Source organism: Kitasatospora sp. NPDC049258 (assembly GCF_040678895.1).
Taxonomy (GTDB): Bacteria; Actinomycetota; Actinomycetes; order Streptomycetales; family Streptomycetaceae; genus Kitasatospora.
The window spans coordinates 1-57014 of the sequence record NZ_JBFAQT010000029.1 but is presented as its reverse complement, the minus strand read 5'-3'; the positions used below and the strand labels follow the sequence as shown (position 1 = coordinate 57014).

Below are 57014 nucleotides of genomic sequence, written 5' to 3'. Positions count from 1 at the left end.
TGCCCGCCTGGGCCGCCTCCCCGGACACCGCGGTCAAGATGATCAACGCCCGGGCCGACACCGTGCACGAGAAGCCGGCCTACCGTCAGGCCTTCGCCTCCCGCCGCTGCCTGGTCCCGGTCGACGGGTACTACGAGTGGCAGTCGATACCCGGCGCCAAGGGCAGGGCGGGCAAGCAGCCCTACTTCGTCTCCCGGGCCGACGGCGGCGTCCTCGCGCTGGCCGGCCTGTACGAGTTCTGGCGCGACCGCACCGTGCCGGGCGACCACCCGGATGCCTGGCGGGTGACCTGCACCATCGTCACCACCGAGGCGGAGCCGCTGCTCGCGCCGATCCACGAGCGGATGCCGCTCTTCCTCGACCCGGGCGGCTTCGACGCCTGGCTCGACCCGGCCCGCACCGACCCGGACGAGCTGCGCGGCCTGCTGGTGGCGCCCGCCCCCGGCGTGCTGCGGGTGCACCCGGTGGGCACCGCCGTCGGCAGCATCCGCAACAACGGCCCCGAGCTGGTGCGCGAGCCGACCGACGAGGACCGCACCACCCTCTTCTGACCCCGACCCCGGAGCCCCGCGTGCAGACCCTGGTCCCCACCCCCGCCGGCGACGCCCGGATCACCCTGTTCGAGGCAACCGGCCGCCCGTGGGCCCGCCTCGCCCTCGGCCACGGCGCCGGCGGCGGCGTCGAGGCGGCGGACCTGCAGGCGCTCGCCGCCGCGCTGCCGCCGCTCGGCTTCACCGTGGCGCTGGTCGAGCAGCCCTGGCGGGTGGCCGGCAAGAAGCTGGCCCCGCCCCCCAGGACGCTGGACGCACTCTGGCTGCCGGTGGTCCCGGCGCTGGCCGAGGACGGTGTGCCGCTGTTCGTCGGCGGGCGCAGCGCGGGCGCCCGGGTGGCCTGCCGGACCGGCCTGGCGAGCGGCGCCGCCGGCGTGCTGGCGCTGGCCTTCCCGCTGCACCCGCCGGGCCGCCCGGAGAAGAGCCGGGCCGAGGAGCTGCTGGGCACCGGCCTGCCCACCCTGGTGGTGCAGGGCGGCGCGGACACCTTCGGCACGCCCGCCGAGTTCCCGGCGCTGCCGGCCACCCACCGCCTGGTCGAGGTGCCGCAGGCGGGCCACGGCTTCAAGGTGCCCAAGCGCGCCGCGCTCGGCGGGCCGCAGACCCTCGCCCTGATCACCGACACGGTCGGCGGCTGGCTGGCGGAGGTGACGAAGGCCTGACGGCGTGACCCTCCGTGGCCGGGAATGCGGACCGGTGTCCGATGGTTGACCCCACCGTCAGCAGAGTCCCGGTGGAAGGTGGCCCAGCCCATGGGTTCGATCGCGTGCCCCGAGCGGCCGGAGGAGCGAGCGGTGCCCGGTGCCCTCGTCCCCGACTGGTCACAGTGGCTTGTCGCGGGCGAGAAGCCCGTGAGCCCGATATCCTCCATCTCGGGTCCGCCTGCTGTGGGTCGGGCCCGCACTGCCGAGGAGGTGGGTCCGGTCGCCGCGACCGATGACGAGTCCGTACCGGAGGTGGGCGGTCCTGGCGAGGGCCTGCCCGAGGGCGAGGCGCTCTCCGGTGACGAGCTGGCCGAGGCGATCGGTGAGGACACCTTCCGGGTGTCCGCGGACGAGAGCGAGGAGGCCCGGCGCGACCGCTTCGAGCGGGACGCGCTGATGTACCTCGATCCGATGTACTCGGCCGCGCTGCGGATGACCCGCAACCCGGCCGATGCCGAGGACCTGCTGCAGGAGGCGTTCGCCAAGGCGTACGCGTCCTTCCACCAGTTCCGCGAGGGCACCAACCTCAAGGCGTGGCTGTACCGGATCCTCACCAACACCTTCATCAACTCGTACCGCAAGAAGCAGCGCGAGCCCCAGCGGACCGCGGCGGAGGAGATCGAGGACTGGCAGCTGGCCCGGGCCGAGTCGCACATGTCGACCGGTCTGCGCTCGGCGGAGGCCCAGGCGCTCGACCACCTGCCGGACAGCGATGTGAAGGACGCCCTCCAGGCGATCCCGGAGGAATTCCGCATCGCGGTGTATCTCGCGGACGTCGAGGGCTTTGCCTACAAGGAGATCGCGGACATCATGGGTACACCCATCGGTACGGTGATGTCCCGACTGCACCGGGGCCGCCGCCAGTTGCGCGGCATGCTGGAGGACTACGCCCGTGACCGCGGGCTCGTCCCGGCGGGCAGTGGAGCAGGGCAGGAAGCGAAGGGCGCGGGCTCATGAGCTGCGGCGATCCGCACGACACCGAGTGTGGCGAGGTGCTCGACCACCTCTACGAATTCCTCGACAACGAGATGGCCGAGGGCGACTGCGCCAAGCTGCGGGTGCACTTCGAGGAGTGCTCCCCCTGCCTGGAGAAGTACGGTCTCGAACAGGCGATCAAGGCGCTGATCAAGCGGTCCTGCGGCTGCGACGACACGCCGGTGGACCTGCGGACCAAGGTGCTGGCGCGGATCGACTCGATCCGGGCCGGCCAGCGGGCCGCGGCGGCCGCCGCGGCCACGCAGGCGTCCGACGGACCGGCGGCCGGGCACGGCGCCCCGGCGACCGCCGCCGCCGAGTAGCACCGCGCCTCTCGCGCGCACGGGCCGGCCCGGGGATCCCCCGTGGCCGGCCCGCGCCGTTCGGCGAGGTCGGCGGGTGGGGTCAGCAGGGGCCGTCGTCGGCCCAGACGCCCCACTGACCGCTGGCGGTCGGCACCTCGTTCAGGGTCCACCACTTGGCGTGGTAGTTGTGGCCCTGGTACGAGACCTTGTTGCCGTTGGTGTAGGTGGTGGTGGCGCTCCAGGCCGGCTGGGTGCAGACACCCTGGGTCGGGCTGTGGCTCGGACTCGGGCTGGTGGGCGGCGGGCTGCTGGGCGGCGTGGTGGGCGGGGTCGCGCCGGCGAAGCGGACCGTGAACTTGGTGAAGTCCCAGTCGTTCTGGGCGACGCTGGAGCAGGAGCCGGACAGCCCGGGGTCGACCGTGCCGGCGCACTGGCGGTCCCGGTTGACGGACCAGTAGGTGTAGCGGGCCAGCTTGTGCGCGGTGGCGAAGTCGAGCACGGTCTGGAAGTCCGCCTGCCGGAAGTACTCGGCGGCGTCGGTGCGGCCGTTCATCAGCGAGACGCCCTCGTGGGCGTAGGCGGTGGCCTCGTTCCAGCCGAAGGTGGTCTGCAGGATCTGGTTGAACTTCACCAGCGCGTCGGTCTGGGCGGCCGCCCCGTTGAAGCCGCCGTCGAACGGCATGATCGAGAAGTTGTTCGGGGTGAAGCCCTGGGACTTGGCCTCGTTCAGCATCTGCGTCCCGAACCAGCCGGTGCCCGCGTTGGTGCCGGCCGTGGTGATCGACACGTACAGGCCCGGGTTGTCGCGCTGCAGGATCCGGGCGGCGCCGATCTCGTTGTGGATCGCCGCCGTGTTCTCGTACTCCGGCTCCTCCAGGTCGAAGTCGATCGCCTTCAGCTGGTACTTGGTGATCACCTTCTGGTACCCGGCGGCGGTCGCCTCCGGGGTGCCGCAGCCCTGGCCGAGCTTGTTGCCGCCGTAGCCGCCGACCGAGACGGAGACGTCGCCGCCCTTGGCGCGGATCTTCTGGATCACCGCGGGCATGGCGGTGTCGGTGTCGATCGAGGAGGTGCCTCCCCAGGCCGGCCGGCAACCGCCGGCGTCCAGGATGAAGGCCAACTGGAAGGCCTTCTGCCCGGTCGCGTCCATCACGGCGGCCGGGTCCGGCGGGCTGTTGTCCTCGGGCATCAGGTACGGCGCCGAGGCGTACCAGTTGCTGCCCAGCGCATCGGTGGCGGCGAGCGCGTCGGTGCCGGCCGAGAAGGCCACGACGCCTCCGGCGAGCAGGCCGAGGGCGGCGGTGGCGACGACGGCCACGGTGCCCCGGCGGCGTCGGTGCCGACCGGGTACGGGGGAGCGGAGCCGGTTTCGTTCCATGGGGGAACCTCTCCGAGCGGGGGTGTGGGGGACCGCCCCGCACGCGGGACGGCGGGTGGCGGGTGGCGCGGTGCGCGGGGTGCGCGGCCCGGACGCGGACCGGGCTGCTCCATAAAATGGACTGGACCACATCCGGGGGTCAAGAGCGCGGCCAAGGCTTGGGCTTCTCTTAAGGTGCGGCTCGGGTACGAGCGGTCAACTGCTCGGCCGGGGCGGCTGTTTCACTCGTTCGGGTGAGCTGAGGTGGTGGCGACGGCGGCAATCCCGCATCGTGCGTCCGAGCCCTCCGGCCGCGCCCTATCCTCCTGACTGGCCCTCACGTCAGATGGGCGGAGCGCGGGGTGGGGAGGCCGGTATCACCAGTGATCGCGACCGGGAGGCCCTGCCGCCCGCGGTGGCAGGATGCGTCGTCGCGGTGCTCGCCGTCGCCCTCTGCTGCCTGCTGCCCCTGCTGGTCGCCGCACCGGCGCGCTGGCTCGGCGGGCCGGTCGACCTCCGGCGGCTGGTCCCGCTCGCCCTGCTGCACCTGTGCCTGGAGTCGATCGCCCAGGGGCTGCCCACCCCGTGCGCCCGGATCTGGCGGCTGCTGCGCCGTCGCGACCAGGACCCGGTGGAGCCGGCCGGGCGTCCCGGCAGCAGCTTCCTCCCGGTGCTGTTCGCCGGGGTGCTGATGCTCCCGCCGGCCGCCGCCGCGCTGATCGCGGTGCCGGCCGCGCTGGTCGGGCGGACCGCACCGCCCCGGGGGCCGCGCCGGCTGTGGAACGCGGCGCAGCTGGCGATCGCCGCCTTCGCGGCGGCCGTGGCCTTCCACCTGCTCGACGGGCCGAGGCTGCTGGCGGGCTGCCACTTCCCCGGCGCGGCGCTCGGCGCCTGCGCCGCGGTCCTGCTGTTCTGCCTGGTCAACGGCGTGCTGGTGGGCTGCATCCGGTGGCTCGCCGGCTGCGGGTCGGCGCTCGGATCGCTCCGCGAGCTGGGCGCCTGCCTGGCGCCCGCGCTGCTGCACGGGGCCGGCGGGCTGATGGTCGCGGTGCTCTGGCAGGGCTCGTACGGGCCGCTGGCGGTGCTGCTGGCGCTGCTGCCGCTGTCGATCTCGGCCTGGGTCTGCGCCCAGGCGTCCCGCGAGCAGGCGGCCCACCGGGCCACCGTGCAGGCGCTGGTGCAGGCGGTGGAGATCAAGGACGCCTACACCCGCGGTCACAGCGAGCGGGTGGGCCGGGCCTCGGTGCTGATCGCCCGCCAGCTCGGGATGGCCGAGGAGCGGATCCGCACCCTGCACTTCGCCGGCACCCTGCACGACGTCGGCAAGCTCGCGGTCGCCACCGAGCTGCTGCGGCGCAACGGCCCGCTCAGCGAGGCCGAGCGGCGGGCGGTCGAGGTGCACCCGGTGGCCGGCTTCGAGCTGGTCCGCGAGCTGGCCTTCCTCGGCGAGGCCCGGGACGGCATCCTGCACCACCACGAGCGTCTGGACGGCCGCGGCTACCCGGACGGGCTGTCCGGCGCCCGGATCCCGGAGTTCGCCCGGATCATCTCGGTCGCCGACGCCTTCGACTCGATGACCTCCACCCGCTCGTACCGGCGCGGCCGCCCGGTCGACGAGGCGGTGGCCGAGCTGGGCCGGTGCGCGGGCAGCCAGTTCGACCCGGTGATGGTGCGGGCGCTGGTCCGCGCCCTGGCGGAACACGACTGGCAGGTCGAACCGGCCCCGCCCGGCGGCTGGGACGGCGAGGTGCCGGACATCCCGCTCGGCGTGCCCGAGCCGACCCGGCCGGGGCCCGGCCGGCGCTCCCCGGTCTCCTCCGGCGGATCGCCGTGACCGGCACGGCGCCCGCGGTGCTGTACGGGGCGGCGGCCGGACTCTTCGGGGCGGCCCTGCTGCACAGCGCCCTGCACGGCCTGGCCGAGCCCACGGTGGCGCTGGCCTTCGTCGGGCTGGTCGCGGTCGGCGAGTGCGTCCGGGGTGTGCTGCCGGGCGACCGCGAGCAGGCGCCGGTGGCCGCCGCCGCGGCCCTCGCCTACGCGCTGCTCGGCCCGCTGCGCGGGCTGCCGACCTCGCACGGCGCCTTGCAGGTGGTGACGGTGGTCGGGCTCGGCACGCTGGCGGGCGCGCTGCTGCGCCGGGCGGTGCGCGGCGGCCGGCGGCGGTCCGATCCGTGGGTGCCGCCGGCCCGGGCGGACGCGGCGGCCCGCAGGCTGCTGACGGCGGCCTTCGCGGCGGTGCTCTTCCAGCCGCTCTACAACAGCGGGGCGATCGACCGGCTGCCGCTGACCGGTCCCGGCTACGGAGCGTTCCTGATCGTGCTGGCCGCGCTGGCGGCGCTCTGCGACGCGGCCCTGGCGGCCGTGCTCCAGTACTCCAGGACGGGCGGGCGGTTCGGCACGGTGCTGGAGGACGAGCTGCGCTCGCTGGCCGGGATCGGCACGGCGATCGTGGCCACCGGGATGCTGCTCAGCCTGCTGGCGGGGGAGGTCGGGCTGTGGGCGCTGCCGCTGCTGTGCACCCCGCTGCTGCTGGCCCGGGCGGCCTTCCGGCGGGCGGCCGCGGCCCGGGCGACCACCGGTCAGACCATCGAGGCGCTGGCCAGGGCCACCGAGGTGGCCGGCTACACCACCCCGGGGCACGCCCGCCGGGTGGCCGACACCGCGTGCGCGCTCGGCCGCGAGCTCGGGCTCGGCAGCCGGGAGCTCGCCCTGCTGGAGGACGCCGCGCTGATGCACGACATCGGCCAGCTGTCCCTGGTGGAGCCGGTGCCGGGCGGTGCCACCGCCCTGCTGCCCGCCGAGGAGCAGCAGCGGATCGCCCGGCTGGGCAGCGAGGTGATCCGGCGGACCGGGGTGCCCCGGCAGGTCTGGCAGCAGGTGGCCAGGCTGGCCGACCCCGGGCGGCTGCCGGACGGCCGGCCGGACCACTCGCTGCCGGTCGCCGCCCGCATCATCCGGGTCGCCAACGCCCACGACGACCTGCTGACCGCGGCCCGCAGCGCCGGCCTGCCGGAGGTGGCCGGGCGCCTGGAGGCACTGGAGCGGCTTCGGCTGGAGCGCGGCCGGGCGTACGACCCGGTGGTGCTGGACGCCCTGGTCAGAGTGGGTGGCGCGGTGCCCGGCGGGGCGCCCGGCAGCGCCGGCGGGCCGTACTGAACGGCCGCGCGGGAAGCGCGCGTCACGGGTGCCGTGGTTGGATGCGGTCGTGGCGGGAACACCCGAGGCGGGGCGACCCGGTGACGACAAACGGCAGGGACGGAACGTGAGGATCTTCCACCGCACACGGCACCGGCCGTCTGCCACCTGGCGGCAGACGACCGACCGGGCCTTCACGCTGATCGGCGACGGCCGGTACGAGGACGCCGGGGCCCTGCTGGTGATGGCCGCGGACCTGGAGCCCTGGCTCTCCGACTCCTGGTTCAACCTGGCCCTGCTGCACAAGTTCCGCCGGGACTGGGAGCAGTCCCGCACCGCCGGACTGCGCGCCGTCGCCCTGCTCGACCGCGGCCAGGGCGCCCCGGACTGGTGGAACCTCGGGATCACCGCCACCGCGCTGCAGGACTGGCCGCTGGCCCGCCGGGCCTGGCAGGCGTACGGCCTGCGGCTGCCCGGCGGCCCGGCGGCGGCCGAGGGCACCATCGAGCTGGATCTGGGCACCACCCCGGTCCGGCTCTCCCCGGACGGTGAGTCCGAGGTGGTCTGGGGCCGCCGGCTCGACCCGGCCCGGATCGAGGTGCTGTCGATCCCGCTGCCCTCCTCCGGCCGCCGCTGGGGCGAGGTGGTGCTGCACGACGGCGCCCCGCACGGCGAGCGGGTCGCGGACTCGGTGGCCTACCCGGTCTTCGACGAGATCGAGCTCTGGGCGCCCTCCCCGGTGCCGACCCACGTGGTGCTGCTGCAGGCCGCCACCGCGGGTGACCGGGACGCGCTGGAGCGCCTGGTCTCCGACGCCGGCTACGCGGCCGAGGACTGGACCTCCTCGGTGCGGCTGCTGTGCCGGGCCTGTTCGGAGAGCCGGATGGCGATCGACGACGGCCGCACCGTGCACCACGACCCGCACGACGACGGCGACGCCTTCCACCCCGGCCACCTGAGCCACCTGAGCCAGGGCAGCGCCGGGCTGGCCTGGCTGGTGGAGCGGGAGTGCGGGATCGCCGCCCCCTCGGCGCTGGTGCGGATCCTGCTGGAGCGCTGGGTGGCCGGTTCGCCCGCCACCCGGGCGTACCGGGATCTGGAGGAGGTCTGCTGAGAACGGGCCGCGGGCTCCCGGGAGTAAGGACCGGCGGTGACCCTGGGGCCGTACCCTTGAGCGGTACATCTCGGTAGATCCACGAAAGCGGAAGCGACCATGGCGGACCAGCACGACCACGAGCACGACCACGAGCACGACCACGCCGAGCCCGAGGCCCAGCAGGTGATCGGTGAGGTGCCCGACCTCTCCCGGGGCACCGCCCGCCCGATCACCGTGGTCGGCAACCCCGTCCTGCACCGCGAGTGCAAGGACGTCACCTCCTTCGACGCCGAACTCGCCGCGCTGATCGACGACATGTTCGTCTCGATGGAGGCGGCCCAGGGCGTCGGCCTGGCGGCCAACCAGATCGGCGTCGACCTGAAGGTCTTCGTCTACGACTGCCCGGACGACGAGGGCGTGCGCCACATCGGCCACGTGATCAACCCGGTGCTGGAGGACCTGCCGGCCGGCCGCCGGGTGCTGGACGACTCGCCGGAGGGCTGCCTCTCGGTGCCGACCGCGTACATGGACCTGGCCCGCCCGGACTACGCCGCGGTCACCGGCCAGGACAAGGACGGCAACCCGATCCGGGTCGAGGGCACCGGCTTCTTCGCCCGCTGCCTGCAGCACGAGACCGACCACCTGTACGGGTACCTGTACATCGACCGGCTCTCCAAGCGCGACCGCAAGGACGCCCTGAAGCAGATGGCCGAGGGCACCGCCCGCTACGCCACCGTGCCCAACGACTGAGCCGCGGCACGCCGAAGGGCCGGTACCGGAGCGATCCGGTACCGGCCCTTCGGCATGTGGGGCGCGGTCTAGAAGTCGTCGTCGAAGGCGACCGAGCCCTCGACCGCGACCTGGTACGCCGAGACCCGGCGCTCGAAGAAGTTGGTCAGCTCCTGCACGTTCTGCAGCTCCATGAACCCGAACGGGTTGCTGGACCCGTAGCGGATCGGCAGGCCCAGCCGGGCGAGCCGCTGGTCGGCCACGGCCTGCAGGTACTCCCGCATCGACTCGGTGTTCATGCCCGGCAGGCCCTCGCCGCACAGGTCACGGGCGAACTGGAGCTCGGCCTCGACGGCCTCCTCCAGCATCTCGGTGACCTGCTTGGCCATCTGGTCGTCGAAGAGGTCGGGCTCCTCCGAGCGGACGGTGTCCACCACCGAGAAGGCGAAGTCCATGTGCATGGACTCGTCCCGGAACACCCAGTTGGTGCCGGTGGCCAGACCGTGCAGCAGCCCGCGGGAGCGGAACCAGTACACGTACGCGAACGCGCCGTAGAAGAACAGGCCCTCGACGCAGGCCGCGAAGCAGATCAGGTTGAGCAGGAACGCCCGGCGGTCGTCCTTGGACTGCAGCGAGTCCAGGTGGTCGACGGCGTTCATGTACGTGAAGCAGAACTGCGCCTTCTGGTGGATGGAGGGGATGTTCTCCACCGCGTCGAAGGCCGCCGCCCGGTCCTCGGGATCGGGCAGGTAGGTGTCGAGCAGCGTCAGGTAGAACTGGACGTGCACGGCCTCCTCGAACAGCTGCCGGGACAGGTAGAGCCGGGCCTCGGGCGAGTTGATGTGCTTGTAGAGGCTCAGCACCACGTTGTTGGCGACGATCGAGTCACCGGTGGCGAAGAAGGCGACCAGCCGGCCGATCATGTGCCGCTCGCCCTCGCTCAGCTTGGCGAGGTCGGCGACGTCGGAGTGCAGGTCCACCTCCTCCACGGTCCAGGTGTTCTTGATCGCGTCCCGGTACCGGTCGTAGAACGACGGGTAGCGCATCGGACGCAGGGTCAGCTCGAACCCGGGGTCGAGCAGCATCTTCTCGCGGTCGGCGGAACTCACTGGCAGGCCTCGCAGGACTCGGGGTTCTCCAGGGAGCAGGCGAGCGCCGCCTCCTCCTCCGGGGAGAGGGTGGGGGAGGGCACCGGCACGGGGGCGGCGGTGCGGGCGGCGCCGGACGCGGCCTGGGCGATCCGGGTGGCCGGACGCGAACGCAGGTAGTAGGTGGTCTTCAGACCGACCTTCCAGGCGTAGGCGTACATCGAGCTGAGCTTGCCGATGGTCGGCGCGGCCATGAAGAGGTTCAGCGACTGGCTCTGGTCGATGTACGGCTGCCGGGCGGCGGCCAGGTCGATCAGCGCGCGCTGGGGCAGCTCCCACGCGGTGCGGTAGAGCGAACGGACGCCGGCCGGCAGCCAGTTCAGCTCCTGCACCGAGCCGTTGGCCTCGCGCAGCGCGTCCCGGGTCTGCTGGTCCCAGACACCGAGCTCCTTGAGCTCGCGCACCAGGTACGGGTTGACCTGGAGGAACTCGCCGGACAGCGTCTCGCGCTTGAACAGGTTGGAGACCTGCGGCTCGATGCACTCGTACACACCGGCGATCGAGGCGATGGTCGCGGTCGGCGCGATCGCCAGCAGCAGCGAGTTGCGCAGGCCGGTGGTGGCGATCTTCGCGCGCAGCGCGTCCCAGCGCCCGCTCCACTGCGGGGCGGTGTCGAAGTGGTCGATGTGCAGCTGGCCGCGGGCGGCCCGGGTCTCCGCGTACGCGCTGTGCTGCCCGAACTCCTCGGCCAGCTCGCTGGAGCGCTCGTAGGCGGTGAGCATGATGCGCTCGGAGATCAGCGTGGAGAGCTGCTTGGCCTCGGCCGAGTCGAAGTCGATCCGGAGCTTGAAGAAGACGTCCTGCAGGCCCATCACGCCGAGGCCGACCGGCCGCCAGCGGGAGTTGGAGTTCCCGGCCTCGGGGGTCGGGTAGAAGTTGATGTCGATGACCCGGTCCAGGAAGGTCACGGCGGTGCGCACGGTGGCGTCCAGCCGCTCCCAGTCCATCGCGCCGAGCAGGTCCTCGACCGAGGCGCCGTCCGCCACGTGCGCGCCCAGGTTGACCGAGCCCAGGTTGCAGACCGCGGTCTCGGAGTCGTCGGTGACCTCCAGGATCTCGGTGCACAGGTTCGAGGAGTGCACCGTGCGGCCGGGCAGCGCGGTCTGGTTGGCGGCGCGGTTGGAGGCGTCCTTGAAGGTCATCCAGCCGTTGCCGGTCTGCGCCAGGGTGCGCATCATCCGGGCGTACAGGGTCTGCGCGGGGATGGTGCGCACGGCCTTGCCGGCCTGCTCGGCCTTCAGGTACGCCTCGTCGAAGTCGGCGCCCCACAGGTCGACCAGCTCGGGCACGTCGGCCGGGGAGAACAGCGACCAGTCCGCGTCGGCGTTGACCCGGCGCATGAACTCGTCCGGGATCCAGTGCGCCAGGTTGAGGTTGTGGGTGCGGCGGGCCTCTTCGCCGGTGTTGTCGCGGAGCTCCAGGAACTCCTCGATGTCGGCGTGCCAGGTCTCCAGGTAGACGCAGGCCGCGCCCTTGCGCCGGCCGCCCTGGTTGACGGCGGCGACCGAGGAGTCCAGGGTGCGCAGGAACGGCACGATGCCGTTGGACTGGCCGTTGGTGCCGCGGATCAGGCTGCCGCGCGAGCGGATCCGGCTGTAGGACAGGCCGATGCCGCCGGCGTGCTTGGACAGCCGGGCGATCTGCGCGTAGCGCGAGTAGATCGAGTCCAGGTTGTCCAGCGGCGAGTCCAGCAGGTAGCAGCTGGACATCTGCGGGTGCTTGGTGCCGGAGTTGAACAGGGTCGGCGAGGACGGCAGGTAGGAGAGCGCGCTCATCAGCGCATACAGCTCGGCGACCTCGCGCACCGACTTCTCGCTGTCGCCGACCGCCAGCCCGGCGGCGACCCGGAGCAGGAAGTGCTGCGGGGTCTCGATCACCTTGCGGGTGATCGGGTGGCGCAGCAGGTACCGGGACTGCACGGTCCGCAGGCCGAAGTACTCGAAGCGGTCGTCGCCCTGCTGGTCGATCAGCGCGTCGAAGGCGTCCGCGTGCCGGGCCACGAAGGCGGCGGTGGTGTCGCCGATCAGGCCCTCGGCGTGGCCGACGGCGATCGAGGCGGAGAACGAGAGGGCGCCCTGGCCGATCGCCTCGTCCGAGATCTCCAGCGCCAGCAGGCGGGCGGCCAGCTTCGAGTACTGGGGGTCCTCGGCGATCATCGACGCGGCGGCCTCCACGGCCAGCCCGCGCAGCTCCGCGAAGTCGGAGCCGGCGTGGCGGCCGCGCAGCGCGGCGGCGGCGACGTGGCCGGGGTCCACCTGGGGGAGGTCGGTGCTCCGGTCGGTGAGCAGCCGGAGCAGCGCGGCACCGGGATCGGTCTGGGCGACGGAGGCTGAACCCTGGGACGGCAGGGCGACTGAGGCAGCGACGGTCAAGGCGCACTCTCTCCTGTGGCGGCGGCGGACGAGATCAGCCGGACCGTTGCGGACAGGGCGGAGCGGCACGCCGAATCACCAGGCGCGCATGGTCCCACCCCGGCCCACCCGCGAGGCCCGGACAAGTACTGCGGTGCTGCAAGGCATCTGCGGGGAAGCCGTGTGGCACACCGTCGGCAGGTCTCGGACTCGCGGGTCAGGGTGTTGCGAAGCCCGCTCACCGTTGCGGGGCAGCCCCGGACTCCCACCGGGTTTCCCTGCGTCGACAGCGAGAGCGAGCATACATGTTGTGGGCGGGCTCAGGATGCGCCACCAGATGTAGTGCCGCGTGTCGTGGTCGCTCAACTGCGTTGTGCCACCGGACCGGGCCCTGGCCGAGCCTCAGAATGTGATGGAGTAGACGATCACGCCGACGCCGGGCGCCGGCTCCCAGTCCCGCTCCGGGGCCCGGTGGAAGCCCAGTCGTTCGTAGACACGATGGGCCGCGGTCATCTGCGGGCGGGTGGAGAACGCCATTCCGGTGAGCCCCAGCTCCCGGCTGCGCGCCATCGCGGCGCGCACCAGGGCGCCGCCGGCGCCGCGGCCGCGGGCCGCCCGCGCGACCGCCAGCATCCGGATCTCGCCCTCGTGCGGCTCGGCGATGTCGGCCCAGGGGTTGCCGCCCGCGGCGAAGGTCACACAGCCGAGCACGGCTCCCGGTCCGCCGGCCGGATCGAGGGCGACGAGCAGCTCGGCCTCCTCGGCCCGGCGCCGGGCGTCCCCGAGGAGCTCGGCGTAGGGGCCGTCGGGCTTGCTGTGCCCCTCGCCGACGTAGACCTCGACGCAGAGCGCTCCGGCCGGGGCGAGGTCCTCCTCGCGGGCGTGGCGGATGACGAGATCGGTGACGGCGTCCATGCCCCGATTCTGCCGAAGGCCGGGTCGGTGCCGGTGGGCAGGGTGCCGTGCAGCCGGTCCGGCAGACCGGGGTCGGCCGGGTAGCCGCCGGAGCGGTGCCAGTTGTCCCGGCCGTGCCGGCCGGTGCGGTCGAGGTCGCGGCCGACCAGCAGGCCGAGCAGGCCGAAGGCGCCGGCCGCGCCGGCCAGGGCGAGCACGCCGTGGAGCGCTGAGGAGGTCATGCCTCCACTCTCGCGAGGGCCCCGCAGGCGGACGAGTGGCAGAAATGCCCACTTGCCTCGAAAACCTGCCACCGCCATGCTGGAGCCATGCTGAAGAACGTGGTCGCCGTGGTGCTGGAGGAGGTCCACCCCTTCGAGCTGGGGGTGGCCTGCGAGATCTTCGGCCTGGACCGGAGCGACGACGGCCTGCCGGTCTACGACTTCGCGCTCGCCTCGGCCCGCCCCGGCCCGCTGCGCACCCATGCCGGCTTCAGCGTCGACGTACCGTACGGCGCGGAGCGGATCGCCGAGGCCGACCTGGTGATCGCCGCCGCGACCGGCATCCAGGACGGGTTCCCGGCCCCGCTGATCGAGGCCCTGCGGGCGGCCGTGGAGCGTGGCGCGCGGGTGCTGTCGATCTGCAGCGGCACCTTCCTGCTGGGCGCCGCCGGGCTGCTCGACGGGCGCCGCTGCACCACCCACTGGCGGCACTCCGAGCGGCTGGCCGCGCGCTTCCCGCTCACCACGGTCGAGCCGGACGTGCTCTACGTGGACGAGGACCCGGTGATCACCGCGGCCGGTACCGCCGCCGGCATCGACGCCTGCCTGCACCTGGTCCGCAAGGTCCAGGGGCCCGAGGTGGCCCGCGGGATCGCCCGCCGGATGGTGGTCGCACCGCACCGGGACGGCGGCCAGGCGCAGTTCGTCGCCAGGCCGCTGCCGGCCGAGGACGGCGATTCGCTGGGCGGCCTGCTGGAGTGGCTCCGCCACCACCTCGACCAGGAGCTCACGGTGGACCAGCTGGCCGCCAGGGCGCACATGTCGCCGCGCACCTTCGCCCGCCGCTTCCAGCAGGAGACCGGGACCACCCCGCACCGCTGGCTGACCGGCCAGCGGGTGCTGCTGGCCCAGCGCCTGTTGGAGGGCACCGGCGAGCCGGTGGACGCGGTGGCGGCCCGCTGCGGGTTCGGCAACGCGGCCACCCTGCGGCACCACTTCGGCCGCTGGCTGGGCACCACCCCGCAGGCCTACCGGCGGGCCTTCGGCGGCGTGGGGCAGCCCGCCGGCCGGTGAGCCGGGGCGGCGGGGCCGGAGCAGCGGTGGGGCAGGGGATCGGTCAGGCAGGGGATCGGTCGGGCAGGGGATCGGTCGGGCGGCGGGGCAGGGGGGTCAGGAGGCGGGTCGGTCCAGGTGGCCGGTGTCGTTCCAGCCGTCCGGCACCAGCCGGCCGCAGTCGGCCCGCCAGCGGCTGGCGGAGCAGTTGCGCACCGGTTCGAGGGCGATCAGGTCGGGCTCGGTGAGCCGGTCCAGGATGTAGCGCAGCATCAGCACGGTGCAGTCGTGCGCGACCACCAGCACCGGGTGGCCGTCCTCCTCCTCGCCCAGGTCGCGCAGCAGGCTGCGCACCCGCAGCGCCACGTCCAGCCAGGACTCGCCGCCGGGCGGCCGGTAGTGCAGCTCGCCCATCCGGCGGCGGCGGGCGGCCTCGCTCGGGTGCTCCTTCTCGATCGCGGCCTTGGTGAGCATCTCCAGGACGCCCAGCTCTCTGTCCCGCAGCCGCTCGTCCTGCCGGACCGGGATCGTGACCGGCACCGCGCCCAGCCCGCAGGCCTGGGCGAGCGCGATCCGGGTGGTCTCGGTGGTGCGCAGGTACGGCGAGCACCAGACGCTGCGCGGGCGGTCGGCCGCCGGCAGCGCCGCCCACCAGCGGCCGAGCGCCTGGGCCTGGGCCTGGCCGCGCATCGAGAGCGGGATGTCGGCGTCCCGGCTGGTGATCGGGACGGTCAGCGCCCCGGTCGCGTCGGCGTGCTTGAACTCGACGTTGGCGGTCGACTCGCCGTGCCGGGTGGCGATCAGCAGTGAGGGCAGCCGGGTGCCCTCGCGGTGGTTCCGGTGTCCGTTCAGGATGGTGCCGAGCTCGGTCATGGCAGCGTCTCCCCGTTTCCTCGTCTCTGCCTGGGACGAACGGCCCGCCACACAGATCATCGCCCGATATGATCGCGCCGTCGCCTCAAGTGTTGACCGAGGCGACGGCGCGATCACAGGGCGCACACAGGGCTTTGTGCGCGCTCCCGATGACTCAGTGCGCTGCCGCAGGCTGCGGGGCGCCCTCGACGGCCGGCTCGCCGGCGTCGGCACTGTAGTCGGCCGGCGAGGTGGCGTCCACGCCCTCCGGGGCCTTGGCGGCCCGCAGCACCAGCGTCAGCACCACGGCCACCAGCAGGTTCAGCACGAACGCGGTGAGCCCGATGTAGCCGATCTCGCCGATCCCGGGAATCTCCGCGGAGCTGCCGCCGAAGTGCTTGGTGGCGGGCGAGGAGACCCCGTAGGCCTTCCAGGTGCCGTACCCCATGCCCGCCGCCCAGCCGGCCAGCAGCGCCCAGCGGTGGAACCAGCGGGTGAACAGGCCGCCGACGATCGAGACGAAGGTCTGCAGGATCCACAGGCCGCCCAGCAGCTGCAGGTTGATCGCGAACTGCTTGTCCATGGTCAGCACGAAGGCCAGCGCGCCGACCTTGACCAGCAGCGAGGCGATCTTGGCGACCTTGGTCTCCTCGGCCGCGGTGGCGCCGGGCTTGAGGAACTCCTTGTAGACGTTGCGGGTGAACAGGTTGGCGGCGGCGATCGACATGATCGCGGCCGGCACCAGGGCGCCGATGCCGATCGCGGCGAAGGCCACGCCGGTGAACCAGTCCGGGAACATGTCCTCGAACAGCTGCGGCACCGACAGCTGGGCGTTGAAGCCCTTGACGCCCTTGCCCACCCCGGCCGCGATCGCCATGAAGCCGAGCAGCGCCAGCAGGCCCAGCATCAGCGAGTAGGCCGGCATCAGCGCCATGTTGCGGCGCACCGTGTTGCGTGACCTGGAGGCCAGCACCCCGGTGACCGAGTGCGGGTACATGAACAGCGCCATCGCGGAGCCGAGCGCCAGCGTGGCGTAGCCCCACTGGGCCTTGGGCCCGGTGATCAGCTGGCCGATCGGCTTGCCGGTGCTCGGGTTGACGGTGGAGAACTTCTGCGCGGCGGCGTCGAAGATGTGCCCGTACCCGCCGAGCCGCATCGGGATGTAGATCACCGCCACGATGATCACGAGGTAGATCAGTCCGTCCTTGACGAACGCGATCAGGGCCGGCGCCCGCAGCCCGGACGAGTAGGTGTAGGCCGCCAGCACGGCGAAGGCCAGGAACAGCGGCAGGTCCTTCATGAACCAGTTCCCGGAGCCGCCGACCCCGAGCACGTCCAGCACCGCCTGGATGCCCACCAGCTGCAGCGCGATGTACGGCATGGTGGCCAGGATCCCGGTCAGCGCGACCGCCAGCGACAGGCCCTTGGAGCCGTACCGCCCGCGCACGAAGTCGGCCGGGGTGACGTACCCGTGCACCCGGGAGACCGACCACAGGCGCGGCAGGAACAGGAAGACCAGCGGGTACGCGATGATCGTGTACGGCACCGCGAAGAAGCCCGCGGCGCCCGCACCGTAGATCACCGCCGGGACGGCGATGAAGGTGTACGCGGTGTACAGGTCGCCGCCGAGCAGGAACCAGGTGACCCAGGTGCCGAAGCTCCGGCCGCCCAGGCCCCACTCGTCGAGGTGCAGGGCGTTGTCGGCCTTGCGCCAGCGCGAGGCCAGGAAGCCCATCACGGTGACCAGGGCGAAGAACAGCAGGAAGACCGTCAGGGCGACGGTGTTGAGGTCCTTCATCGCCCGGCACCGCCCTGGGCGGCCCTGGCGGCCTTGCGGGCCTTCTCGTCCCGGTTGATCAGCAGGTAGGCGCCGACCGTGAACACGGCCGAGACCGGCACCCACATCAACTGGTACCAGTAGAAGAACGGCATCCCGCCGAGCTCGGGCCCGGTCTTGGTGTAGGAGGCGACCCAGAGCATCGAGACGACGGGCACGGCCAGGCACAGCCCGGCCAGGACCCGGGCCGGCGTGACCTGTGGGAGTGCTGGGACTTCTGACGACATGATTGCGGCTCCGGCTGAAGAGGGTTCACCTCGTCGGCGCCGCAACGCACATCGCTGTCCGCCCGCCGAGCAGCACCAGTGGTGACCAGTAGTCAGTACGGGAGCGAAATGTAGGGCACCCAGTGACCTGTGTCACTGGGCGCGACGGAACTTCTCGCGAATCGGACGGACAGACCGGGCGAATCCGGTCGATCCGGGCCTACTCCGGGCGCTTGAGCCGGGTGATGAACTTGTACCGGTCGCCGCGGTAGATCGAGCGGACCCACTCGACCGGCTGGCCCTCGGTGTCGAAGGAGTGCCGGGAGAGCTGGAGCATCGGCAGGCCCAGGTCGGAGCCGAGCAGACCGGCCTCGCGCGGGTCGGCCAGAGTGGTCTCGATGGTCTCCTCGGCCTCGGCCACGGTCACCCCGTAGACCTCGCGCAGCGCGGTGTAGAGCGAGTTGTGCTTGGCCAGGTTGCGGCGCAGCGCCGGGAAGCGCTTGGCCGACAGGTGGGCCACCTCGATCGCCATCGGGTCGCCGTTGGCCAGCCGCAGCCGCTCGATCCGCAGCACCCGGCCGCCGGGCTTGATGTCCAGCAGTGGGGCGAGCCGCTCGTCGGCGGTGATGTAGCCGAGCTCGATCAGCCGGGAGGTGGGCTCCAGGCCCTGGGCGCGCATGTCCTCGGTGTACGAGGTCAGCTGGAGCGCCTGGGCGACCTTGGGCTTGGCCACGAAGGTGCCCTTGCCCTGGATCCGCTCCAGCCGGCCCTCCACCACCAGCTCCTGCAGCGCCTGGCGGACGGTGGTCCGCGAGGTGTCGAACTGGGCGGCCAGCGCGCGCTCGGGCGGCACCGGCGTACCGGCCGGCTGAACCTCCGTCAGCTGCAGCAGGTGCCGCTTCAGGCCGTAGTACTTGGGGACCCGGGCCGCCGTGTCGGTGGCAGGACCGGACTGTGCCGGCACCGTGGTTCCTCCGGGGAGGTCCGCCGTGTCCCTGTCGCCGCTCATGGCCGCTCTCACTCCTCGCAGTGCAGCCGTCACCGGCTCCTCCATCGATGTATCAGCACATGGTTGCACGCGGGGGCCGGTCGGCGTGAGTTCCCTTCTGCAACCAAAATCTTGCGGTCCCCGGCGAGAACCCCGGGCATCCGCCCGGAGCCGCCCGCCGGCGACCCGCGGGACCGGTCCGCGGAGCGGCTCGTGGACCGGTCCGTACGGGCCCCTGGGCGCCCCGAAGGGCCCCGGTCAGCCGGACTGGGCGGTCGGCACCCCTAGCCCCGCCAGCGCCTCGGCGGCGGCGATCCCGCAGACCCGGGAGCCGCCGTGGGTGGCCAGCACGGTCACGCCGCGGGCCCCGAACAGCTCGCCCAGGCCGTACGCGGTGCCGATCTCGACCACCACCGCGTCCGGGCGGGCCTCCACCAGGGCGAGCGCGGCGCGCCGCATCCACGGGTGCCGGTGCACGTCCCGGACGACCAGGACCAGCTGCCGGCCGACCGCCGCGCCGAGCAGCGGCGCCAGGTCGACCTCCGCCCCCTCGGCGGCGACCGGGACGTGCAGCAGGCCGGAGCCCTCCAGCCGGGTGGCCGGCGGGGTGACCCTGGTCCGGGTGGTGCCGGGGATCAGCTCGGCCAGCGGGCCGGCCACCCCCCAGGGGGTCTCCTCGCCGACCGCGATGTTGGCGCCGGGCGAGAACTCCACCACGTGCGGCACGCCCTGGACCGGGCGCAGCCCGCCGTGCACCCGCAGCGCCCGGCGGGCCGCCGCGAGGCCGATCCCGACCTCGCCGTGCGCGCCCACCTGGGACTGCCGCACGGTGGCCGACCAGCGGGCCACCGCCCGGTTGCGCTCGGCCGCCCGGTGCAGCCGCTCGGCCGACAGCCGGCCCTCGCGGACCGCCCAGACCAGTGCGTCGCGCAGGTAGAGGAAGGCGGCCTCGTCCTGCAGGCCGCCACCCACGCAGATGGTGTCGGCGCCGGCCGCGATCGCCTGCACCGTGCCGGCGGCCACGCCGTGGGTGCCCGAGATGGCGCCCATCTCGATCCCGTCGGTGACGATCAGGCCATCGAAGCCGAGCTCGCCGCGGAGCAGGTCGGTGAGGATCGCCGAGGACATGGTGGCCGGCAGGTGCTCGTCGTAGGCGGGGAAGAGGATGTGCGCCGTCATGATGCTCTTCACGCCGGCCGCGACGGCGGCCCGGAAGGGCAGCAGGTGCTCCTGGAACTGCTCCTGGCTCAGGTCGATCCGGGGCAGTCCGAGGTGGGAGTCCCCGGTGGTGTCGCCGTGGCCGGGGAAGTGCTTGGCACAGGCCGCCACACCGGCCGACTGGAGGCCGCGGACGTAGGCGGCGGTGTGCCGGGCGGCGAGCTCGCCGTCGTCCCCGAAGGCGCGTACCCCGATCACCGGGTTGAGCGGGTTGGAGTTGACGTCGGCGCTCGGCGCGTAGTCCAGGTTGACCCCGACCGTCGCGAGGTCGAAGCCGATCGAGCGGGCGACCCGCTCGGTCAGGTCGACGTCGTCGACCCGGCCGAGCGCGAGGTTGCCCGGGTAGGAGGAACCGCTGGTGACCTCCAGCCGGGTGACGTCCCCGCCCTCCTCGTCGGTGGCGATCAGCAGGTCCGGGTTGAGCGCGTAGAGCTCCCCGGTCAGCCGCGCCACCTGCTGCGGAGTACGGATGTTGCGGCCGAAGAGCGCCACACCGCCCAGCTCGCCCGAGCCCAGTCTGCGGCGCAGCCAGTCGGGCGCGGTCAGGCCGGCGAATCCGGGCTGGAGGACCGCTCCGGCGTCCGTCAGGAGTTCGACGCTTTCCGTGCCAGAAGTCGCCATGGTTCCTTCCCTGGGGGATGAGGTGCGGGAGGTGCGGTGGGGTGAGGAAGGGGGCTAGCCCTTGACCGCACCGGCGGTGAGGCCCGCCGACACCTTCTTCTGGAAGATCACGAACATCAGGATCACGGGCAGCGAGACCAGCAGCGCGCCGGCCATCTGGGCGCCGTAGTCCGCACCACGGGTGGGGGTGGTGGCGTAGAAGGTCAGCCAGGCCATCGAGGTCTGCTTGCCGCCGCTGCTGAGCATCGTGTTGACGACGATGAACTCGTTCCAGGCCTGGATCCAGCTGTACACGCCGGTGGTGATCAGACCGGGCAGGGTGAGCGGCAGGATGACCCGGAAGAACGCGCCCCACTTGGTGCAGCCGTCGACCATGGCCGCCTCGTCCAGCTCGGCCGGGATGTTCACGATGAACGAGCGCAGCGTCCACACCACGTACGGGACGGTGAAGACCAGGTAGGCCAGGATCACGCCGAAGATCGAGCTGGTCAGCCCGGCCTCGTTCATCACCACGTACAGCGGGATCAGGATCGCCAGCAGCGGCACCATCTGGACCACGAGCATCGTGACGATGAAGAAGTTGCGGCCGCGGAAGTCGAACCGGGCGACCGCGACCGCGGCGAGGAAGCCGATCACCAGGCCGAGCAGCACCGAGCCGATGGTGATCACCGCGGTGTTCTGCAGGGCCGGCAGGAAGGCCTTGTCGTCGAAGATCGTGGTGTAGCTGTCGAACGAGAACGAACTCGGCCAGAAGGTCGGGTCCTTGGAGATCAGGTCCTTGTTCGTCTTGAAGGTGGTGATGATCATCCAGTAGATCGGGAAGCCCATCACGGCGGCGAAGCCGAGGCCGAGAGTGTTCCAGACCCAGGTCATGCCCCGGCTCTCACCGGTGGTGCGGACCTTGGCCCTGACCTTGGGGGCGGCGGCGGCGGCCGGTCGGTCGGTCGGTACGTCGACGGTGGTCATCGCTCGTTGGCTCCGATCTTGAGCATCTGGCGGATGTAGAAGACGAGCACCGCCAGCATGAGGAGGATCATGGCGATCGAGATCACCGAGCTGTCGCTGTACTTCGACGCGACGATGCCCTTCTCGTACAGGTAGATCCCGATGGTCCAGTAGCCGTCCTCGGGCGAGGTGTTGCGGATCGAGAAGATCTGCGCGAACACCTGGAAGTCCCAGATGAAGCTGAGCGCGGTGGTGACCAGCAGGAACGGCCTGATGACCGGGATCACCACGTGGCGGAACGCCTGCAGCGGCCCCGCGCCGTCCAGCTTGGCGGCCTCCATCAGCTCCTTGGGCACCTGGGTCAGGGCGGCGTTGAGGCCCAGGACCAGGAACGGCAGGGCGCCCCAGATGATGACGGCGGCGCAGACCACGTAGAGGCCGACGGTCGGGTTGCCGAACCAGTCGTAGTGCTTGACCGACTCGTCACCGGTGAGCAGGAAGCCGATGTAGTCGACCACCCCGCCGTTGCTCGCGAACAGCCAGCGGAACACCGTGCCGCTGACCAGCGCCGGAATGGCCCAGACGAACATCATCACGGTGATGACGGTGACCTTGACCCAGTTCGAGACCCGGTTCAGCAGCAGGGCGAAGAGCATCCCCAGCACCATCGAGAGGATGACCAGTTCCGCCGTGAAGTAGACGGAGCGGAGCACGACCTCCCAGAACTGGCTGTCGCCCAGGATCTTGCCGAAGCCCTCGAACCCGATGTACTTCCCCAGCGACGGGTTGACGATGTAGGCGTACCGGTTGATGTTCTGGAACGCCAGGTCGAACAGTCTGAACAGCGGGTACGCCATGATCCCCACCAGCACGACGACGGCCGGCAGGATCAGCGCGTAGGGGATGTGGTGGCCGGCCGCGAAGAAGCCGCGGCGCTGCGCCTTGGCCGGCGAAGCGGGCGGGGCCGATTCGGACCGGGTCAGGGTCTCGTTGCTAGTCACACTCATCAGGGTCCTTCCCGGGCCCGCGAACTGGGTGGGTCCTGGCGCGCGGGTGGGCAGTCCGCATGACCTCGCGAACTGCCCACCCCCTTGGCGCTCAGCGCTGGCAGGCCCGGGAGCCCCGGCGGGCTTCCGACGGCACTGCGGTCAGCCGGTTCAGCCGTTCAGGTCCTTGACGATGGTGTCCTGGGCCTTCTTCAGCTCGGCGGCCGCGTCGCCGCCGGCGGCGATGGCACCGAAGGCGTTCTTCAGCGCGGTCTCGTCGGCGCCGGACCACAGCGGCGAGTTCGGGATGAACCAGGTCGAGCCCTCGGCCGCGTCACCGGCGGCCTTGTTCTCCGGCTTGGCGGCCTTGTAGGCGGAGACCAGGGTCTTGTTGTTCGGGATGGCGAACTTCGCCAGCTCGGTCTGCTGCTTGGTGTTGGTGTAGATCTGCAGGAAGGTCGCGCCCAGGCCCGCGTTGGCGGCCTTGGCCGGCACGGCCAGGTCCGAGCCACCGAGGAAGGCGGGGGTCGGCGCACCCGCGGCGGTGCCGGGGACGGCGATGGTGGCGAGCTTGTCGGCCAGGCTCGGGTCACCGGTCTTCGGGTCGACGACCGAGCCGACCTCCCAGCCGGCGCCGATGATGGCGGCGATGTTGCCCTTGGCCATCAGGGCGTCCTGGGTGGCCTCGTCGGTGGTGGTGCCGCCGACCGAGAACTCCTTCTGCAGGTCGTTCCAGGTCTTGATGCCGTCGAGGAACTTCGGGTCGGTCAGGGTGCCGGTGAACTTGTCGCCGTCCTTCTTGGCGATGACGTTCTTGACGCCGAAGCCGCCGGCGCCGAACGCGGTGGCGGTGTACCAGTTCTGGCCGGGGATGTAGAGGGCCGAGAAGCCGGGGACGCTCGCGTTGGCGGCCTTGACCTTGGCCAGGCCGGCCTTCAGCTCGTCCAGCGTGGTCGGCGGGTTGGTGACGCCGGCCGCGGCGAAGAGGTCCTTGCGGTAGATCAGGACGCGGGCACCGGCGTAGTACGGCACGGCGAAGGTCTTGCTGCCGTCGGCGCTCTGGCCGGAGGCGGCGAGCGAGTCCAGCCACTTGTCCGAGTTGTCGAACTGGCCCTTGACACCGGTCAGGTCGACGAAGGAGCCGGCCTCGATGTACTTGGCGGCCTGGGTGTTGCCGAGCTCCAGCGCGTCCGGGGCGTTGCCGGAGAGCAGCGCGGTGTCGAGCTTGGTGGTGTAGTTGGTCCAGGTCTGCCACTCGATCTTGAGGGTGGCGCCGGTCTGCTCCTCGAACTGCTTCTTGGCGGCGTCGACAACCGCCGGCCAGCCCTTCTGCGCGTCGTCCATCAGCCACACGGTGACGGTCTTGCCCTTGCCGTCCTTGCTGAGCGTCGCCTGCTTGGCGTCGCTGCTGGAACCGGACGAGGAGCAAGCAGAGGCGACGAGCACGGTGGCAATGGCGGCCACGGCTGCGATCTTGCGGTTCAAACCATCCTCCAGAGGGATGAGCAAGGAATGGCACCGGGCTGCCGGGCCAGAGCCCTGAGCTTCGCTGTGCCTGTGGGGGGATGTCACCGGATGGCGCGAATACGAACTGCCGAGGTCGGCGGTGCGATCCGTGCGGTGGAGTAGACCATTGGTTTAGACCAACGCCTGGAGATTGGCATGGACCAATGAAGGGCGTCAAGGGTTCCCCAGCGCTCTGCGCAACCCGTTACCAACGCTTGATGCGACCGTGCACTGTCGGTGGCCGTTGGGGGTTGGTCCGGACCAACTCTCCCGGCAAATCGCCCTGAAACGGTGCGAATTGGTCGGGATTCGAGGTCGCGCCGCCGTCTGGCCGGTGCTTCCTTAACGGGGGATTAAGCCAGTCTCGGGTGGGCCTGAAGCCGGCCCTCTTGACGCGCACCGCTCACGTCTGACAACGGGTCTGCAACGGAAGTCGCCAGCTCACCGGTCGCGCGTTGACGCGCTAAGTGGTCTAGGCCAGTATCCGGAAATCCGGTCTGTTCCACAGCGCAGACCTCATCCGTCATCGGAGGAATGCGTGAAGCGTCAGTTCCTGGCGGCTCTCGGAGCCACCGCCCTGCTGGCCGCCGTGGCCGGCTGCGGATCGGGCGGGTCGGCCGCGCAGAAGGCCCCGTCGGCCGCCCCCGACCCCAAGACGATGACCGGCACGGTCACGGTGTGGCTGATGAACGAGGCCCAGACCACCTGGCCCGAGCTGGTCCAGCAGGTCAACGACCAGTTCGCGGCCAAGTACCCGAAGGTCGAGCTCAGGCTGAGCTACCAGAACTGGACCGACAAGATCGCCAACCTGGATTCGGCGATCAAGGTAGGGTCGGCCCCGGACGTGGTCGAACTCGGCAACACCGAGACCATGAAGTACATCCTCAGCGGTGCGCTCGCCCCGGTGGAGCGGTCCTCCTTCGACAACTCGGACAGCTGGATCAAGGGCCTGGCCGACACCTGCACCTACCAGGACAAGCTCTACTGCGTCCCGTACTACGCGGGTGCCCGGGTCGGGATCTACAACTCCCAGCTGTTCCAGGACGCCACCGGCAGCGCGGAGGTGCCCAAGACCGAGGACGAGCTGTTCTCCGCGCTCGACCGGATCCAGGCGAAGAACAAGGGCAACTCGGGCTTCTCCGCCCTCTACCTGCCCGGCCCCTACTGGTACGCCGCGATGTCGTACGTGGCGGCCTACGGCGGGGCGATCGCCCGCTTCGACTCGGGCGGCGTCTGGCACGGCACGCTCGGCGACCCCAAGTCGCAGCAGGGCATCCAGCACTTCGTCGACCTGGTGAAGAAGTACAACCGCGGCGACTGGAAGGTCAACGAGCTCAACCAGGCCAACGTCCTCGGCCACGGCAAGGCCGCCATGCTCTACGGCAACGGCTGGGAGGTGTCGGTGGCGGTGGCGCCGATCACCGGCGACCCGAAGCTGAAGGACACCGTGAAGCTGGCCGGCATGCCGGGCCCGAACGGCAAGCCGCTGCCCTCCTTCATCGGCGGCTCCGACCTGGCGGTGACCTCCAGGTCCACGGCCCCGGCGCTGGCCGCGGACTGGATCCGGATGTTCACCTCCACCAAGTCCCAGCAGGTGCTGGTCAACAAGGACACCCTGCCGAACAACCTCACCCAGCTCGGCCCGCTGCGGACCAAGCCGGAGACCGCGGCGGCCGCCAACGCGGTGCCGGACGCCTGGTTCATCCCGATGGCGCCCGGCTGGGGCGCGGTCGAGAAGCAGAACATCCTGGTCACCATGCTGACCGACATCCTCAAGGGGAAGTCCGTCGAGGACGCGACCAAGGCCGCCGACGCGCAGATCGACCAGCTGATCAACAACCCGTCCTGAGTCGACCGCTCCGGCCGTCCGGGGCGCCCGACCGGCCCGACCGTCCGGGGTGCCCGCAGGGGTGCCTCCCGGGGGGTCGGGCCGTAGGATTCCGGTGGGCGCCGGGCTTCCACCGGTGCCCGCAGCGAGTGTGCGGACTCGCCGCCGTAGAGGTCCCCGCCGGGCAGCCGCCCGCCGCGGGGTTGATCCATCTCATCGGAGGCACCTCAGATGTCCGACCCTCAGACCGTCTCCTGGGCCCCTGGCCGGATCATGGCGGCGGAGATGGCCGAGCAGCCGGCCGTCCTGCAGCGCATCCTCGACGAGGGCGCTCCCAAGATCCGCGAGATCGCCGCCGAGATCGCGTCCCGCACCCCCCGGTTCGTCCTGCTGACCGCCCGCGGCACGTCCGACAACGCGGCGCTGTACGCCAAGTACCTGGTGGAGGTCCTGCTGGGCAAGCCGGCCGGCCTCACCTCGATGTCCACCACCACCGCGTACGGCGCCAAGCCGGACCTCACCGACGTGCTGGTGATCACCGTCAGCCAGTCCGGGGGCTCGCCCGACCTGGTGGCCTCGACCAAGGCCGCCCGGGAGGCCGGGGCGATCACGCTTGCCGTGACCAACAACGCGGCGTCGCCGCTGGCGGAGGTCTCCGAGTTCCACATCGACGTGCTCGCGGGGGCGGAGAAGGCGCTGCCGGCCACCAAGACCTACACCGCGGAGCTGCTGGCCCTCTACCTGCTGGTCGAGGGGCTGCGCGGCGGCGACGGGGCGGCGGCCAAGGTGCTCCCGGGGCTGGCCGCCGGGGTGCTGGGCCGTCAGGCCGAGGTCAAGGCGCTCGCCGAGCGGTACCGCTTCGCCCAGCGGCTGGTCCTCACCTCGCGCGGCTACGGCTACCCGACGGCGCGTGAGGCGGCGCTCAAGCTGATGGAGACCACCTACATCCCGGCCTCCCCGTTCTCCGGCGCCGACCTGCTGCACGGGCCGCTGGCCATGGTGGACAACGTCTCCCCGGTGATCGCGATCGTGCCGGACGGCAAGGGGGGCGAGGCGCTGCAGCCCGTGCTCGACCGGCTGCGGGGGCGCGGGGCGGACCTGATGGTGGTGGGGCAGCGCGAGCAGGTGCGGGCCGCCTCGGCGGGATTCGCCCTCCCGGCCGGGGTCCCCGAGGAGGTCCAGCCGATCCTGGAGATCCTCCCGCTCCAACTCCTCGCCTACGAGATCACCATCGCCCGCGGCCAGGACCCGGACGCCCCCCGCGCCCTCGCCAAGGTCACCGAAACCCACTGACCCGCCGGTATCAAACGCGCCGGGGGGCGGAAAGCACTACGGGCCACGGCGCCGACACGGGACCCTCAACCCATGCGGCACCGCAGCCCGGAGCTGTCGTCGGACCTCGGTCCGGACGGGAGTTGTGCGGGACTCCCGGCCGGCGATGTCCGACCGAGGAGGGGCCTCGCGCGGTCAGGGCAGTGTGCGCGGGGGCCTCTCCTTGGTGCGTCTTCATTGTGGACTAGACCAATCTGGGTTGTCCAGGGGAGCGTCGCAATTGGTCTGGACAACAGGGACGGCCTACTCCGGCAGGCCGCCTCCGGTGCCGGTTGGCTACGCTCGGCGTGTGCCCTCGCTGAACGAACTCGTCCGCCGCCACACCACCCTCACCGGTGCCGACGTGGAGTGGCTCCACCTGCTGGTCTCGGAGTGGCAGCTGCTCTCCGACCTCTCCTTCGCGGACCTGGTGCTCTGGATCCCCACCTGGGACGGCATCCGCTACGTCTCGGTGGCCCAGATGCGCCCCAACACCGGCCCCACCTCGTACCACGACGACATGGTCGGCCACCTCGTCCCGCGCGGCCGCCGGCCGCTGCTGGACGCGGCCTTCGACGAGGGCCGGATCGTCCGCGAGGGCGACCCGGAGTGGCGCGAGGAGGTGCCGGTCCGGGTCGAGTCGATCCCGGTCCGCCGGGACGGCCGGGTGCTGGGCGTGATCGCGCGCAACACCAACCTGCTGACCGTCCGCACCCCGAGCCGGCTGGAGCTCACCTACCTGCAGAGCGCCTCCGACCTGGCCCAGATGATCGCGGCCGGCACCTTCCCGTACCCCGGCGAGCAGGCCGACATGGACGCCGCGCCCCGGGTCGGCGACGGTCTGATCCGGCTGGACGTGGACGGGGTGGTCACCTACGCCAGCCCCAACGCGCTCTCCGCGTACCACCGGATCGGGCTCAGCACCGATCTGGTGGGCAGCCATCTGGGTCGCACCACGGCCGAGTTGGTGCCGCCCTCGCGCGGCGCCGTGCACGAGGCGCTGGTGAAGATGGCCAGCGGCTGGGCGCCCCGGCAGACCGAGGTGGAGGCGCAGGGCGGGGTGGTGACCCTGCGGACCATCCCGCTCAAGCCGAAGGACGTGCTCACCGGTTCACTGGTGCTCTGCCGCGACGTCACCGAACTGCGGCGCCGCGATCGGGAGCTGATGACCAAGGACGCCACCATCCGGGAGATCCACCACCGGGTGAAGAACAACCTGCAGACCGTGGCGGCCCTGCTGCGGCTGCAGTCCCGCCGGATGGACTCGGACGCCGGGCGGGCCGCGCTGGACGAGGCGGTCCGGCGGGTCGGCTCGATCGCCATCGTGCACGAGACGCTGTCCCAGGCGCTGGACGAGAAGGTGGCCTTCGACGAGATCGCCGACCGGGTGCTGGCGATGTGCGTGGAGCTGTCCCAGGACGGCCGGGTGGCGGCCCGCCGGACCGGCAGCTTCGGCATTCTCTCGGCGGAGATCTCCACGCCGCTGGCCATGATCCTCACCGAGGTGCTGCAGAACGCCCTGGAGCACGCCTTCGGTCCGTCGGCCTCCGGGAACCTCGAGGTCAGCGCGCTGCGCGGGCGGGCCCCGGCGACCGGGATGGGCTGGTCGGACAGCTGGAACGGGGGCGCCAAGCCGGACGAGTACCTGCTGATCACGGTGCAGGACGACGGCAAGGGCGTGCCGGAGGGCTTCGACCCCCAGCAGAGCGGCAACCTCGGGCTGCAGATCGTCCGCACCCTGGTGAGCGGCGAGCTGGGCGGCACCTTCGACATGGTCGCGGTACCCGGTGGCGGCACCAAGGTGGTGCTGGAGATCCCCGTCCCGTAGCCGGCCGGCGCGGCGGCCGGGGAGTGCGGGCCGGGCCCGGAAAGAGAAACGAGGCCCTGTCGACCGGGGGGGTGGGTCGACAGGGCCTCTCAACCCGCTCCGGCCGTCGGGGGGAGTCGGCCGGAACGGGGGCTCTTGGGTGGCGCGACGCCCGCCCCGCGTGTTGCACACGGTGAGCGCCTGAGCTCCACAATATTGCTCTCAGTGAGCAGTATCAAGTGCCCGGGCCGCTCGCGTCGTCGGACCTCGCCTGAACGTGGTCCGTGGTGCGGAAGGCTCGGCCGTCCGATGCGGCGGAGCCCTTGATCATGAGTTGATCGGATTGCTGCTTGACGGTGTGTCAGGCGGTGCGGGCACGGTTGCGGGCGGCACGGCGCTTCATGGCGCGACGCTCGTCCTCGCTCATTCCGCCCCAGACGCCGGCGTCCTGGCCGGTCTCCAGCGCCCACTGCAGGCACTGCTCCATGACGGGACAGCGGCGGCACACGGCCTTGGCTTCCTCGATCTGCAGCAGAGCAGGACCGGTGTTCCCGATCGGGAAGAACAGCTCCGGGTCCTCTTCGCGGCAGACAGCGCGGTGGCGCCAGTCCATGGTCGTCCAACTCCTCCGGTCGGCGGGCTGTGGCCCGGTCGACTCACTCGATGGCTTGTGAATGTGAACGCTTTCACGAATCCCGCAACAGCAAAAGGGACCAAAGGCCCAATAGGCCCGGGGGGTCTGTGCTGGGGTGGGGTTCCGGCTATCAAGGGATGTGTCGCGATGTCCCGCTGCGACGTGTCCCGATCGCCATGTAGAGGTTCGCAAACCTCGGGCTCGGATACAACCCCCTTCGGGGAGGAATTTTTGATTCTTCGGTGTCGCCTAGCTCACAGCCCGTACTTCTATGGGGTGAAGGGGGCTAGCGCGTTCGAGAAGAAGGGCGGGACCCCCTTCTGGTCACACAATCACACGCAGTGCCCGCCGAACGCCTGTGAAACTGACGCGACTCCTGTCTCCAAGGTGGTCCCCGTCGACCTGAAACGGGGCCGGTTCCTGTGAAACCAAGGTGAAGTGCCGGACGTCGTGATAGGAGACGACGTGCTTCCCGGACGGCCCGGAGGGTTGGGAGGCCTCGTCCGTAGGGGCGTGCGAGCGCAGAATCTGACGGACCGTTCGAGCGGTCCCGAACGCCGTCATTCGAGTGATGCCGAAGACGTCGAGGTCCGTGTCGAAGGAGGCGGAGGGTGAGGGGAGCACCGGCCGGTTCCCCAGGAAGGTCCATGGCGAGGTGTTGGAGACTATGGCCAGGACAAGGCCGGGAACCGGCTCCTGGCCGTGCATTTCCAGGGTGACCGGGCCCGAACGGCGGTGTTCACGCTCAGTGACGTAGTGCCGGAGGGCCTGGTTGACGTAGAGCGCGTGCGTCGACCTGCGCCCCGCCTTGCGCTGCTGCTCCACCCTGCCCACCACACCGGCGTCGAAGCCGAGGCCGGCGGTGAAGGTGAACCAGCGGTCCTCCAGCCCCTCGGTCATCGCCTTGCCCAGCCCGATGGCCCGCTCCCGCCGCTGCTCCAGCGCGTCCAGCAGTGCCCCGGTGGCCTCCACCGGGTCGTTCGGAAGGCCGAGCGCGCGGGCGAAGACGTTGGTGCTGCCGCCCGGCACGACGGCCAGCCGGGGCACCCGCTCGGAGAGCCCGTTCGCGAGCAGCCCGTTGACCACCTCGTTGACCGTGCCGTCGCCCCCCAGCGCCACCACCAGGTCCACCGTGCCGTCGGCGGCCGCCTCCCGGGCCAGGTCCCGGGCGTGGCCCCGGTACTCGGTGTGGGCGACGTCCAGCTTCAGATCACTGCGCAGCGCGTGCGTCAGCACGTCCCGGGTCCGGCTGCTGGTGGTGGTCGCCTTGGGGTTCACGACCAGGAGAGCGCGCATGGCGTCAGCCTACGGGGCGCTCATCGAGGGACGGCGGTTACCCTGCTGGAGTGACCGCAGAAACCGCCGCTCCCGCCCCCGCTCCCGCCCGTCCCGCAGCGCTGCTGCTCGGGGCCGGCATCACCGCCCTGGAGGGCGCCGCGCTGACCGGGTGGGGCCTGTACGACCTGGTCGCCGGGCTGCTCGGGGACTCGGCGTCGATGGGCCGCAGCGAGGCCGGCGGAGTGGTCCTGCTGCTGATGGGCCTGCTGCCGTTGCTGGCCGGCCGGGCGCTGCTGCGCGGCCGCCGCTGGGGCCGCAGCCCGGCGGTGCTGACCAACTCGATCTGCCTGCCGGTCGCCTACTACATGTGGCAGTCCGGCGGCGCGATGGCCGCCGTCGCGGTGGCCGTCGCCGTCCTGGGGCTGACCGGCATCGTGGCGCTGCTCAACCCGAAGGTCACCGGGCTGCTCTACGACGCCCGGGCCTGAGCCCGGGCGGGAACGGCCGACGGCCGGGAGGCGATGCCTCCCGGCCGTCCGGCTCGGTGCCCGTCACTCCTCGACCAGCAGCTTCTCCCGCAGCTGGGCCAGCGTCCTGGCGAGCAGTCTGGACACGTGCATCTGCGAGATGCCGACCTCGGCGGCGATCTGCGACTGCGTCATGTTCCGGAAGAACCGCAGCACGAGGATCTTCTGCTCGCGCGGCGGCAGCTGGGCCAGTAGCGGCTTCAGCGACTCCCGGTACTCGACGCCCTCCAGCGCCTCGTCGGTGGCGCCCAGGGTGTCCGCCACGGCCGGCGACTCGTCGTCGCTGTCCGGGACGTCCAGCGAGAGGGTGGAATAGGCGTTGGCCGACTCCAGGCCCTCCAGCACGTCCTCCTCGGAGATCCCCAGGTGCTCCGCCAGCTCGTGCACGGTGGGGGAGCGGCCGTGCCGCTGGGAGAGCTCGCTGGTCGCGGTGGTCAGCGAGAGCCGCAGCTCCTGGAGCCGGCGCGGGACGCGGACGGCCCAGCCCTTGTCCCGGAAGTGCCGCTTGATCTCGCCGACGATGGTCGGCGTGGCGTAGGTGGAGAACTCCACGCCGCGCTCGTGGTCGAACCGGTCCACCGACTTGATCAGGCCGATGGTGGCGACCTGGGTCAGGTCGTCCAGCGGCTCGCCGCGGTTGCGGAACCGCCGGGCCAGGTGCTCGACCAGCGGGATGTGCATCCGGACCAGCTGGTTGCGGATCTCCACCCGCTCCGGGGAGCCCTCCGGCAGCCCGGCGAGCCGCACGAACAGCGCCCTGGCGGCCTCCCGGTCCGGCGCGCCCGAGCGGTGCCCCTGGGCGGGCACGGCGCTGCGGACGGCCTCCGCGGCCGCCCGCAGCTCGCCCGCGTCGGGCTCGCTCGCGGGCACCGCCTCGGGCCGCTCTGGCGTCGGATCGGTCGGCTGGGTCATCCGGTGGGAGTCCTTCGGGTGCGCGTCGGGTTGGGCGGCGGTGCGGGCGGCGCTCGCCTGGGTCGGTACGGCAGGGCCGGCCGTACCGCGGTCGAGCACCGCGGACTCGGCACGGACGGTCAGGTCGGCGGCGGCCGGGCCAGCGGCGGCTGCTGTGCGGTCCAGATCACTCACGGCGATCACCCGTTCCGTTCCGGGAGCACTTCTCACTGGTTGTACCGCAGAGCACTGCGATACGGGGCGCCGTACGCGCGGTGCATACGACACCGTGCGTACGGCGGGAGCTGCGGCAGGTGCGGGCTACAGCGAGGCCGATGCCCCGCCCCGCTTCTTGTGCAGGCTGATGCTGACCGTCCTGTCCTCCGCCACCGAGGACTCCACCTCGCCGGCCAGTGCGGAGAGCACCGTCCAGGCGAAGGTGTCCCGCTCGGGGGCACGGCCGTCGGTGGTCGGTGCGCTGACCGTGACCCGCAGGGAGTCGCCGACCAGCCGGAACTCGCAGCTCAGGACGGATCCTGGGACAGCCTGCTGGAGCAGGATGGCGCAGGCCTCGTCCACCGCGATCCGGAGATCCTCGATCTCGTCCAGGGTGAAGTCCAACCGGGCCGCGAGTCCGGCTGTCGCCGTTCGCAGTACCGAGAGGTAGGCCCCCGCAGCGGGCAGCCGGACCTCCACGAAGTCCTTCACTCCGGGCTCGCCGTCGATCTGGGACACCCTCACCTCCTGGGTGACGCGCGGTGCTTGCGGCCGAACGGCCGCGGCACTTCCTCTTGCATGGCTCAACTGCTTCGCCCCAACTGTCCAGAGGGGTGGTGCGGTACGTACCGGTCATACCCACTGGGAAGGGCCGGAACGCCGCGCATCCGCCCGTGACGTTACCGCGATCGGGGGACGGATGTCGTGATCTTCGGCCACCGTCACGGGAACGAGCGAACCCGGCGGCCGGATCCGGCTCAGCGCGGGGTGGATCCGAGCGCGGTGAGCGGCTCGTCGGTGAGCCGGTAGACCGTCCAACCGTCCATCGGAACGGCGCCGAGCGACTTGTAGAAGCCGATCGACGGCGCGTTCCAGTCCAGCACCGACCACTCCATCCGGGAGTAGCCCCGCTCCACGCAGATCCGGGCCAGCTCGGTGAGCAGCGCCTTGCCCAGGCCGCCGCCGCGGCTGCCCGGCCGGACGTAGAGGTCCTCCAGGTAGACGCCGTGGGTGCCGCGCCAGGTGGAGAAGTTCCGGAACCACAGGGCGAAGCCGACCGCCTCGCCGGTGGCGTCATCCTCGGCGATCAGACCGAACAGCGCCGGGTGCTCGCCGAACAGCGCGTCGTGCAGCTGCTCCTCGGTGGCCTTCGCCTCGTCCGGGGCCTTCTCGTACTCGGCCAGCTCGCGGATCAGGGCGTGGATGACGGGGACGTCGGTGGTGCGGGCGGTGCGGATCATAGGGCGAGCCTACTCGCGCGGACCACGGGAACGGGAGCCTTGCGGCGACCGGACGCCGACGGGGTGCGGACACGCCACTGCCCCGGCGGGCCGAGGCTCCGCCGGGGCAGTGGGTGCCGTGATCAGGCCTTCTTGGTCTCCCAGAAGATCGTGTCGATCTCGGCGATCAGGTCCAGCAGGGCCTGGCCGGTGGCCGGGTCCGTGGAGGCCTTGGCGGCCGAGGCGGCCTTGCCGGCCCGGTTGAACAGGTCGTGCAGCTGCGGGTAGGCCTCGAAGTGCGGGGCCTTGAAGTAGTCGGTGTGCAGCACGGAGAGGTGGTGCTTGACCAGCTCGGCGCGCTCCTCCTTGATCACGATCGCGCGCGCACGGAAGTGCGGGTCCTCGTTGGCCTGGTACTTCTCCTGAGTGGCCTTCACCGACTCGGCCTCGATCCGGGCCTGGGCCGGGTCGTAGACACCGCAGGGCAGGTCGCAGTGGGCGTGCGCGGTGACGCGCGGAGCAAACAGACGAGAGAACATGGGAGTCCTTCCTTGGATCGTCTTCCCGCGCCCGAGGTTACCCTCACGTGCCTCAGGATTCGCGTCTGCCCCGGGGGCCCGGGACCAAAGTCGGAGGGCGAACCGTCCGATTCCGGACGGGGTGCCAGGTGACTGCGCGACGGGTGACACTGGATCCGACCAGCAGGGGACACGAGGTCAGGAGCGAGCGGATGCCGGTGAGTCGGCGCGGTGGCGGTGCGCCCTTCGGAGTGGTGGACGTGGCGGGGCCGTCGATGCGCAGGCTGCTGCTCGACGGCGACCGGGTGCTGGTCCGCTACGGCGCACCGCTGCGGCCGGGGGCGGTGGCGCTGTTCCGGCACCCGTTCCAGCAGGACCTGCTGGTGATCAAGCGGGCGGTCGGGCGCCGCCCCGGCGGCTGGTGGATGCTCTCGGAGAACCCGCTGGTGCACACCGACAGCCGGGAGTACGGGGCGGTGCCGGACGAGCTGGTGCTCGGCCGGGTGCTGCTGCGGCTGCGCCCCTCGCCCGCCTGGCTGGCCCCGGCCGCCTGGCTGGAGCGGGCGCTGGGCCGCCCGCCGTGGACCGGGCTGCCGGCGGTGACGGCCCGCTTCGGGGTTCGCGGGCCGCAGGCCGGGCCCGGCCCCGGCGAGTGGGTCAGCCCCGGGGAGTGAGGGGGGCGCCGCGCAGCGCCTCCTCGCGTTTGCGGGCCCGGTACGCGGCCACGTTGGCCCGGGTCGCGCAGCGGTCGGAGCAGTAGCGGCGCGAGCGGTTGGTGGAGGTGTCCAGGTAGGCGTTGCGGCAGGGGGCGGCCTGGCAGATGCCGAGCCGGTCGACGCCCAGCTCGGTCAGGTGGATGGCCAGGCCCATGCAGGCCACCGCCGAGTAGTTGGCGGCGGCGGTCGGGGCGTTGTCGGCCAGGTGCAGGTGCCAGTGCGGCTGCCCGCTCTCGTCCAGGTCGTCGTGGCCGGAGATCATCGGGCTGACCGGGTACTCCACCATCAGGCTGTTCAGCAGGTCGACGGCCCGGACGGCCTCGCCGTCGGCGGCGGCCTCGAAGACCCCGCGCAGCCTGGTGCGGACCGCCCGCAGCCGGGGCAGGTCCGACTCGTCGGCGAGTGCGGCGGCCCGCGAGGGCACCCGGAACAGCGCGCGGACCGCGTCCACCGAGGTCAGCGCGTCGGTGCCGCGCTCGGGTTCCTCGCTGTTCACCAGCCGGACGGCGAAGTCGGCGTACGAGGCGAGCTCCACGGTGGTCCTTCCAGAGGGCGGTAACGGGTGTACAGCCTCCAGGGTATTACGTCGCCGCCACCGCGGGTCGGCACCGGCCGGGCCGGGCCCGAACGCCCAGGGGCCCGCCGGACGACCGGCGGGCCCCTGGGGAGGGATCGGTGGCTCAGAGCACCTTGGACAGGAAGGCCTTGGTCCGCTCGTGCTGCGGATTGCCGAGCACCTCGCGCGGGTGGCCGGCCTCGACCACCACGCCGCCGTCCATGAAGACCAGGGCGTCGCCGACCTCGCGGGCGAAGCCCATCTCGTGGGTGACCACGATCATGGTCATGCCGTCCTCGGCCAGCCCCCGCATGACGTCCAGGACGTCGCCGACCAGCTCGGGGTCGAGTGCGGAGGTGGGCTCGTCGAACAGCATCAGCTTGGGCTTCATGGCCAGCGCCCGGGCGATCGCCACCCGCTGCTGCTGCCCGCCGGAGAGCTGGGACGGGTAGTTCTTGGCCTTGTCGGCCAGCCCGACCCGCTCCAGCAGGGCCATCGCCCGCTCCCGGGCCTCGCCCTTGCTCTCCCCGCCGACCTGGACCGGCGCCTCGATGACGTTCTCCATCGCGGTCATGTGCGGGAACAGGTTGAACCGCTGGAAGACCATGCCGATGTCGCGACGCTTCATCGCGACCTCGCGGTCCTTCAGCTCGTACAGCTTGTCGCCCTTCTGGCGGTAGCCGACCAGCTCGCCGTCCACCCAGAGCCGGCCGGCGTTGACCTTCTCCAGGTGGTTGATGCACCGCAGGAAGGTCGACTTGCCGGAGCCGGACGGGCCGATCAGGCAGAACACCTCGCCCTGCTTGACCTCCAGATCGATGCCCTGGAGCACCTCCACCAGGCCGAACGACTTGCGCACGCCCTCGGCCTTGACCATCGGGTGGCCCGGCTGGGCGTCGGTGGGGGGATTCGTCTGCTCGGTCATGCGGTACCGCCTCCTTCGCCGCCGCCGTGGACTGCGGCGTCGGCCGACCGCGGTGCCGACTTCGACCTGATGCCGCGGAACAGGCCCCGCACCCGCTGCACCGGCGTGGGCGGCAGCGCCCGGTTGGAGCCGCGGGCGTAGTGGCGCTCGATGTAATACTGCCCGATCGTGAGGATCGAGGTCAGGAACAGGTACCAGAGGCTGACCACGATCAGCAGCGGGATGCTCTGGAAGTTCCGGGAGTAGATGTTCTGCCCGGCCCGGAAGAGCTCCTCCAGGGCGATGACGCTGACCAGCGAGGTGGTCTTCAGCATCGAGATGGTCTCGTTGCCGGTCGGCGGGATGATCACCCGCATCGCCTGCGGCAGGATGATCCGCCGCATGGTGTCGAAGCGGTTCATGCCCAGCGCCTGGGAGGCCTCGTGCTGGCCCTCGTCCACCGACTGGATGCCGCCTCGGACGATCTCCGCCATGTACGCGGCCTCGTTGAGGCCCAGACCCAGCAGCGCCGCCACGAAGGTCGGGATCAGGATGTTGGTCTCCTGCGACCAGAACTCCGGGCCGAACGGGATGCCGATCGACAGCCGGGCCCAGAGCACACCGAGGAAGTTCCAGAACACCAGCTGGACCAGGACGGGCGTGCCGCGGAAGACCCAGATGTAGACCCAGGCCGTGCCGGACAGCAGCGGGTTCGGCGACAGCCGCATCACCGCCAGCAGGATGCCGCCGGCCACACCCATGAGCATGGACAGCGCGGTCAGCTCCAGGGTGACCAGCAGGCCGTGCAGGATGCGGTCGTCGAAGAGGTACTGGCCGACGAGGTCCCACTTGAATGCCGGGACGGTCAGGATGGCGTGGACCAGCATGGCCGCGAGCACGAGGATGACCGCGGCGCCGACCCAGCGTCCGGGGTGGCGGACCGGGACAGCCTTGATCACTTCATGCTGCCCCGGGGTCGCCGGCCCCTTGTGGAGAGAGTTCACTTTGTGGCCTCAGAACAGGTCGCTGTGGAACGAGGGACGAGATCAGCTGGTGGCGCCGTTGAGCTGCGCCTTGTCGATCGCGCCGGCGTCGACGCCCCACTTCTGCAGGATCTGCTTGTACGTGCCGTCGTCCATCAGCGACTGCACCGCGGCCTGGACGGCCGGGGTGAGCGCCGAGCCCTTGGCGAGGGCGATGCCGTACGGCGCGGAGTCGGTGGTGGGGCCGAGCTTCTCCAGCTGGCCGCCGGTCTGCTTGAGCGCGTAGTCGATGACCGGGGAGTCGGCCATCATCACCTGGTCGCGGCCGGAGACCACGGCGTTGGTGACGTCCGTCTGCAGGTCGAACTTGTCGCCGTCGTTCGGGACGGTCGGCTTGCCGGCCTTGACGCAGGCGGGGTTGATCACGTCGACGATCTGGTCGGCCTGGGTGGTGCCGGTCTGGACCGCGATCTTCTTGCCGCACAGGTCGTCGGCGGAGATGTTGTCGGGGTTGCCCTTCTTGACCGCCATGCCGGTGCCGGCGGTGAAGTAGGTGACCATGTCGACGGTCTGCTCGCGCTCCTTGGTGTCGGTGAAGGAGCTCATGCCGAGCTGGTACTTGTTGGCACCGATGCCCGGGATGATCGCGGTGAAGCCGGCGTTCTGCACCTCGGCCTTGAGGCCCAGCTTGGCGGCGATGGCGTTGGCCAGGTCGACGTCCATGCCGACGATGGTGCCCTTGTCGTCCTGGAACTCGTTGGGCGCGTACGAGGCGTCCGAGCCGACGACGATCTTGCCGCTCGACTTCAGGTCGGCGGGCACCAGGGCGGCCAGCGAGGCGTCCGCGGTGACGCTCTTGACCGAGGCGCTCGGGTTGACGGCGCTGGAGCCGGAGCCCGAACCGGAGGAGCTGCTGCTGCTACAGGCCGTCATCAGCAGGGTGCCGGCGGCGAGGGCGGCGCCGGTCGCGATGAGGCGGGGGCGGAGGGTACGAGCGGTCATCAGGGGGATCTCCTCCTGTAGGAGAGTCGGGCGGAGCACGCCGGGGGGAGCGGTGCACCCGGTGCGGCAGGCCCGGCGTCATTGCTCGGGCCGGCCGCGACCGGTCGTTCGGTTTGTGCTGTGTCCTGCCTGAATTCAGTCGCCACCCTCCGCCGAGGTGGACGAATCTGATCGAACTTCCTCGACTACGGGACGACTCCCGGCTGCGTGGGCTGGGGGAAGGCCGTTGCGACCGAGTTGGGGGGAATCCTGCCACTGAGTACCAGTGAACGGGCCTCTCTCCAGATCAAAATCGGATAACGAGGCGCCTCAATGTCCGCTATTCGGACGAATTCCGTGGCCCTGTCACCCTGTGTATAAGTATGCAGACCTGAGTGCGCAAGGCGAGCACCTCGGCCGCGGGCGGCTCAGCCGCCGTTCACGACCGCGTTCTGGGCCGCTCCGTCCTTGAGGTTCCACTTCTCCAGGATCTTGTCGTACTCACCGCTGCGGATGACCCGGTTCATCGCCTTGGCCAGCGTGTCGCGCAGCTCGGTGTTCTCCTTGGTGACCGCGATCCCGTACGGCGAGGCCTGGAGCTGCTGCCCGGGCATCTCGAACTGGGCGCCGCCGACGCCCTGCTGCACGGTGTAGGCGGCCACCGGGTAGTCGTTCATGTCGGCCGCGGCCTTGCCCGCGGCGACCATCGCCAGTGCCTCGGCGTCGGTCTCGGTCAGCTTGACCACCAGCGGCTTGCGGCCCTTGTCGCAGGCGCCGGTCTGGCGCTGGGCGATGTCGGCCTGGGTGGTGCCCCGCTGCACCGCGACGGTCTGGCCGCACAGGTCGTCCAGCGACTTGATCGCCTTCGGGTTGCCCTTCGCCACCAGGATCGAGGTGCCGGCCATGAAGTAGTCCACGAAGTCGACGCCCGGGTTGACCTGCTTGCCCTCGTCGTTGGTGCCGTCACGGCGCTGCCGGTTGTCGGTCAGCGCGGACATCGCCACGTCGTACTGCTTGGCCTGGAGGTCGGGGATCAACTTGTCGAAGCCGGTGTCCATGATCTTGATCTTCACCTTGAGCTGCCGGCCGAGGGCCTCGGCGAGCTCCGGGTCAAGACCTGTGGGCTGCCCGTCCTGGCCCTTGAACTCCACCGGGGCGTAGTTGAGGTCCGAACCGATCCTGAGCACGCCGGCGGCCTTCACCGAGTCGGGCAGCCGGTCGTGCAGTTCCTCCTCGGGCGACTTGCTGCCGGCGATCGAGCTGCAGCCGGTCAGCAGCAGGGTGCCGGCGGTCAGGGCGGCGCCGGAACGGCCGAGGCGGCCGGATATGCGGGCATTGTGGTGCATGGAGCTGGTCCTCCTGTGGGAGAGGCAGGTGCTGTCCCACCGGGATGCGCAGGGGTGCGCCGACGGTGGCGGGCGCGCATCGGCGAGTGCCGACGGGGGAGCGCGTCCGGCCGGTTCCGGTGGTCGATTTCGAGGATCCTGCCATCCCGCCCTCCTGTTCCGGGTGTCGGATGTGTCAGAATCCGGTATCGGGTGACCCCCGAAGCCCGAACGCAGACCGCCGGTTCGAGACAGGACCGGGGTGCGCAGGACCGGAAGTCGCAGACGTCGACTCTGGATCCGCTGCACCGGCTCCCCTCCGTGTCTGCGTTCACTCCTGCGGGTGTACGTGCTGCACGGCTCCTGCCGTCACTGGCCCCCGGTTCCTTCCGAGAACCTGGGCGCCGTCAAGTGTCCGGAAGGCCGTGAACAGCGCGTGACAAGGACGAAAAGGCACAGGTGCGGTGCCTTCGCCCGACCTAGGCTCAAGCGGTGTCTGTCACCTTCCCGGCTCCGGCTGGTGACGCCTGGGTACGACCGGAAGAACAGAGCAGAACACCAAAAACCCTCAATCGAGGGCGCCGCCCGACGGCCGCGTCCCGATCCGGCCACCGGGTGCGCCGCGCGCACCCGGGTTTTCCGTCCCCGGCCGGATCGAACGACCGTCGGCCGCCCTTGCTGATCATTGACGAAGAGGTCATCGTGGCAGCGGAGATCATCCACCCCAACACTCAGGACACCGTCGATCCCGTCGACGCCGTCTTCGCCCTCCACCGCGGCGGCAAGATGGAGGTCCGGGCGACCGTCCCGGTCCGGGACGCGGACGACCTGTCCCTGGCCTACACCCCGGGCGTGGCCCGGGTCTGCACCGCCATCGCCGAGCAGCCCGACCTGGTGAACGACTACACCTGGAAGTCGAACGTGGTCGCGGTCGTCACCGACGGCACCGCGGTGCTGGGCCTGGGCGACATCGGCCCCGAGGCCTCGCTGCCCGTGATGGAGGGCAAGGCGATCCTGTTCAAGCAGTTCGGCGGCGTGGACGCGGTGCCGATCGCGCTGGCCTGCACCGGCGTGGACGAGATCGTGGAGACGGTGGTCCGGCTGGCCCCGTCCTTCGGCGGCGTCAACCTGGAGGACATCTCAGCCCCCCGGTGCTTCGAGATCGAGCGCCGGCTGCAGGAGGCGCTGGACATCCCGATCTTCCACGACGACCAGCACGGCACCGCGATCGTCACCACCGCCGCCCTCTGGAACGCGGCCCGGGTGACCGGCCGGGAGATCGGCAGCCTGCGCGCCGTGATCTCGGGCGCGGGTGCGGCCGGCATCGCGATCGCCAAGATGCTGGTCGCGGCCGGCATCGGCGACGTGGCGGTCTGCGACCGGCGCGGCGTGGTGTACCAGGGCCGGGGCGACCTGACGGACGTCAAGGCCGAGATCGCCGCGCTGACCAACCGGACCGGTGTCAAGGGCAGCCTGACCGACGCGCTGGTGGGCGCGGACGTGTTCATCGGCGTCTCCGGCGGCACCGTGCCGGAGGAGGCCGTGGCGACCATGGCCGAGGGCTGCTTCATCTTCGCGATGGCCAACCCCAACCCGGAGATCCACCCCGAGGTCGCGCACAAGTACGCCGCCGTGGTGGCCACCGGCCGCTCCGACTTCCCGAACCAGATCAACAACGTGCTGGCGTTCCCCGGCATCTTCGCCGGGGCGCTCCAGGTCCGGGCCAGCCGGATCACCGAGGGCATGAAGCTGGCGGCCGCCAAGGCGCTGGCCGCGGTGGTCGCCGACGAGCTGACGGCGCAGAAGGTGATCCCCTCGCCGTTCGACGAGCGGGTCGCCCCGGCCGTCACCAAGGCGGTCGCCGAGGCCGCCCGCGCCGAGGGCGTCGCCCGCAGCTGACGCACTCCCAGCCACCACCGGCGGACGGCCGGGGACGGAACACGCGGCGTAGCTCACACCCGCGCGTGGTACCGGGCCCCGGCCGTCGGCGGCTATCGTCCCGGTCATGTTCGCTGCCTACGCCGCCCGAATCGATCCCGCCGACCCGCTGAGCGGGCTGGAACTCGGTGACCTCCCCGAGCCCGAGGCCCGCCCGGGCTGGAGCGTGGTCACGGTGCGGGCCGCCACCCTCAACCACCACGACCTGTGGTCGCTGCGCGGGGTCGGCCTGCCCGCCGAACGGCTGCCGATGATCCTCGGGTGCGACGCGGCCGGCGTCGACGAGCACGGCAACGAGGTGGTCGTCCACTCGGTGATCGGCCAGAGCGGGCACGGGGTCGGCCCGGCGGAGCCGCGTTCGATCCTCACCGAGCGCTACCAGGGCACCTTCGCCCAGCGGGTCGCGGTGCCGACCTGGAACCTGCTGCCCAAGCCCGCCGAGCTCAGCTTCGAGCAGGCGGCCTGCCTGCCCACCGCCTGGCTGACGGCCTACCGGATGCTGTTCACCAACGCGGGCGTCAAGCCCGGTGACACCGTCCTGGTGCAGGGCGCCGGCGGCGGGGTGTCCACCGCGCTGGTGGTGCTGGCCAAGGCCGCCGGGCTGCGGGTCTGGGTCACCGGCCGGGACGAGGCCAAGCGGGCCCGGGCGGTCGAGCTGGGCGCGGACGCGGCCTTCGAGAGCGGCGCCAGGCTGCCCGAGCGGGTGGACGCGGTGATGGAGACGGTCGGCGCGGCGACCTGGTCGCACTCGGTGAAGTCGCTGCGGCCCGGTGGCACGATCGTCATCTCCGGGGCCACCTCGGGCCCCAACCCGGCCGCCGCCGAACTCAACCGGATCTTCTTCCTGGAGCTCCGGGTGGTCGGCTCGACCATGGGGACCAAGGAGGAGCTGGCCGGGCTGCTCTCGCTCTGTGCCACGGCCGGGGTGCGGCCGGTGATCGACTCCGTGCTGCCGCTGGCCGACGCCGCGGAGGGCTTCGCCCGGCTCGCCAGGGGCGAGGTCTTCGGCAAGATCGTCCTCACACCCTGAGCCAGCAGGCGCCGACCTGAGCCCCGGGGGCGACGCGCCCCCGGGGCCGGACAGCCGGACAGCCGGGCCGCCGGCTCAGCCGAGCAGGCGCTGGATCCGCTCGGCGGCCGAGGCCAGCACGGCCTGGGACTCGGTGAGGTGGTCCGCCGTCACCCCGCGGCTGTCGCGGGCGGCGTCGCGGACCAGGTCGCGGAAGCGGTCGAGCAGCCGCTCCAGCTCGCGGGCCGGGGCACCGGCCGGGTCGGTGCGGGCCCAGTCGGGCAGCACGACCCCGTCGGTGTCCTTGTCCAGGTCGATCCGGGTGACCCGGATCTCCTCGGCCTCCGGCGACGCACCCCAACGGGCCGCGTCCGCCAGCGCGGACAGTCCCTTGGTGAGCTCGGCCAGCCCCTCGCTCAGCCCGGCCGACCAGTCACCGCGGGCGGCGTGCTCCCGCACCTGCTGCTCGACCCGGCGCTTGAGCCGCAGCGCCTCCTGCTGCGCGGCGCTGCGGGCGGCCTTGGACTGCTCGCGCAGCCGGCGGGCCTCCTGCTCGGCGGCCCTGGCCTGCTCCTTGGCGGCCCGCTCCTGCTCCTTGGCGCGCTTGGCCTGCTCCTTGGCCTGGCTCTTGAACTGGGCGAACTCCTCCTTGGCGCGCTGCCAGGACTCGCGGTCGCCCCACGGGCCGGCCCACGGATCCCCGCCGGCGCCGGCCGCGGGCTTCCCGGCCTGCCTGGCCTCGCCCCAGAGCTCCTCGCGGAGGTCCTTGGCGCTGTCCCGGACGTCCTCGCGGATCGCGCCGGCCAGCTGGGAGACCGAGTCCCGGATCTCCACCTCCAGCTCGGCGAGCTCGTGCTGACGGCCGGCCAGCTCCTGGCGGCCCGCCTCGGTGAGCCGGTAGACCTTGCGGCCGCCCTCGGTGCTGTGGGTGACCAGACCCTCCTGCTCCAGCTTGGCCAGGCGCGGGTAGACGGTGCCGGCCGAGGGGGCGTACAGGCCCTGGAAGCGCTCCTCCAGCAGGCGGATCACCTCGTACCCGTGGCGCGGCGACTCGTCCAGCAGCTTCAGCAGGTACAGGCGCAGTCGGCCGTGGCCGAAGACCGGGGTCATCTCAGACCTCCTTGGTCAGGTCGGGCCCGGCGGGGAGCTCCTTGACCAGCTCGGCGTGGTCCTCCTCGTCGGGCCGGCGCAGCACCGTCACCGGGCCGGAGACGGTGTTCACCTGGAGCTTGCCGGCGCCGGAGCCGAGCTGGCCGGAGAGCCGCTTGGCGCCCCAGGAGCCGGTGACGGTGAGCTCCTCGAAGGTGCTGGAGATGTCGCCGCTGGTGGTGCCGGCCTCCACCCTGGCGTCGGCCAGCGAGGGCAGCCGGACGCCGACCTGGCCGCTGACCGTGGAGACCTTGATGTCGGTCGGGGTGGTGACGTCCAGGTCCAGCGTGACGGCGCCGCTCACCGAGTTGGCGAGGATCCGCTCGGCCGCGCCGGCGACCAGGGTGATCGCGCCGGCGACGGTGTTGACCTTGAGCTCGCCGGTCACCCGCTGGGCGTCCACGTCGCCGGAGACGGTGTTGGCCAGCACCTTGCCGGACAGGCCGACCAGGGTGGCGCCGCCGCTGGCGCTGTGCGCGCCGACGCTGCCGGAGATCCCGGAGACGGTGGCCTCGGCGGACACCGTGCCGACCTTGACCTCGACGCCGGCCGGGACGGCCAGCGAGATGGCGGCGCTGCGCTTGCGCCGCAGCGAGGCGAAGAAGCTCTTGACCGACTGCACCGACTTCACGGTCTCGCCGAAGTCGTGCCAGCTGAGGTCCTTGTACGCGACCGTCAGCACCCCGTCCTCCAGGGTGACCTGCAGCGGCTCGCCGTCGAGCCGGGTCACCTCCAGCAGGGCCGGGCCGTCGGCGGCCACCACGTTCACCTCGCCGCCGATGATCCGGACGTGCAGGGTGCTCACCGGCTCGTCGAAGCTGATCGTTTCAGGCTCGCCGACCGTCCACTGGGTCATTTCGTCCCGCCTCCCGTTCGCGATGTATCGCGTTCCTCTGTTCAACACGATATATCGCGTATCGGGGAAGTCAAGCGGTTCCGCCCGCAGACATGCGGACGGCCCGGGAGGCGGGTGCCTCCCGGGCCGTGGACGGCGGCTCGGCCGCTCAGTCGTCCTCGTCCTCGTCGTCGAGCCGGGCCAGCCAGGTGGCCAGCCGCTCGACCGGGATCTCGAAGTCCGGGTTGAGGTCGACGAACTCGCGCAGGCGCTCGGCCAGCCACTCGAAGGTGACCTCCTCGTCGCCGCGCCGGCTCTGCAGTTCCTCGATGCCGCGGTCGGTGAAGTACACGGTGCGCTCCGGTCCGGTGGGATCTGACCCGGTCAGGATAGTCGGGACGGGTCAGCTGTCGTTGCGGTAGTAGGTCAGCGAGATCTTCACGGCACCGGTGGACTTGTTGCCCTGCTCCACCACCTTGCCGACCACCACGCCGCCGTTGGCCCGGTTGCGCAGGCAGAAGATCCGGCCGGGCGGCAGGTCGTCGTACTTGAGGTCGGCCGCCGGGTGCTGGTCGATCGCGGCGGAGCACTGCTCGGGGGTCAGCGCCTGCTCCCGGGTGATGTAGACGTCGCTGCTCCCCGAGGACCAGTCGAAGGACTCGTACGAGGGCGACAGCGCCCAGGTGGGGGTGGCGGAGTCCGGCACCACGTTGCCGTTGGCCAGGTCGAAGCTGTGGCTGGAGTCCGGGCTGGACAGCTCGCGGTCCTGGTAGACCATCGTGTACTTGGGCGGCCCGGAAGGCGCGGCGCTGCCGGCGCCGGCGACCGCACCGGAGCTCGCGCTGCTCCTCGGCCGGGCGGAGGGCGAGGGGGAGGGCGAGGCGTCGTCCTGGGAGACGGCCGAGTCGCCGCCCTCGTCGGGGGTCCCGCTGTCGCTCGGCTTCGCCGCGGAGCCGCCCTGGGCCTGCGCGCCGGAGCCGGAGTCCTTCTTGCCCAGCTGGTTCGTCAGCACCACGCCGCCGGCCGTGCCGCCGAGCGCCATCACCAGGGCGACGGTCAGCAGCACCTTCCAGGACACGCCCTTGCGGCGCGGCTCGGCGGCCGGCGGCCCGGCCGCCGGCACCACCGGGCCGGGCGGCGGGGTGTCGAAGGAGGGCTGCTGCAGCACGGTGGGCGCCGGGCCGGGCACCGGGGCGGTCGGCGCCTCGGTGGCGGGCTGCGGGGGGCCGAAGGCGCCGAGCGGCGGGCCGAAGCCGGCGGGCGGCGCGGTGGCGGGCGCGGCACCGGCGGGCGCGGCGGTGGGTGCGGCGGCCGGGGTGAAGCCGGGCGGGGTGAAGCCGGGCGGGGGCGGGGTCGGGTACCCGGCGGTCGGGGCGGCGATCGGCGCCGGAGGCATGGTGGGTGCCACCGGCAGCGGGGTCGGCGGGGTCCTCGGCAGGTCCGACCGGCGGGTGATCTCGGTGTTGATCTGCCGCGGCAGCCAGTCGTCGGTGAAGCGCAACTGCCCCCCGACGGCCGGGTGGTTGCGCGCGGTCTCGATGATCTCGGAGGGCCGCGGGCGGTCCTCGGGCAGCTTGGCGAGGCAGCGCAGCAGCAGCTCGCGCAGCCCCTCCGGGACGCCGTCCAGCACCGGCTCCTCGTGCACCACCCGGTAGAGCACCGCCGTCTCCGGGCCCTCGCCGAAGGGCGGGGTGCCGCCGGCCACGTAGGCGGCGAGCGCGCCGAGCGCGAAGACGTCGGTGGCCGGGGTGACCGGCTTGCCCTGGGCCTGCTCCGGGGACATGAAGGCGGGCGAGCCGATCCGGAAGCCGGTGCCGGTGAGCGCGGTGGCGTCGGCGGCCCGGGCGATCCCGAAGTCGATCACCCGCGGGCCGTCGCCCGCGATCAGCACGTTGGCCGGCTTCAGGTCGCGGTGCACCACCTCGACGCTGTGGATCGCCTGCAGCGCCTCCGCGATGCCGCCGATCAGCAGCAGCACCGTGCGCACCGGCAGCGCGCCGTGCTCGCGGACCACCTGCTGGAGCGAGGGGCCCGGCACGTAGGCGGTGACCAGCCAGGGCGCGTCCGCCGCCAGGCCGGAGTCGATCACCTGCGCGGTGTAGAGGCCGTGGATCCGCTGCGCGTTGGTCACCTCCTGGGCGAACCGGCGGCGGAACTCGGCGTCCTCGGCGAACTCGGGACGGACCACCTTGAGCGCCACCGGCCGCCCGCCCGGGGTGTACGAGAGGTAGACCCGGCCCATCCCGCCGGCGCCCAGCCGGGCGAACAGCCGGTAGCCGCCGACCTCCCGGGGGTCGTCGGGATGCAGCGGCTGGAAGATCGGCGGAAGTGGCGCGGCGGCGTCCCGCGGCGTGTCGGCGGTCATGGTGGCCCCCCTGTGGCGACGTAGGTCTCGGCCGCCACCCCGGTGCGGGCACGGGGGGCAGCGTGCGGGGCCCAACCTATCGGTGCGTCAGCTCCGCGTCCCACCTGGTCGGGCAATTGGTTGCAGAGCTGTGGCCTTGCGTGATGCTCCGCCGGGCACCGGCCGGGCACCGCCGCCGGCCGGAACACGCCCGGGCCCGGGCTCCGTCGGTGCGGAGCCCGGGCCCGGGCGGTGCTGATCAGGCGTCAGCGGTTCAGATGCTGAACACCTCGTCCACCAGCGCCTGCTGCTCGGCGGCGTGGCGCTTGGCCGAGCCGACCGCGGGGGCCGAGGAGGCCGTGCGGGCGACGCGGCGCAGCCGGGCGCCCCCGTTGGCGCTGCGGCCGACGACGACCTGCAGGTGGTCGACCAGGTTCATCGCGATGAACGGCCAGGCACCCTGGTTGGCCGGCTCCTCCTGGGCCCAGATGAACTGGACGTTCTCGCCGTAGCGGGCCAGCTCCTCCTGGAGCTCGGCCACCGGCAGCGGGTAGAGCCGCTCGACCCGGACGATCGCGGTGTCGGTGACACCGCGCTCGGTGCGGGACGCCTCCAGGTCGTAGTAGAACTTGCCGGAGGTGATCACCACCTTGCGCACGTTCGCCGGGTCGACCGTGCTGTCGCCGATCACCGGGCGGAACGAGCCGGAGGTGAACTCCGAGGTGGCCGAGGCCGCGGCCTTCAGACGCAGCATCGACTTCGGGGTGAAGACGATCAGCGGCTTGTGGTGCGGGTTGTGGACCTGCCACCGCAGGAGGTGGAAGTAGTTCGACGGCGACGTCGGCATGGCGACCGTCATGTTGTCCTGCGCGCACATCTGGAGGAAGCGCTCCGGGCGGGCGGACGAGTGGTCCGGGCCCTGGCCCTCGTAGCCGTGCGGCAGCAGCAGGGTGACGCCGGAGTGCTGGCCCCACTTCTGCTCGGCGGAGGCGATGTACTCGTCCACCATGGTCTGCGCGCCGTTGACGAAGTCGCCGAACTGCGCCTCCCACATGACCAGCGCGTTCGGGCGGGTCAGCGAGTAGCCGTACTCGAAGCCCATCGCCGCGTACTCCGACAGCAGGCTGTCGTAGACGGTGTAGCGGGCCTGGTCCTCGGTCAGGTACAGCAGCGGGGTGTAGTCCTCGCCGCTGTTGCGGTCGATCAGCACCGCGTGCCGCTGGCCGAAGGTGCCGCGGCGGCTGTCCTGGCCGGCGAGCCGGACCGGGTGGCCCTCCATCAGCAGCGAGCCGATGGCGAGGGTCTCGCCGGTGGCCCAGTCGATGGTGTTGTCCTCGACCGAGGCCGCGCGGCGCTGCAACTGCGGCAGCAGGCGCGGGTGGACGGTCAGCCAGTCCGGCAGGTTGACCTGCGAGGCGGCGATCCGCTTGACGGTCTCCTCGGAGATCGCGGTCTGGATGTTGACCGGGAAGTCCGCGACCGGCTTGCCGTTGGTGACCGGGGCCTGGGCGCCGGCCGCCTGGCGGACCTCGGAGAAGACCTTCTCCAGCTGGCCCTGGAAGTCCTGGAGCGCCTGCTCCGCCTCTTCCATGGTGATGTCGCCGCGACCGATCAGGCCCTCGGTGTACAGCTTGCGCACCGAGCGCTTCTTGTCGATCAGGTCGTACATCAGCGGCTGGGTGAACGACGGGTTGTCGGCCTCGTTGTGACCGCGGCGGCGGTAGCAGATGAGGTCGATCACGACGTCCTTGTGGAACGTCTGGCGGAACTCGAAGGCCAGCCGTGCGACGCGGACCACGGCCTCCGGGTCGTCGCCGTTCACGTGGAAGATCGGGGCCTCGATCATCCGGGCCACGTCGGTGCAGTACATCGACGAGCGGCTGCTGGCCGGGGCGGCGGTGAAGCCGACCTGGTTGTTGACCACCAGGTGGATGGTGCCACCGGTGCGGTAGCCGCGCAGCTGCGACATGTTGAGCGTCTCGGCCACCACGCCCTGGCCGGCGAAGGCCGCGTCGCCGTGGATCTGGATCGGCAGCACCGGGAAGGAGGTGCCGCCCTGGTCCAGGACGTCCTGCTTGGCGCGGACGATGCCCTCGACGACCGGGTCGACCGTCTCCAGGTGCGACGGGTTGGCGGCGAGCGACACCTTGATGGTCTCGCCGTCCAGGCCGGTGAAGGTGCCGTCGGCGCCCAGGTGGTACTTGACGTCACCGGAGCCGTGCATGGACTTCGGGTCGAGGTTGCCCTCGAACTCGCCGAAGATCCGGGCGTACGGCTTGCCGACGATGTTCGCCAGCACGTTGAGGCGGCCGCGGTGGGCCATGCCGATGACGGCCTCGTCCAGGCGGTGCTCGGCGGCGGCGTCGATGGTCGCGTCCAGCAGCGGGATCAGCGACTCACCGCCCTCCAGCGAGAAGCGCTTCTGGCCGACGTACTTGGTCTGCAGGAAGGTCTCGAAGGCCTCCGCCGAGTTCAGCCGGCGCAGGATCCGCAGCTGCTCCTCGCGCTCCGGCTTGGAGTACGGCTTCTCCAGGCGCTCCTGCAGCCACTTGCGCTGCTTCGGGTCCTGGATGTGCATGTACTCGATGCCGACGGTGCGGCAGTACGTGTTGCGCAGCAGGCCGAGGATGTCGCGGAGCTTCATCATCCGCTGGCCGCCGAAGCCGCCGACCGCGAACTCCCGCTCCAGGTCCCACAGGGTGAGGCCGTGCTGGACGACGTCCAGGTCGGGGTGCTTGCGCTGCTTGTACTCCAGCGGGTCGGTGTCGGCCATCAGGTGGCCGCGCACGCGGTACGCGTGGATCAGCTCCATGACGCGCGCGGTCTTGTTGACCTCGTCGTCGTGGGTGGTGGCGACGTCGGTCGCCCAGCGCACCGGCTCGTACGGGATCCGCAGCGACTCGAAGACCTCGTCGTAGAAGTCGTGGTCGCCGAGCAGCAACTGGTGGATGGTGCGCAGGAACTCGCCGGACGCCGCGCCCTGGATGACCCGGTGGTCGTAGGTCGAGGTGAGCGTCATGATCTTGGAGATGCCCAGGCGGGCCAGGGTCTCCGGGGAGGAGCCCTGGAACTCGGCCGGGTACTCCATCGCGCCGACGCCGACGATGGTGCCCTGGTTCTGCATCAGGCGCGGCACGGAGTGCACGGTGCCGATGCCGCCGGGGTTGGTCAGCGAGACGGTGACGCCGGTGAAGTCGTCCATCGTCAGCTTGTTGGCGCGGGCCCGGCGGACGATGTCCTCGTAGGCCTGCCAGAAGCCGAAGAAGTCGAGGGTGTCGGCCTTCTTGATGGCCGCCACCACGAGCTGGCGGTCGCCGTTGGGCTTCACCAGGTCGATGGCCAGGCCCAGGTTCACGTGCGGCGGCTTCACCAGGAAGGCCTTGCCGTCCTTGACCTGGTAGCTGTGGTTCATCCCCGGGGAGGCCTTGATGGCCTGCACCAGGGCGTAGCCGATCAGGTGCGTGAAGGAGACCTTGCCACCGCGGGCGCGCTGCAGGTGGTTGTTGATGACGATGCGGTTGTCGATCAGCAGCTTGGCCGGAACGGCACGCACCGACGTCGCGGTCGGGACCTCCAGCGAGGCGTCCATGTTGGTGGCGACGGCCTTGGCCGGACCACGCAGCGGGACGAGCTCGGGCCCGTCGGCCACGGCGGCGGCCGGGGCCGCGGTGGCGGCCTTCGGCGCCGGGGGCGCGGCGGGGGCTGCGGCGACCGGCGCGGGCGCCTGCTGGACCGGCGCGACGGCCGGAGCAGCGGGGGTGGGCGCAGCCGCAACGGCAGCGGCAGGGGCAGCGGGAGCGGCAACGGTGGTCGGCGTGGGGCCGACCGGGGTTGCGGCCTGGGTCACTGAAGTCACCTCGGTACCGGGCTTGTAGTCGGCGAAAAAGTCCCACCAGGCTCGGTCGACCGAGTTCGGATCCTGGAGGTACTGCTGGTAGATCTCGTCGACGAGCCACTCATTGGGGCCGAAGCCAGTGGAGCTTGCCGAGCTGCTGGGGGTTTCTGGGTGTGGCGACATCGGGGCAACCGCCCTCTTCCGCTTCCTTTTTGGATGGTGGACAGCGGGGATTAAGGCTACGCCCCTGACCAGTGATCGCGCAGTCCCCGGGGGCCGAGCGTCGCCCAGATCACAGTGTCGAGCTGGAATTTGGCCGAATGTGTGCGTTAGAAACCTGTCAAGTATGGGAACTGGAGCACACCATTCGCCCATCCATACTGGCATCAAATCGGACAAAATCCCAGCTGGCGGCCGCTCTGCCGGGCCCGGACGGGGAGTTCGGGCCGACTGTGTCCCAGTTCGGTGACAACCCCGTCCGAACCCTAGACCGGCAGGGCCGGGGCGGTGGCGGCGGGCTCGCCCGGGAGGGTGACCTCGATCCGGCAGCCGCGGGCCGCCTCGGCCACCCTGATCTCGCCGCCGTGCAGGTCGACCGCCCAGCGCGCGATCGCCAGCCCGAGCCCGGTGCCGCCGTCGCTGCCCGGGCCCTGCGCGGTCGCGCTGCCGGCCCGGCCGAAGCGCTCGAAGACCCGCTCGCGGTCCTCCACCCGGATCCCCGGGCCCTGGTCCTCCACGGCCAGCAGCAGGGCGCCCGGCAGCTCGCCGGAGCGTGCCCGGACGGTCACCGTGCCGCCGGCGGGGGAGTGCTTGCAGGCGTTGTCGACCAGGTTGGCCACCACCTGGTGCAGGCGCTCCGGGTCGGCCACGGCGCTCAGCGCGCCGGGCTTCACGTCCAGGCGCAGCCGGACGTCGCCGCGGCGGGCGTACGCGCCGCCGGCCGTCGCCCCGTCCACCGTCACCCCACGCAGCACGCCGTCCAGGAACGGCTTGACCTCGAACCGGCGGGCGTCCAGCGGCACCACGCCGTCGTCCAGCTTGGAGAGGTCCAGCAGGTGGGTGACCAGCCGGCCGAGCCGCTCGGTCTGCTCCAGCGCGGCGCCCAGGGTCCTGGGATTGGGCTGGACGACACCGTCCACCACGTTCTCCAGCACCGCGCGCAGGGCCGCGATCGGCGTGCGCAGCTCGTGCGAGACGTTGGCGATCAGCTCACGGCGGTGCCGGTCGGCGGCCTCCAGGTCGCCGGCCATCCGGTTGAAGGTGGCGGCCAGCTCGCCGATCTCGTCCCGCGAGGAGACGTGCACCCGGGCGCTGTAGTCGCCGTCGGCCATCGCGCGGGCGGCCGCGGTCATGTCGCGCAGCGGGGCGGTCAGCCCGTGCGCCAGGAACTGCATGAAGAGCAGCGAGGCGATGATCGAGAAGATCATGATGATCCGGATCTGGGTCTCGGACCGGATCGCGACCACGACCATGCCGGTGGCCAGCACCACCGAGACGATCACCAGCAGGGCGAGCTTGCCCTTGATCGAGCGGACCGGATCGAGCGGCCGGATGTCGGCCCAGAGCCGCAGGACGGCGCGGGTGGCCAGGCTGGGGGGCGGGGAGGCCTTGGCGTCCCCGTTGCGTTGCTGTGGAAAGGTCATGGTGTCCCTGACGTCGTCCCCGCACCACGCCGGTGCAGCGCTGCGCCGGTGCGCGGCTGTACGACCTGGGCCCCCCGGTGGCCCAAGTCGTCGGCGCCGCGGCCGACTAGGAGAGCGGTGCCTCCAGGGCGTACCCGACGCCGTGCACCGTGCGGATCCAGCTGGCACCGATCTTGCGGCGGAGCGCCTTGACGTGACTGTCGACCGTGCGGGTGCCGGAGGCGTCCGTCCAGTCCCAGACCTCGGCCAGCAGCTGCTCGCGGGTGAGCACGGCGCGCGGCTGGGCGGCCAGGCAGGCCAGCAGGTCGAACTCGGTCGGCGTCAGGTGGACGTCGCCCGAGCCGAGCCGGACCCGGCGCTGCACGTGGTCGATCTCCAGCTCGCCGAACCGCAGCGAGCCCAGTGCCGGGGTCCTGGCCGCCTGCTGGGCCCGCTCGACCCGGCGGAGCAGCACATTGACCCGGGCCGCCAGCTCGCGCATGGAGAACGGCTTGGTCATGTAGTCGTCGGCGCCGACCCCGAGGCCGACCAGCAGGTCGGTCTCGTCGTCGCGCGCGGTGAGCATCAGCACCGGCACCGGGCGCTGCGCCTGGATCCGGCGGCACACCTCGAGGCCGTCGAAGCCGGGCAGCATGATGTCGAGGACCACCAGGTCGGGCTGCCAGGTGTGGAAGCCGTCGACCGCACCGGGGCCGTCGTGGGCCACGGCGACCTTGAAGCCCTCCGCGCCCAGCCGGGCCGCGATGGACTCGGCGATCGTGGGCTCGTCCTCGACGACGAGTACTCGTCGCTGAGTGCCCACCGGGTTGCCGCCGGTGTTCTCTTGCTGCATCTCTGTCACGGTCACGCCACCGCCCCCAGGGCTGCGGGCCGGCCACCTGTGGGGGTGGCGGGGCTCCGCTCGTAGTCGTCTTGTTCCGTCGTGGGCTGTGCCCGGGCTGTCGGAGCCGCCGGGCACCCTTCCGCCGAAGGCGCCGGAGCGGACGGTACGCCGTGTGGGTCGACGTACCTCTCCGTACTCATCGCAGAGTACGGACACCCTGCCTGTTCCGGCAGGTGGACCGGACATTTCCGGCCCGCGGGCCGGTCCCGGTCCGGTTCCGGACCGGGCACGGGGCGATACCTTACCCGGCCGAAATCGGACGTCGTAACGGTACGTATGCCCCCCAAGCCGATCGCCCCGTCGGGGCGGGAAGCTACTCGTCCGTAAACAGAGAGTTGGTCCGTACCAGGGCTGTTGTGCGTCACGGGCGGGACCTGAGGAATTCTCAGCAGATACCCAGCGGGCTCCCAGGGAGTCAACGTATCGTGGGCACGACAAGCCTCGGGCGGGGATCTCCGGCGCCCGCACGGGCGTTGCACAGGGGTGTGACGGCCCACCCGCGGACGGAGGCGCGATGACCGACCTCTCGGTGACCGAGCCCGCAGTGAGTGACGGCGCGGTGCGTGGCGCCGCGGTGAGCGCCCCCGCAGGGCCGGCGGCCACCGGCCGGGCCGGCCTGCTGCCGGCCGTGGGCCGGCTGCTGCCCACCCCGCGCCGCAACCCCTTCGCGCTCGGCTACCTCGCACTGCTGCTGGGCACCACGCTGTTCGCCCGCTTCGGCGATCCGGGCCTGGTGCAGCGGCTGCAGGACGCCTCCAGCAGTGATGCCCACAACCTCCTGGTGCGGCCGGTCTCGGCGCTGCTGTTCAGCGGCCTCTGGGTGGCCGGCCCGGTGTGGATGCCCTACTTCTGGGCCTTCCTCGCCACCGTCGCCCCGCTGGAGCGCCGGATCGGCGGCCGCCGGGCCGCCGGGGTGTTCGCGGCCGGGCACATCACCGCCACCCTGGTCTCCCAACTGGTCGTGGTGGCCGCGGTGGCCGGCGGCGCGGTCGGCTCCGGTGTGCTCGACGAGCGGGACATCGGCGTCAGCTACGGCGTGCTGACCACCCTCGGGGCCCTGGCCGGACTGCTGCGGCCGCCCGGTCGGGTGGTCGCGCTGGGCGCGGCCGCGGCCCTGATCGGCCACCAGCTGCTCACCGACAGCGACCTGGTGACGGGTGTCGGGCACCCGGTCGCGCTGCTGGTCGGCATCGCCCTGTGGGGCCGGGTCCGCCGCGGCCCGGGCCGCCCGCTGCGCCCGCTGCGGCTGCGCGGCTGGTCGCTGCGGCGGACTGCCCCCGTGCGCTCCGAGGTCTGACCGCCCGGTCATCGCCGGCGCCCGACCGACCTTCCGACCGGCGCGCCCGGTCGACCTCCCGATCGACGCCTCGGTCACTCCCGACGCCCGCGATCGCTCAGGGCGAACATCGGGCCGGGAACAATCGCCTGCCGCCAGACCTTAGTCAGGTCAACTCAACTTCGCTGACTGGGGAGAGATCATGGCATCGACGTCCACTCCGCTCACTCTGCCCGTGCTGCCGCTCGACGACGAGGTCGTGCTCCCCGGCATGGTCGTTCCGCTCGACCTCTCCGACCCCGAGGTGCGCGCGGCCGTCGAGGCCGCCCGGGCCGGTGCGGGCGGGGCGGGCAAGCCGCAGGTGCTGCTGGTGCCGCGGCTGGACGGCTCGTACGGCGCGGTCGGCGCGCTGGCCACCATCGAGCAGGTCGGCCGGCTGGCCGACGGCGATCCGGCCGCGCTGGTCCGGGCGGTGCGCCGGGTGCGGATCGGCTCCGGCACCACCGGCCCCGGGGCCGCGCTGTGGGTGGAGACCACCCCGTTCCGGGAGTCCGACCCAGGGATCCCGGTGGCCGGCCGGGCGGCCGAGCTGGTCAAGGAGTACAAGGCGCTCTCCACCCAGTGGCTGCGCAAGCGCGGCGCCTGGCAGATCGTCGACCGGGTCGCCCAGATCGACGGCGTCGGCGAGCTGGCCGACAACATCGGGTACGCGCCCTTCGCCACCACCGAGCAGAAGCTCAAGGTGCTGCTGGAGTCGGACCAGGTGGCCCGGCTGGAGTACGCGCTGACCCTGCTGCGTGACCACCTCGCCGAGGAGGAGGTCAACGACACCATCCGCAAGGACGTCGAGGAGGGCGTGGCCAAGCAGCAGAAGGAGTTCCTGCTGCGCCGCCAGCTGGAGGCCGTCCGCAAGGAGCTGGCCGAGCTGAACGGCGAGCCCGCCGACGAGGAGGGCGACTACCGGGCCCGGGTGGAGGCCGCGGACCTGCCGGAGAAGGTGCGGGAGGCCGCGCTCAAGGAGGTCGACAAGCTGGAGCGCTCCTCCGACCAGTCGCCCGAGGGCTCCTGGATCCGGACCTGGCTGGACACCGTCCTGGAGCTGCCCTGGAACGAGCGCAGCGAGGACGCCTACGACATCGCCGGCGCCCGGGCGGTGCTGGACGCCGACCACGCGGGCCTCACCGACGTGAAGGACCGGATCGTCGAGTACCTGGCCGTCCGCAAGCGCCGGGCCGATCAGGGGCTCGGCCAGATCGGCGGCCGGCGCGGAGGGGCGGTGCTGGCCCTGGTCGGCCCGCCCGGGGTCGGCAAGACCTCGCTGGGCGAGTCGGTGGCGCGCGCGATGGGCCGCTCCTTCGTGCGGGTGGCGCTCGGCGGCGTCCGGGACGAGGCGGAGATCCGCGGCCACCGCCGCACCTACGTCGGGGCGATCCCCGGGCGGATCGTCCGCGCGATCAAGGAGGCCGGGTCGATGAACCCGGTGGTGCTGCTGGACGAGATCGACAAGGTCGGCTCGGACTACCGCGGCGACCCGGCCGCGGCGCTGCTCGAAGTGCTCGACCCGGCGCAGAACCACACCTTCCGCGACCACTACCTGGAGGTCGAGCTGGACCTCTCCGACGTGGTCTTCCTCGCCACCGCCAACGTGCTGGAGGCCATCCCCGAGCCGCTGCTGGACCGGATGGAGCTGGTCCGCCTGGACGGCTACACCGAGGACGAGAAGGTCGTCATCGCCCGCGACCACCTGCTGCCCCGGCAGCTGGAGAAGGCCGGGCTGACGGCCGGGGAGGTCGCGGTCGGGGAGGGCGCGCTGCGCCGGCTGGCCGGCGAGTACACCCGTGAGGCGGGCGTGCGGAACCTGGAGCGCTCGATCGCCCGGATCCTGCGGAAGGTCGCGGCGCAGAGCGAGCTGGGCGAGCGCGAGCTGCCGGTGGCGATCGGCCCGGACGACCTGCGGGCGCTGATCGGGCGGCCGCACCACGTGCCGGAGTCCGCGCAGGAGCCGGCCGAGCGGCGCACCGCCGTGCCGGGCGTGGCCACCGGCTTGGCCGTGACCGGCGCGGGCGGCGACGTCCTCTACATCGAGGCATCGCTGGCCGACGCCGTCACCGGTTCGACCGGGCTGACCCTGACCGGGCAGCTGGGCGACGTGATGAAGGAGTCCGCGCAGATCGCGCTCTCCTTCCTGCGCTCGCGCGGCGCCGAGCTGGAGCTGCCGGTCACGGGCCTGCGCGAGCAGGGCATCCACCTGCACGTGCCGGCCGGAGCCGTCCCCAAGGACGGGCCGAGCGCCGGCATCACCATGACCACGGCGCTGGCCTCGCTGCTGTCGGGCCGCAAGGTGCGCACGGACGTGGCGATGACCGGCGAGGTCTCGCTGACCGGCCGGGTGCTGCCGATCGGCGGGGTGAAGCAGAAGCTGCTCGCCGCCGACCGGGCCGGGATCACCACGGTGATCATCCCCCGGCGCAACGAGGCCGACCTGGACGAGGTGCCGGCCGAGGTGCTGGGGCGGCTGACGGTGCATCCGGTGGCCGATGTCCGGGAGGTGCTGAAGCTGGCCCTGGAGCCGGCGGAGGTCCTGGTCGCCGCGTGAGCCGGTGACCGGTGACCGGAAGGGGTGCGGGGCCGCGCGGGAGCGCCAGGTTCAGCGGCAGGCGGGCGTCGGACCGGTCTCCGGTGGCGGCGGCACCCTCTTCTCCGAGCCGGTCCTGGTGGTGAACCAGAAG

The 57014-nt window shown here is 71.8% G+C and carries 48 protein-coding genes, 1 pseudogene and 1 riboswitch (1 of these 50 running past the window's edge); of the genes and pseudogenes, 19 read left to right on the top strand and 30 right to left on the bottom strand.

Translation table 11 applies throughout. The annotated features are described in order from the left end of the window. The 4 genes from AB0K43_RS22995 to rsrA form a co-directional block, all read left to right on the top strand. Positions 1–551: the 3' portion of an SOS response-associated peptidase gene (locus tag AB0K43_RS22995; protein ID WP_363642612.1), read on the top strand. 199 nt of this gene lie to the left of the window's left edge; 551 of the gene's 750 nt are visible here — the last part of the coding sequence; its start codon lies off the left edge, out of view; it ends in the stop codon at positions 549–551. 20 nt (positions 552–571) lie between these two features. Further along, on the top strand, positions 572–1213 hold the full coding sequence (locus tag AB0K43_RS22990) for an alpha/beta family hydrolase (protein WP_363642610.1): 642 nt from the start codon (positions 572–574) through the stop codon (positions 1211–1213). Between the two features lie 252 nt (positions 1214–1465). Then, positions 1466–2212 (top strand): sigma-70 family RNA polymerase sigma factor, encoded by a 747-nt coding sequence (locus AB0K43_RS22985; RefSeq protein WP_363642608.1) that lies wholly within the window; start codon positions 1466–1468, stop codon positions 2210–2212. Continuing rightward, positions 2209–2553, top strand: a complete 345-nt coding sequence (rsrA, locus tag AB0K43_RS22980) for a mycothiol system anti-sigma-R factor (RefSeq protein ID WP_363642606.1) — start codon at positions 2209–2211, stop codon at positions 2551–2553. The genes AB0K43_RS22985 and rsrA overlap by 4 nt, the downstream gene beginning before the upstream one ends. Positions 2554–2635: 82 nt before the next feature. Here the strand turns inward: rsrA and AB0K43_RS22975 are convergent, their stop codons facing one another. Then, positions 2636–3913: a carbohydrate-binding protein gene (locus tag AB0K43_RS22975; protein ID WP_363642604.1), complete on the bottom strand. Its 1278-nt coding sequence runs from the start codon at positions 3911–3913 to the stop codon at positions 2636–2638. Positions 3914–4328: 415 nt separating this feature from the next. Here AB0K43_RS22975 and AB0K43_RS22970 point away from each other — a divergent pair, with 415 nt between their 5' ends. From AB0K43_RS22970 to def, 4 genes are all read left to right on the top strand, one after another. After that, entirely contained in the window at positions 4329–5726 is a 1398-nt protein-coding gene (locus tag AB0K43_RS22970; RefSeq protein WP_363642602.1) for an HD-GYP domain-containing protein, read from the top strand. Continuing rightward, complete coding sequence (locus AB0K43_RS22965) at positions 5723–7048, top strand: HD domain-containing phosphohydrolase (protein WP_363642600.1); 1326 nt, start codon at positions 5723–5725, stop codon at positions 7046–7048. Before AB0K43_RS22970 ends, AB0K43_RS22965 begins: the two co-directional genes overlap by 4 nt. 106 nt (positions 7049–7154) lie before the next feature. Then, positions 7155–8141: a hypothetical protein gene (locus tag AB0K43_RS22960; RefSeq protein WP_363642598.1), complete on the top strand. Its 987-nt coding sequence runs from the start codon at positions 7155–7157 to the stop codon at positions 8139–8141. A 99-nt stretch (positions 8142–8240) separates the two neighbouring features. Further along, positions 8241–8873, top strand: coding sequence for a peptide deformylase (gene def, locus AB0K43_RS22955; RefSeq protein WP_363642596.1), 633 nt, complete (start codon positions 8241–8243; stop codon positions 8871–8873). 68 nt (positions 8874–8941) lie between these two features. Here def and AB0K43_RS22950 read toward each other — a convergent pair whose 3' ends face one another. The 3 genes from AB0K43_RS22950 to AB0K43_RS22940 all read right to left on the bottom strand — a co-directional run bounded on the left by AB0K43_RS22950 (position 8942) and on the right by AB0K43_RS22940 (position 13266). Beyond that, positions 8942–9937, bottom strand: a complete 996-nt coding sequence (locus tag AB0K43_RS22950) for a ribonucleotide-diphosphate reductase subunit beta (RefSeq protein ID WP_363642663.1) — start codon at positions 9935–9937, stop codon at positions 8942–8944. Between the two features lie 20 nt (positions 9938–9957). Beyond that, positions 9958–12348, bottom strand: coding sequence for a ribonucleoside-diphosphate reductase subunit alpha (locus tag AB0K43_RS22945; protein WP_363642661.1), 2391 nt, complete (start codon positions 12346–12348; stop codon positions 9958–9960). 181 nt (positions 12349–12529) lie between these two features. Beyond that, positions 12530–12671, bottom strand: a riboswitch (cobalamin riboswitch). An 82-nt stretch (positions 12672–12753) separates the two neighbouring features. Next, positions 12754–13266, bottom strand: a complete 513-nt coding sequence (locus AB0K43_RS22940) for a GNAT family N-acetyltransferase (protein WP_363642594.1) — start codon at positions 13264–13266, stop codon at positions 12754–12756. A 308-nt stretch (positions 13267–13574) separates the two neighbouring features. Between AB0K43_RS22940 and AB0K43_RS22935 the strand changes: the two genes are divergently transcribed. Further along, a complete protein-coding gene (locus AB0K43_RS22935) occupies positions 13575–14540 on the top strand; it encodes a helix-turn-helix domain-containing protein (protein WP_363642592.1) in 966 nt (321 codons plus the stop codon). Positions 14541–14636: 96 nt separating this feature from the next. Here the strand turns inward: AB0K43_RS22935 and AB0K43_RS22930 are convergent, their stop codons facing one another. From AB0K43_RS22930 to AB0K43_RS22895, 8 genes are all read right to left on the bottom strand, one after another. Next, positions 14637–15392, bottom strand: coding sequence for a histidine phosphatase family protein (locus tag AB0K43_RS22930; RefSeq protein WP_363642590.1), 756 nt, complete (start codon positions 15390–15392; stop codon positions 14637–14639). Positions 15393–15546: 154 nt separating this feature from the next. Next, entirely contained in the window at positions 15547–17169 is a 1623-nt protein-coding gene (gene mctP / locus AB0K43_RS22925) for a monocarboxylate uptake permease MctP (protein WP_363642588.1), read from the bottom strand. Further along, complete coding sequence (locus AB0K43_RS22920) at positions 17166–17435, bottom strand: DUF3311 domain-containing protein (RefSeq protein WP_363642586.1); 270 nt, start codon at positions 17433–17435, stop codon at positions 17166–17168. The genes mctP and AB0K43_RS22920 overlap by 4 nt, the downstream gene beginning before the upstream one ends. 199 nt (positions 17436–17634) lie before the next feature. Then, positions 17635–18423, bottom strand: coding sequence for a GntR family transcriptional regulator (locus AB0K43_RS22915; RefSeq protein ID WP_350637912.1), 789 nt, complete (start codon positions 18421–18423; stop codon positions 17635–17637). 237 nt (positions 18424–18660) lie between these two features. Continuing rightward, entirely contained in the window at positions 18661–20241 is a 1581-nt protein-coding gene (locus AB0K43_RS22910; RefSeq protein ID WP_363642583.1) for a glycoside hydrolase family 3 protein, read from the bottom strand. Positions 20242–20295: 54 nt separating this feature from the next. Beyond that, positions 20296–21207: a carbohydrate ABC transporter permease gene (locus tag AB0K43_RS22905; RefSeq protein ID WP_363642581.1), complete on the bottom strand. Its 912-nt coding sequence runs from the start codon at positions 21205–21207 to the stop codon at positions 20296–20298. Further along, complete coding sequence (locus AB0K43_RS22900; RefSeq protein ID WP_363642580.1) at positions 21204–22193, bottom strand: sugar ABC transporter permease; 990 nt, start codon at positions 22191–22193, stop codon at positions 21204–21206. Before AB0K43_RS22900 ends, AB0K43_RS22905 begins: the two co-directional genes overlap by 4 nt. 150 nt (positions 22194–22343) lie before the next feature. Then, a complete protein-coding gene (locus AB0K43_RS22895; protein ID WP_363642578.1) occupies positions 22344–23657 on the bottom strand; it encodes an extracellular solute-binding protein in 1314 nt (437 codons plus the stop codon). 559 nt (positions 23658–24216) lie between these two features. On the opposite strand from AB0K43_RS22895, the gene AB0K43_RS22890 reads away from it, so the two are divergent. From AB0K43_RS22890 to AB0K43_RS22880, 3 genes are all read left to right on the top strand, one after another. After that, positions 24217–25527, top strand: a complete 1311-nt coding sequence (locus tag AB0K43_RS22890; protein ID WP_363642576.1) for a sugar transporter — start codon at positions 24217–24219, stop codon at positions 25525–25527. A gap of 210 nt (positions 25528–25737) precedes the next feature. Next, positions 25738–26799, top strand: coding sequence for an SIS domain-containing protein (locus tag AB0K43_RS22885; RefSeq protein WP_363642574.1), 1062 nt, complete (start codon positions 25738–25740; stop codon positions 26797–26799). A gap of 328 nt (positions 26800–27127) precedes the next feature. Beyond that, on the top strand, positions 27128–28645 hold the full coding sequence (locus tag AB0K43_RS22880) for a histidine kinase N-terminal domain-containing protein (protein WP_363642572.1): 1518 nt from the start codon (positions 27128–27130) through the stop codon (positions 28643–28645). Between the two features lie 340 nt (positions 28646–28985). Here AB0K43_RS22880 and AB0K43_RS22875 read toward each other — a convergent pair whose 3' ends face one another. Both AB0K43_RS22875 and AB0K43_RS22870 read right to left on the bottom strand, forming a co-directional pair. Then, the gene (locus AB0K43_RS22875) at positions 28986–29237 is read right to left on the bottom strand and encodes a WhiB family transcriptional regulator (protein ID WP_014138019.1); all 252 of its coding nucleotides are present in this window, start codon (positions 29235–29237) and stop codon (positions 28986–28988) included. Positions 29238–29582: 345 nt separating this feature from the next. After that, positions 29583–30554 carry a diacylglycerol kinase family protein gene (locus tag AB0K43_RS22870; protein WP_363642570.1) on the bottom strand — a complete coding sequence of 324 codons (972 nt, stop codon included), beginning with the start codon at positions 30552–30554 and terminating at the stop codon, positions 29583–29585. A 50-nt stretch (positions 30555–30604) separates the two neighbouring features. Between AB0K43_RS22870 and AB0K43_RS22865 the strand changes: the two genes are divergently transcribed. Further along, positions 30605–31024, top strand: a complete 420-nt coding sequence (locus AB0K43_RS22865) for a hypothetical protein (RefSeq protein ID WP_363642568.1) — start codon at positions 30605–30607, stop codon at positions 31022–31024. Between the two features lie 63 nt (positions 31025–31087). Here the strand turns inward: AB0K43_RS22865 and AB0K43_RS22860 are convergent, their stop codons facing one another. The 4 genes from AB0K43_RS22860 to sodN all read right to left on the bottom strand — a co-directional run bounded on the left by AB0K43_RS22860 (position 31088) and on the right by sodN (position 33929). Next, a complete protein-coding gene (locus tag AB0K43_RS22860; RefSeq protein WP_363642566.1) occupies positions 31088–32149 on the bottom strand; it encodes a SigB/SigF/SigG family RNA polymerase sigma factor in 1062 nt (353 codons plus the stop codon). A gap of 126 nt (positions 32150–32275) precedes the next feature. After that, complete coding sequence (locus AB0K43_RS22855) at positions 32276–32689, bottom strand: anti-sigma regulatory factor (protein WP_350637923.1); 414 nt, start codon at positions 32687–32689, stop codon at positions 32276–32278. 239 nt (positions 32690–32928) lie between these two features. Beyond that, positions 32929–33411 carry a GNAT family N-acetyltransferase gene (locus AB0K43_RS22850; RefSeq protein WP_363642563.1) on the bottom strand — a complete coding sequence of 161 codons (483 nt, stop codon included), beginning with the start codon at positions 33409–33411 and terminating at the stop codon, positions 32929–32931. A gap of 122 nt (positions 33412–33533) precedes the next feature. Further along, positions 33534–33929, bottom strand: coding sequence for a superoxide dismutase, Ni (gene sodN, locus AB0K43_RS22845; RefSeq protein ID WP_363642561.1), 396 nt, complete (start codon positions 33927–33929; stop codon positions 33534–33536). Positions 33930–34120: 191 nt separating this feature from the next. On the opposite strand from sodN, the gene sodX reads away from it, so the two are divergent. After that, positions 34121–34582 carry a nickel-type superoxide dismutase maturation protease gene (gene sodX / locus AB0K43_RS22840; RefSeq protein ID WP_363642559.1) on the top strand — a complete coding sequence of 154 codons (462 nt, stop codon included), beginning with the start codon at positions 34121–34123 and terminating at the stop codon, positions 34580–34582. Here the strand turns inward: sodX and AB0K43_RS22835 are convergent. The 5 genes from AB0K43_RS22835 to AB0K43_RS22815 all read right to left on the bottom strand — a co-directional run bounded on the left by AB0K43_RS22835 (position 34566) and on the right by AB0K43_RS22815 (position 39394). Further along, a complete protein-coding gene (locus tag AB0K43_RS22835) occupies positions 34566–35159 on the bottom strand; it encodes a CGNR zinc finger domain-containing protein (RefSeq protein WP_363642557.1) in 594 nt (197 codons plus the stop codon). The two genes, sodX and AB0K43_RS22835, sit on opposite strands and share 17 nt — an antisense overlap. Positions 35160–35304: 145 nt before the next feature. Continuing rightward, on the bottom strand, positions 35305–36057 hold the full coding sequence (locus tag AB0K43_RS22830; protein ID WP_363642659.1) for an amino acid ABC transporter ATP-binding protein: 753 nt from the start codon (positions 36055–36057) through the stop codon (positions 35305–35307). 44 nt (positions 36058–36101) lie between these two features. Next, positions 36102–37043, bottom strand: coding sequence for an amino acid ABC transporter permease (locus tag AB0K43_RS22825; protein WP_363642555.1), 942 nt, complete (start codon positions 37041–37043; stop codon positions 36102–36104). Between the two features lie 87 nt (positions 37044–37130). Next, positions 37131–38069, bottom strand: coding sequence for an ABC transporter substrate-binding protein (locus tag AB0K43_RS22820; RefSeq protein WP_363642553.1), 939 nt, complete (start codon positions 38067–38069; stop codon positions 37131–37133). A gap of 407 nt (positions 38070–38476) precedes the next feature. Beyond that, a complete protein-coding gene (locus tag AB0K43_RS22815; protein WP_363642551.1) occupies positions 38477–39394 on the bottom strand; it encodes an ABC transporter substrate-binding protein in 918 nt (305 codons plus the stop codon). Positions 39395–40075: 681 nt separating this feature from the next. On the opposite strand from AB0K43_RS22815, the gene AB0K43_RS22810 reads away from it, so the two are divergent. Together AB0K43_RS22810 and AB0K43_RS22805 are read left to right on the top strand one after the other, a co-directional pair. Then, on the top strand, positions 40076–41272 hold the full coding sequence (locus tag AB0K43_RS22810; protein WP_363642549.1) for an NADP-dependent malic enzyme: 1197 nt from the start codon (positions 40076–40078) through the stop codon (positions 41270–41272). A gap of 106 nt (positions 41273–41378) precedes the next feature. Further along, positions 41379–42341 carry a zinc-binding dehydrogenase gene (locus AB0K43_RS22805; RefSeq protein ID WP_363642547.1) on the top strand — a complete coding sequence of 321 codons (963 nt, stop codon included), beginning with the start codon at positions 41379–41381 and terminating at the stop codon, positions 42339–42341. A gap of 75 nt (positions 42342–42416) precedes the next feature. Here AB0K43_RS22805 and AB0K43_RS22800 read toward each other — a convergent pair whose 3' ends face one another. From AB0K43_RS22800 to AB0K43_RS22770, 7 genes are all read right to left on the bottom strand, one after another. After that, complete coding sequence (locus AB0K43_RS22800) at positions 42417–43430, bottom strand: helix-turn-helix transcriptional regulator (protein WP_363642545.1); 1014 nt, start codon at positions 43428–43430, stop codon at positions 42417–42419. Between the two features lies 1 nt (position 43431). Continuing rightward, positions 43432–44325, bottom strand: a complete 894-nt coding sequence (locus tag AB0K43_RS22795; protein WP_363642543.1) for a DUF4097 family beta strand repeat-containing protein — start codon at positions 44323–44325, stop codon at positions 43432–43434. Between the two features lie 148 nt (positions 44326–44473). After that, positions 44474–44656, bottom strand: a complete 183-nt coding sequence (locus tag AB0K43_RS22790; RefSeq protein ID WP_350637935.1) for a DUF6104 family protein — start codon at positions 44654–44656, stop codon at positions 44474–44476. 51 nt (positions 44657–44707) lie between these two features. Continuing rightward, positions 44708–46669 (bottom strand): serine/threonine-protein kinase, encoded by a 1962-nt coding sequence (locus tag AB0K43_RS22785; RefSeq protein ID WP_363642540.1) that lies wholly within the window; start codon positions 46667–46669, stop codon positions 44708–44710. Between the two features lie 253 nt (positions 46670–46922). Further along, positions 46923–50666 carry a multifunctional oxoglutarate decarboxylase/oxoglutarate dehydrogenase thiamine pyrophosphate-binding subunit/dihydrolipoyllysine-residue succinyltransferase subunit gene (locus tag AB0K43_RS22780; protein ID WP_363642538.1) on the bottom strand — a complete coding sequence of 1248 codons (3744 nt, stop codon included), beginning with the start codon at positions 50664–50666 and terminating at the stop codon, positions 46923–46925. 302 nt (positions 50667–50968) lie between these two features. After that, complete coding sequence (locus tag AB0K43_RS22775; RefSeq protein WP_363642536.1) at positions 50969–52126, bottom strand: ATP-binding protein; 1158 nt, start codon at positions 52124–52126, stop codon at positions 50969–50971. Between the two features lie 106 nt (positions 52127–52232). Beyond that, the gene (locus AB0K43_RS22770; protein ID WP_363642534.1) at positions 52233–52958 is read right to left on the bottom strand and encodes a response regulator transcription factor; all 726 of its coding nucleotides are present in this window, start codon (positions 52956–52958) and stop codon (positions 52233–52235) included. Between the two features lie 565 nt (positions 52959–53523). Between AB0K43_RS22770 and AB0K43_RS22765 the strand changes: the two genes are divergently transcribed. The 3 genes and pseudogenes from AB0K43_RS22765 to AB0K43_RS22755 all read left to right on the top strand — a co-directional run. Beyond that, positions 53524–54306: a rhomboid-like protein gene (locus AB0K43_RS22765; RefSeq protein ID WP_363642532.1), complete on the top strand. Its 783-nt coding sequence runs from the start codon at positions 53524–53526 to the stop codon at positions 54304–54306. Positions 54307–54487: 181 nt separating this feature from the next. Beyond that, the gene (lon, locus tag AB0K43_RS22760; RefSeq protein ID WP_363642530.1) at positions 54488–56881 is read left to right on the top strand and encodes an endopeptidase La; all 2394 of its coding nucleotides are present in this window, start codon (positions 54488–54490) and stop codon (positions 56879–56881) included. 40 nt (positions 56882–56921) lie between these two features. After that, positions 56922–57014 (top strand): annotated as a pseudogene (locus AB0K43_RS22755) (scramblase); the annotation flags it as partial.

Bases quoted from the DNA above. Each gene is read 5' to 3' on its own strand.
- AB0K43_RS22900 (WP_363642580.1), bottom strand. From the start codon at position 22,193: ATGAGTGTGACTAGCAACGAGACCCTGACCCGGTCCGAATCGGCCCCG.
- sodX (WP_363642559.1), top strand. From the start codon at position 34,121: ATGCCGGTGAGTCGGCGCGGTGGCGGTGCGCCCTTCGGAGTGGTGGAC.
- AB0K43_RS22830 (WP_363642659.1), bottom strand. From the start codon at position 36,057: ATGGTCAAGGCCGAGGGCGTGCGCAAGTCGTTCGGCCTGGTGGAGGTG.
- AB0K43_RS22950 (WP_363642663.1), bottom strand. From the start codon at position 9,937: ATGCTGCTCGACCCCGGGTTCGAGCTGACCCTGCGTCCGATGCGCTAC.
- lon (WP_363642530.1), top strand. From the start codon at position 54,488: ATGGCATCGACGTCCACTCCGCTCACTCTGCCCGTGCTGCCGCTCGAC.
- AB0K43_RS22805 (WP_363642547.1), top strand. From the start codon at position 41,379: ATGTTCGCTGCCTACGCCGCCCGAATCGATCCCGCCGACCCGCTGAGC.
- AB0K43_RS22885 (WP_363642574.1), top strand. From the start codon at position 25,738: ATGTCCGACCCTCAGACCGTCTCCTGGGCCCCTGGCCGGATCATGGCG.
- AB0K43_RS22815 (WP_363642551.1), bottom strand. From the start codon at position 39,394: ATGCACCACAATGCCCGCATATCCGGCCGCCTCGGCCGTTCCGGCGCC.
- AB0K43_RS22850 (WP_363642563.1), bottom strand. From the start codon at position 33,411: ATGATCCGCACCGCCCGCACCACCGACGTCCCCGTCATCCACGCCCTG.
- AB0K43_RS22875 (WP_014138019.1), bottom strand. From the start codon at position 29,237: ATGGACTGGCGCCACCGCGCTGTCTGCCGCGAAGAGGACCCGGAGCTG.
- AB0K43_RS22915 (WP_350637912.1), bottom strand. From the start codon at position 18,423: ATGAGCGGCGACAGGGACACGGCGGACCTCCCCGGAGGAACCACGGTG.
- sodN (WP_363642561.1), bottom strand. From the start codon at position 33,929: ATGTTCTCTCGTCTGTTTGCTCCGCGCGTCACCGCGCACGCCCACTGC.
- AB0K43_RS22940 (WP_363642594.1), bottom strand. From the start codon at position 13,266: ATGGACGCCGTCACCGATCTCGTCATCCGCCACGCCCGCGAGGAGGAC.
- AB0K43_RS22905 (WP_363642581.1), bottom strand. From the start codon at position 21,207: ATGACCACCGTCGACGTACCGACCGACCGACCGGCCGCCGCCGCCGCC.
- rsrA (WP_363642606.1), top strand. From the start codon at position 2,209: ATGAGCTGCGGCGATCCGCACGACACCGAGTGTGGCGAGGTGCTCGAC.
- AB0K43_RS22780 (WP_363642538.1), bottom strand. From the start codon at position 50,666: ATGTCGCCACACCCAGAAACCCCCAGCAGCTCGGCAAGCTCCACTGGC.
- AB0K43_RS22910 (WP_363642583.1), bottom strand. From the start codon at position 20,241: ATGGCGACTTCTGGCACGGAAAGCGTCGAACTCCTGACGGACGCCGGA.
- AB0K43_RS22820 (WP_363642553.1), bottom strand. From the start codon at position 38,069: ATGACCGCTCGTACCCTCCGCCCCCGCCTCATCGCGACCGGCGCCGCC.
- AB0K43_RS22930 (WP_363642590.1), bottom strand. From the start codon at position 15,392: ATGACCGAGCTCGGCACCATCCTGAACGGACACCGGAACCACCGCGAG.
- AB0K43_RS22775 (WP_363642536.1), bottom strand. From the start codon at position 52,126: ATGACCTTTCCACAGCAACGCAACGGGGACGCCAAGGCCTCCCCGCCC.
- AB0K43_RS22795 (WP_363642543.1), bottom strand. From the start codon at position 44,325: ATGACCCAGTGGACGGTCGGCGAGCCTGAAACGATCAGCTTCGACGAG.
- AB0K43_RS22935 (WP_363642592.1), top strand. From the start codon at position 13,575: ATGCTGAAGAACGTGGTCGCCGTGGTGCTGGAGGAGGTCCACCCCTTC.
- AB0K43_RS22870 (WP_363642570.1), bottom strand. From the start codon at position 30,554: ATGCGCGCTCTCCTGGTCGTGAACCCCAAGGCGACCACCACCAGCAGC.
- def (WP_363642596.1), top strand. From the start codon at position 8,241: ATGGCGGACCAGCACGACCACGAGCACGACCACGAGCACGACCACGCC.
- mctP (WP_363642588.1), bottom strand. From the start codon at position 17,169: ATGAAGGACCTCAACACCGTCGCCCTGACGGTCTTCCTGCTGTTCTTC.
- AB0K43_RS22785 (WP_363642540.1), bottom strand. From the start codon at position 46,669: ATGACCGCCGACACGCCGCGGGACGCCGCCGCGCCACTTCCGCCGATC.
- AB0K43_RS22920 (WP_363642586.1), bottom strand. From the start codon at position 17,435: ATGTCGTCAGAAGTCCCAGCACTCCCACAGGTCACGCCGGCCCGGGTC.
- AB0K43_RS22765 (WP_363642532.1), top strand. From the start codon at position 53,524: ATGACCGACCTCTCGGTGACCGAGCCCGCAGTGAGTGACGGCGCGGTG.
- AB0K43_RS22770 (WP_363642534.1), bottom strand. From the start codon at position 52,958: ATGCAGCAAGAGAACACCGGCGGCAACCCGGTGGGCACTCAGCGACGA.
- AB0K43_RS22975 (WP_363642604.1), bottom strand. From the start codon at position 3,913: ATGGAACGAAACCGGCTCCGCTCCCCCGTACCCGGTCGGCACCGACGC.
- AB0K43_RS22800 (WP_363642545.1), bottom strand. From the start codon at position 43,430: ATGACCCCGGTCTTCGGCCACGGCCGACTGCGCCTGTACCTGCTGAAG.